Origin of the sequence: Massilia consociata (assembly GCF_042432755.1) — a bacterium.
GTDB lineage: Bacteria > Pseudomonadota > Gammaproteobacteria > Burkholderiales > Burkholderiaceae_D > Telluria > Telluria consociata.
In genome coordinates this window covers 115,344-170,268 of record NZ_JBHLWP010000004.1, presented here as the reverse complement: position 1 = coordinate 170,268, position 54,925 = coordinate 115,344, and the positions used below count along the sequence as shown (strand labels likewise).

The window sequence follows — 54,925 nt, the reverse complement described above, 5'->3', positions numbered from 1 at the left end:
GCGCAACCCGATCGCGGCGCTGGCCAAGGCCCGTTCGGCCGGGCCCCACGCCAAGCCGCTCTCCAGCGAGCGGCAGGCGGCCAAGCGCATGCTCAAGAAGGCCAAGCTGGTCGCGGACGACGATGACTGACCGGGCCACCGGGCACTCCGCCCCTGAGCCCCTCCCTGTTATACCGACTTTCCCCTTGGCGGATGCGCTTGCGTGTCCGCCTTTTTTATTTGTACGCTCCGCATGCCGGGGTTCGCAGGTGGCGCGGCCGCACCCTGTTATGCGATCAGCCTGCGTCGTGTGCGCCGCCCACGCGTCCACCCTCCCACGGCCTTGCTCGCTGCAGCATTCGCGGTTACAGTCAGCCGTCGGCATCCACCACAAAAAAAAATCGATGAGCTCACCCGAACAGGTCCTCGACGTCTTGCGCGCCGCGCTGCGCGCCACCGGCATCACCTATAAAAGCCTGGCCGAGCGCATCGGCGTGAGCGAGTCGAGCGTCAAGCGCATGTTCGGGCAGAAGGACATGGCGCTGTCGCGCCTCGCCCAGATCTGCCAGGTGACGGGAATCGCCATGGAAGACGTGCTGCGGCGCGCCGCTGACGCCCGTCCCCAGGCCGACGCCCTGACCCTGCCGCAGGAAACCTCGCTGGTGGCCAATCCGCGCCTGCTCCTGATGGCGATCTGCTGCCTCGGTCACTGGAGCCTGGAACAGGTACTGGAAACCTACCGCCTGACCGAAACGGAATGCATCAAGCTGCTGGCCGAGCTCGACCGGCTCGGCTTGATCGAACTGAAACCCTTGAACCGCTACAGCCTGCGCGTATCGAACGCCTTCCGCTGGCTGCCCGACGGACCGGTGCAGCGCTTTTTCCGCGAGCATGTGGTGGCGGATTATTTTGCGGGCAGGTTCGACCGGCCGGGCGAAGCCCTGATGTGCCTGCCGGCCCGGCTGTCGAGCGCCAGCGCGCAGGAGCTGGCCCAGAAGATCGAGCAGCTGGCGGGAGAACTGGCGCGCCTGCACCGCAACGACCGGCGCCTGCCGCCGCACGAGCGCGACGGCTATACGCTGCTGGTGGGGTTCAGGTCGTGGGAGTTTGCGGCGTTTACGGCGCTGCGGCGGGGATAAGGCCTACGCCTCGGCGTCGCAGTTCCGGTCACGTCCCGCAGACTTTGCCTGATACAGGCGGCGGTCGATCCGATCGAGGAAGACGTCAAGGTCGTCCCGGGCGCCGGGCACGATGGTGCCGAGACCCATGCTGACGGTAACCCGGCTCGCGCCCTTCAATCCTCTTTTGGTCGCCCCGTAACAATCAACGGAAAAATCGGATAGCCGCTGACACCGCGATAATGCAGAATATCGCGGCGATCGAAATCCAGTAGGCGCGCTTCTCGCCCACCGTCATCTTGCTCCAAGTTTCCTCATCCGGCCCGCCTTGTCCTGCCATTCCCCTCTCCTTCTTCGATCACCGGTGCATCTGCCGCTGATCGGAGTCGGCATATGGCCGCACTCGGCCGTTCATTGTACGGCAGCAGCCGACCGAGGCTGTGTAAAAACGCGAGATGTGCGCGTTCTCGGGGGTCTCTTTACCATTCCCTACACCGAGAAAACGCCGTAGCGCGCGTTCTAGAGGGTCGAACGCTTCGGCCACCTTGGCACTTTCGCGTTTTTACACAGCCTAGGCCGATCTCTGCCGTTCAGTGTACGGCAGGCCTTGACCATGAACCCATAATTGAACTTTTTCCTATCTCTTGCTGGGTTCGCCACTGCACCTGAGAATCGCGACCCCGGCTACCGACAGGCAGATTGCGAATGCAAGAAAAATGACATCGGTAACATCCAGATCGTCGAGATAAACGACCGATTGTCGGAGCGGAAGGGTTGTAGCGAATCTGGATCTCGTTCAATTTTCAACTTTCTTCTGATTGGTCCAATCCTGTGCGCCCATTCGGGGATTGCCAGGGGCCGATTGCAGCCCCATTCGAGCCGGTCGCACCTTGAATACCAGATTCAGGGAAGGCTGCGTTTGACGACAGTTCCGCCCTGGATCACCACCGCCGGCGCTTCCAGCAGCCGCACATCCACGGTCGGGTCACCCTGCACCGCCACCATGTCCGCAAACCTGCCGGCCTCGACCACACCGACATCCTTGCGCGCCAGCGCCTCGGCGGCATTGATGGTGGCGCTCTGGATCGCCTGCAGCGGCGTCATGCCGTACTTGACCATCACCGCGAACTGCTTGCCGTTGCCACCGTGAGGGTGCACACCGGCATCGGTGCCGTAGACCATTTTCACGCCGGCCGCGTGCGCCTTTTTAAAATTCTGGCGCTGGATTTCGGTCACTTCGCGGTCTTTTCGCAGGTTGTCTTCCAGCACGCCGTTCTTCTTGCCCTCGGCCGCCGTGTAGTCGCCGTTATAGATGTCCATCGACAGCCAGGCGCCGTGTTTCTTCGCCAGCGCGATGCCTTCGTCGTCGATCAGGCTGGCGTGCTCGATGGTGTTGATGCCGGCACGGATGGCTTCCTTGATGCCGGCAGCGCCGTGCGCGTGCGCCGCCACCTGCATGCCCCACTGATTGGCTTCCTCCACCGCGGCGCGCAGTTCGGCAAAGTTCATTTGCTGCTGGCCGGGCTCGGTGTTGCGCGAGAACACGCCGCCGGTGGCGCAGACCTTGATGACCTGGGCGCCGTACTTGCGCAATTCGCGGATCGACTTGCGCACCTCGTCCGGACCGTCGGCGTTGTACGGGTTCTTCTCTTCCATCGAAGGCGGGAAATAGGTGCTGTCGCAGTGGCTGCCGGTCGGGCCGAAGGACCAGGCGGCGGGCACGATGCGCGGGCCGCGCACCTTGCCGGCGGCGATGGCCTGGCTCAGGCCGACGTCGTTCCAGTCGGACGCGCCGAGGTTGCGCACCGTGGTAAAGCCGGCGTCCAGCGTCCTGCCCGCGTGGACGACGGCCAGCGCCGACCAGAAGCGGTCGTTGTATTCCAGGTAGCTGTAGCCGCCGTAGGTGGGATCGGAATCGAGGTGCACGTGCATGTCGATCAGGCCGGGCACCAGGGTCATGCCGGGCAGGTCGATGCGCGTGCCCGTGTCGCCCGCCGTGGGTGCGCTGGCGGATGCGCTTGCGGGGGCGCCGGCATGCGACTTGACGCTGACGATGCGGCCGTCGCGCACCAGGATCTCGGGCTGCTGGATCATGCGCCCTGCGCGCACGTCCAGCAGGCGCTCGGCGGTGATGACGACGTCGGCGGCGTGCGCGCCGGACCAGCCGAGTGCGGCGATGCAGAAGGACGCGATGCGCAGTGTCAGGCGATGGGTAGAAGCCAAGGAGTTCCTCACGTTTACATATGGACAAGTAGCAACTTTATACCGCCAAGCGCGGTACCCGTCCAGTTGCATGCAAACACGAGGAAAGTGATTAGTAGACCTGAAAAAGAAAAACGCCACATTCCTGCGGCGTCCCTGCTTATTGTAGCTGTGCGGGCTGCCCCACCGGGCTGTTGACCGACCTGGTCGCCGGCGGCATCTGCACCTGGTTCGGCGGTGGCGGCTGCTGCGGCTGCTGGGGCGGGACCTCCTGGTTGGCCACGCCCGGGTCCATCGCCGGCTCCGGCACCACTTGCGCGTTTTCCGGCGTGGTCGGCGTGCCCTGCGGCCCGCCGCCCGGGGGCGGCACCGACTGCATATGGGGCGGCACGCCCACGACGCCCGGCGCGGTCTGCGGCTCGACGCCCGGCGGCGGCTCCGCCGCCATCGGTTGCGGGCCCGGCGGCGGCGGCATCGCGCCGCCCTGCGACGATCCGGTGTCGGGCGCCAGGTCGACGCGTTTCATGATGCCGCCTTCCGACAGCATCACGTAGCGCGGGTGCACTTCGGCCACCGTCACACCGGGCACGATCTCGCGGCCGATGCGCACGGCTTTCGGCGGCGCGCCGTCGGCCACCAGGATCACGGCGCTGTCGCGGCCGGCCGAGACGACGCCGGTCAGTTGGTAATTCGAGATCGTCATCGCCGTCGGCTGGCCGCCGAACAGGGTCGCGGCCGCGTCCGGGCTCGGCTCGGCCTGGGCAATGACCGGGGCCGGCGCCAGCGGGCGCTGTTCCGGCTTGTACAGCTGCAGGAACCAGTACGCGCAGGATGCCGCCAGCAGCACCAGTGCGAGTACGGTGAAAAGAAGAGGCAGACGCTTGTTCATCGGGTTCCTTGCTTATTTGCTTATTCTTATAGGTCAGCGCACCAGCTGGTTGATTTCGATAATCGGCATCAGGACCGCCAGCACGATCAGGAGCACCACCAGGCCCATGGCCAGGATCAGCACCGGCTCGAGCAGGCCGGCAATGGTCAGCGTGCGGCGCTCCAGGTCGGCCTGCTGCGAGTTGGCCGCGCGCTCGAGCATGGCGGGGAGCTCGCCGGTGATCTCGCCGGCGCGGATCATGTGCACCAGCATCGGCGGGAAGTGTTTCTGCGCCGACAGCGCCCGCGCCAGGCTCACGCCTTCGCGCACGCTGGCCGTCGCCTGTTCGACCAGTTCGCGCATCGCCACGTTCGACAGCGTGTCGCGGCTGGTCTCGAGGGCGCGCAGGATCGGCACGCCCGAGCCGGTGGTGATCGCCAGCGTGCTGGCGAAGCGCGCCGTGTTCAGGCTGCGCTCGAATTTTCCGTAGACCGGCGCATTGAGCAGCCAGGTATGCCAGCGCCGTTTCAGGTCCGGGTTGCGCAGCGCGCGCCGCCACAGCCAGAACGCGCCGATCAGGACAATCCCGACGTAGATGCCGTAGGCGCGCACGAAGTCGGAGATGGCCAGCATCATCACGGTGAGGAAAGGCAGCTTCTGCTTGGTATTGGCGAACACCGAGACGATCTGCGGCACCACGTAGGTGAGCAGGAAGATGACGATGGCGAAGGCCACCACGGTGACGATCGCCGGATAGGTAAACGCCAGGCGCACCTTCTGCACCAGCGCGTTGCGGCGCTCGATGTAGTCGGCCAGGCGCGACAGCACGCGCGAGAGCTGGCCGATCTGCTCGCCGGAGGACACCAGCGCGCGGTAGATCTCGGCGAAGTCGCGCGGGTGGCGCGACAGCGCGCTGGAAAACGCCGAGCCGCCGATGACCTCGGAGCGGATCGACGCGATCAGGTCGCGCACGTAGGGCCGCTCGGCCTGTTCCAGCAGGGCCGTGAACGCCTGTTCCAGCGGCAGGCCGGCTTCCAGCAGGCTGGCCAGCTGGCGCGTGAACAACGCCAGCTCGACCTGCGACAGGCGCTCGCCCAGCCCGCGCGAGCGCGCCACGCCGGCTTCGTCGACCTGGGCCGCGATCTGCTCGACGTTCAGGGGCGTCAGGCCTTGCGTGCGCAGGTCGGCCCTGGCCGAGCGCGGGCTGTCGGCGTTGACCACGCCCTTGCGGGTGGCGCCGCCTGCATCGACGGCCTCGTAGCGAAATGCCGGCATGGGTTGTTCCTCAGTCCTTGGTCACGCGCACCAGCTCGGCGCGCGTGGTGGTGCCGTCCGCCAGCCAGCGTTCACCGTCTTCGCGCATCATCTTCATGCCCGACTTCTGGGCCGCGACACGGATCTCGGCTTCCGACGCCTGGTTGTGGATCTGGGCGCGGATTTCCTCGGTGGTCTCGAGCAGTTCGTAGACGCCGACGCGGCCGTGGTAGCCGGTATGGCCGCAGCGGTCGCAGCCCACCGCATGCCAGCCGGTTCCGTCGCTGATCTTGCAGTGCGTGCACAGCTTGCGCACCAAGCGTTGCGCCATCACGCCCAGCAAGGATGACGATAACAGGAACGGCTCGATGCCCATGTCCAGCAGGCGGGTCACGGCCGAGGCCGCGTCATTGGTGTGCAGGGTCGCCAGCACCAGGTGGCCGGTGAGCGAAGCCTGGACCGCGATCTGCGCGGTTTCCAAATCCCGGATCTCGCCGATCATGATCACGTCCGGGTCCTGGCGCAGGATCGCGCGCAGGGCCTTGGCGAAGCTCATGTCGATACGGGCATTGACCTGGGTCTGGCCGACGCCGTTGAGGTCGTATTCGATCGGGTCTTCCACCGTCATGATGTTGGTGGTGGACGCGTTCAGGCGCGACAGCGCGGCGTACAGCGTGGTCGTTTTACCCGAACCGGTCGGGCCGGTGACGAGCACGATGCCGTGCGGCTGGTTGATCAGGCGGTCGAACTGCGGCAGCATGTCCGGGCTCATGCCCAGGTGGCTCAGGTCGAGGCGGCCGGCTTCCTTGTCGAGCAGACGCAGCACGGCGCGCTCGCCGTGGCCGGTCGGCAGGGTCGAGACGCGCACGTCGACCGGCTTGCCGCCGATGCGCAGCGTGATGCGGCCGTCCTGCGGCAGGCGCTTCTCGGCGATGTCGAGCTGCGACATGATCTTGATACGCGAGATCAGCGAGGCGTGGATCGCCTTTTTCGGGCGCACGATGTCGCGCAGCGCGCCGTCGACGCGAAAGCGCACGACCGAGGTCTGCTCGAACGGCTCGATGTGGATGTCGGAGGCGCCTTCGCGCAGCGACTGGGTCAGCAGCGCATTGATCATGCGGATGACGGGCGCGTCGTCGGACGACTCCAGCAGGTCTTCGATGGCCGGCACGTCCTGCAGCAGCCTGGTGAGGTCGAGGTCGGCATCGAACTCGTCCACCACCTGCGAGGCGTCGCCGCCGGCGCCGGCATAGGCCTTGGCGATGGCGTCGTCGAGCTCGCCGCGTTCGAGGCGGCGCAGGGTGATGCGGCCGAAGCGGCGCGAGACCTCCGCGATGGCGGCGGGCGCGGTGGCGCCGGACACCAGCACCTCGACGGCCTGGCCCGGTTCGTCCCCGCCGCGCGCCAGCACGCCGTGGTCACGGGCGAAGGCGAAAGGCAACAGATTGTTCATGTTTACATCACTTCTGGTTCGATGGCGTCACCGGCCGGAATTGGGAGGCGGGCTGCGCTTGCTGGCCCTGCTGCGGCAGCGCCTGGCCGCTGGCCGCGCCCGGCGCGCCGCCTGCAGCCGGAGGCGTCTGCGCCGGCATGGTCGCCATGGCGCCGCCGGTGGGCGGCTGGCCGTTCGTCAGCGGCGGCAGCAGCGGCGCGCCGAGGTTGCGCATCAGCACCGAGTCTTCCTGCGTCTGGCCGGCGGCGCCGACGGCGCGCATGTATTCGTAACGGTCCATGGCCAGCGAATTCGACGCTTCCTTGCTGCGCACGACAACCGGGCGCAGGAACACCATCAGGTTGGTCTTGGTCCTGGTACGGCTGCGGTACTTGAACAGGTTGCCCAGCACCGGGATGTCGCCCAGGCCGCGTACTTTCTCTTCGCCATCGCCCTCGGTGTCTTCGATGAGGCCGCCGAGCACGATGATCTGGCCGTCGTCGGCCAGCACGTTGCTTTCGATCGCCCGCACGTTGGTCGTCACGCCCGACGACAGGGTACGGGTGGAGGTGTCGACGCTCGAGTTCTCGTGGTAGATCGCCATCTTGATGGTACCCCCTTCCGAGATCTGCGGGCGCACCTTGAGCAGCAGGCCCACGTCCTTGCGGTCGATCGTCTGGAACGGGTTCGAGCTGCCGCTGGTACCGGTGGTGAAGGAACCGGTGATGATCGGCACGTTCTGGCCGACCTTGATCGTCGCCAGTTCGTTGTCCAGCGTGATCATGTTCGGCGTGGACAAGATGTTGGCGTTGCCGTCGTTTTCAAGGAAGCGCGCGATTGCGCCCAAGCCGAGTTCGCCACCAACCTGGCGGAACAGGCCGATCGACAGGCCGCCCGGCAGGCTCGGAATCGAATCGCCACCCAGGCCGGTGCGGGCGGCGGCGGCCAGGTTGACGATGTTGCTGCCGCCGTTGCTGGCAAAGGATTGCAGGCCGCCGACGCGGTACCTGCTGTCCGAGTCGCCGCTGGCGCCGATCCACTGTACGCCGAACTCCGACGCTTTATTGGAGGTCACTTCCACCACCAGCGCCTCGATGTAGACCTGGGCGCGGCGCACGTCGAGCTGGTCGATGACGTTGCGCAGGTTGCGGTACACCGCGTCCGGCGCGGTGATGATCAGGCTGTTGGTCGAGGCGTCGGCCTGGATGAAGCCGGAACCCTGGCCGCCGCCGGCGCCGCCCGCGGTGAGCTGGCTCTGCTGGCCGAAGGTGTTGCCGGTGCCGGCCATGCCGACGCTGCTCTGCTGGCCCTGCTGGCCGCCGAGCCCGCCCTGGCCGCCGCCGCCGGTGGTGCTGCCGGCCTGGATCGAGCCGCCCGACGTGCCCTGCTGCTGCACCGGCACCGCCGAGGCATCCTGCGACACCACCGCGCGCAGGGTCTGGGCCACGCGGCTGGCGTCGGCGTTCTTCAGGTACACGACATGGATATTGCCCTGCGTGGAAGTCTGCTGGTCGAGGCGCGCGATCAGCGACTTGGCCAGGTTGGCGCGCGCCTGCGAGGGCGCGCGGATCACGACCGAATTGGTGCGCGGGTCGGCCAGCACGGTGACGCGCCCCGAGTCGCCGCCGGCGCTCGGCTCCATCAGGCGGGTGACGAGCGTCGCCACGTCGGAAGCAATGGCGTTGCGGATCGGGATCACGTCGAGGTCGGCCGCCACCGGCGTGTCGAGCGCGGCGATGATTCTGGCCAGGCGGCGCAGGTTGTCGGCGTAGTCGGTGATGACCAGGGTGTTGTTGCCCGGGTTCGCCATGATGGAATTGTTCGGCGAAATCAGGGGACGCAGCACGGCGGTGAGATTCGCCGCCGACTCGTAGGACAGATAAAACACCTGGGTAGCGATCTGGTCGCCGGTGGCCTTGCTGGCGCGCACGCCGCCGACCTGGGTCGGCGACGACTGCGCCTTGGCTTCGGCTTCCGGCACCACCTTGGCGTAGCCGTCGCCGCTGGTCACCACGGCGTAGCCCTGCAGGCGCAGGGTCGAGGTGAGCAGACCGAAGGCCTGGGTCTTGGTCAGCGATTTTTCCGACACCAGCGTGATGGTGCCTTTGACGCGCGGGTCGATGATGAAGGTCATGCCGGTGTAGTGGCCGATCGCCTTGATCACCGATTCGATGTCGGCGTTGACGAAGCTCAGCGCCGCGGCGTTCGCACTGTCCTGGGCCCAGGCCGGGGCCGGCGGCACGGCGAACGTTGCCGCGCAGCACAGCATGGCGCCGGCTGCGATGCGGCGCAGCGACGGGATGGCACCTCGGAAAACCTGCTGCGCGTTGCAGTGCCAGCCTGCGATGCTCACTGTACTACTCGTACAGTTGCGCTTCTCGGCCGGCACTGCTGCCGCTCGCAACGGTTTTTCGAGGTGCCCTTCGGCGGTGGTACGGGTCAATGTTTTCATTATTTGAACTCGAGTGCGATTATGTTCTTGCCGTTCACCATGCGGCGCTGGCCGATCAGGTTGAGCATGTTACCCAGCGTGTCTTCGTATCCTTCGGCGGCCGACGCCTGGCCGGAAAAGCGCAGCCGGCCGTTTTGCAGCATACCCGAGCCCGACAGTAAAAGCGCACCGCGCACGGTACGCAGGTTCAGGTCGGCCTGGTTGCCGCGCCAATCGAATGCCATTTCATAACTGCCCAGCGGTTTGATGGGCGACATGCGCGAGCCCATGTCGGTCATCAACAGTACCGTGCGGCCCTGCACCGCCACCGTGTTCGGCTGGCGCAGCAGGTCGAGCGTGTTCCACACCAGCCGGATGGTGCCGGACGGCGCCAGCGTGTTGAGCGGCGCACCCAGGCCGGCCAGGCCTTCGGCCGGCAGCAACAGTTCGCCGCTGCTCACCTGCCATTGCGACCAGCTGCCTTCGATGCGTACCGGGCGCAACAGCGCTTCGGGATTTTCCAGCGTCATGCTGACCGAGCCGAACAGCACCAGCGGCGACAGGCGCCACGCGAAGCGTCCCGGCAGCAGCGGCGTCACCGCCCCGCCCTCGCCCGGCGCACCGCCCACAAAGGCTGAGCCGTTCCAGAGCGTACCTTGCGCATCCCCCAGAGTCAAACGGCCGCCGGTCTGCTGTTCGACCATCGGTCCGAGCCAGGAAGCGGGCAGGAAGGCGAGCACGGTGACGAGCACGGCCAGGACGGTCGGCACCAGCCACAGGAGCACCCGCCTCATTGGGCCTGGCCAATCGTCTGGTGCAGCGTCAGCGTGGCATCGACCTGTCCCACCGCGGCCTGCGCGGTGAAGGCGGCGTCCTGCACCTGGATCCGGTTCTCGCGGCGCTGCATATCGAGCCAGGACACCAGGTTGGCGAAGGACACGCCGTTGAACTGGACCTTGGCATATTCGCCGGTCATGGTCAGCGAGCCCGGCGTGAGGCCGCGCTGGGCCATGCTGGCGGTGAGGCCTTCGCGCGTCATGGGCGCAGGCGTCGGGGCCGGGTTGGCGGCCAGGGTCTGGGCCTCGGCGGCCAGCGTCTGCAGCTGGGCGGCCTGCTGGCGCAGCTCCGGCAGCGAGCGGCGCAGCTGCTCGCGTCCCTCGAGCGCCGGCGCCAGCAGCAGCGCGTACACCAGCGAGACCAGGACGACGATGCCGCCGATCGTCAGGAACTTGCGTTCCTGGTCGGTGCGCGCCAGCCAATAGGCGAGCGCGCGTTCACGGAGTGCGCCGAACTGCGCGCCGAATTGTGCTGCTGCTTTCATCGCGGGGCTCCAGTGGCGAGTCCTGTACTGCGGATGACCCAGGTGGCGGGCGCCGTTTCTTCCATGCTCAGGTTGCGCGCGCTCAAGGCGGTGCGCAGCTGGCTCGTGGAAGCGGGATCAACCGTATCGGGTTTGACGCGCACCGTGAGGACGCGTTCCCGGAACTCCATTGATGCAATGCCGGGTGGACGTCCGAGGCCGCGCATCGCTTCGCCGAGCACGCCGGCCATCCAGCCGAACTCGTCCGGACTGATTTGCCCGCCGGCAGCCTTGGCGCGGGCGAGGTTCTGGCGCATCTGCGCCACCGGATCGATCACCGGCTGGTTCGGGTAGGCGCTGCGGAAGGTCTGCGCCATGCCCTGGCGCACCGCGTCGGCTTCGCGCTTGAGGCGCAGCCATTCGATGTTGACGCCGATGATGTTCACCACGATCGCGGCGATGGCAAGGCGGATCGGCCAGCGCCAGCGGCTCCAGTCGCGCTGGGCGACGCCGGCCGTGCCCAGGCCCGGCACGAGGTCGAGCGTGCTGCTTTTCGCACCAAGAATCCAGTGTGCCCAGTCATCGCTTTCCAGGGTGATGCCGGGGCCGGCTTCGGCCAGCAGCGCCCCATACTCGCCCAGCTGTTCGCGCGGCACGTACAGCACCAGCGGCGCGTCGCCGGAGAGCGCGCGCGCCGTCTGCAGCGCCACCGAGGGGTTGCCGTCGAGCGCCAGGCCGATGCCTTCGTACTGGCTCTGGCGCAGCAGCAGCTCGCCGCCGCCGATGGCGGCGCTGACGCTGCCCGGCTGCAGGGGCAGGCACAGCTGCAACGGCATGGCGGCGACGGCGCGCGCCCCCATGCCGAGCAGGGTCTTGACCAGGGGCTCGAGCCAGTCGCGCTGGACCACGGCAACCGGACGGCGGCCATCGGGCAGCGCGGGGCCGGCCACCAGCACGCAGTCGAGCGGGTCGCCCAGGATATGTTCTTCGACCAGGGCCGGCAGCGCCGCGCGCAGGCGCGCGCCGGTCAGCGGCGGTGCCTGCACGGCCAGCAGCGTGACGTCGGCGCCGGCCAGCAGCAGCACCACGCGGCGGCTGGCGGCGACCGCGTCGCCCAGGTTGCGCAGCGGGCCTTCGCCCTGCTGCTCGATGGCCCCACCCTCGGCGACCACCGCAAAGCGGCACAGGGCATGCTCACCCTCGGCCCTGGCCGGGTGCCGGATATAAAGAGTAGTCAAACTGTCTCGCTTTCTTCTAGTTCTGGCGGGTCCAGATTACTTTCGTGCCACCCCCGGGAACGACGCCGCTTGCCCGTTGGATCAAGGATTCTGCATTCAATGCCGCGCGGTCGAGCCGGATCCGGCTCTGCACCACAAACCAGTTACTTTTTACGTCCACCGCCTGGTTGCTGACCTGGTCACCGTTCGTGACCTGGCTCTGAAAATACGTCAGCTCGCGCCAGGGCGCGGTCCTGCGCCGCGCCACCAGGTTGGTCGCCTCGGACATCGACATCTGCGGCACCAGCGCCGCCAGCAGTTCGGCCGGCGCGGTGTTGACGTTGATCGTCGTCGGCGCGTCCGTCACCGGCAGCACGATCAGGAACGGCCGCAGCCGCGCCATGATCTCCGGCGTGACGCCCTGCACCGCCAGCAGATCGTCCACCCGCAGCACCGGGACCGGCACCCCGGTCGTGGGCGGCAGCGGCGGAATGCCGACATTCGGCTGCCCTCCCCCCCCTGCCGGCGGTGGATTGTTCGGGTCCGGCGGCTGCACCTGCTGCCCCTGGGCGACGAACTGGGCAATGCGCAGCGCCAGGCGTCCGTCCATGCGCAGGTGGTTCAGCAGGCGCCCGAAGATCTCGAGCTGCAAGGGATCGATTTCCCGGTTGCGCGCCAGGTTGCCGAGATTGTAGCGCGACGTTGCGTCAACAATATTACCGGACAGTGAAGCGTCGAAGGTTTCTCCTTCGACCCGCTCGCGCTCGATGTACTGGTCGAGCCGGGTCTCGGCCAGCGGCGTGGCCCAGACCTGGTCGAGCGAGGTGTACTGCGAGGTGTAGGCGTCCTGGCGCAGCACCAGGCTGGCCCAGTCGAGGGCGCCGCGCAGGATCCACTTGGTCTGCAGGTGCAGGCGCTGGTTTTCCATGGTGCGCACCTGCACCTGCTGCTGCCAGAACAGGCTGGCGACGATCGTGATGGCAAGCGTGGTCAGCAGCAGGGCCGTGACGACCGCGACGCCGCGCTGGCGGCGCAGGCGCATCGGGCGCAGCCGGTGTAGCGGGCGCGCCATCAGGTTCCCCCCAGCAGGAAGGACTTGACCATCGGCGCGGCCAGGCCCTGCGCCGTCAGGCCGACCTGGATGCCGCTGGGATCCTCGGGCTGGGCGCCTTCGACGGGCGGCACCCGCTCGTTCTGCCAAGCATTGTTCTGCCAGGCCTGGATCTGCATCGCGGCCACCCCGGTCTGCAGCACCACCGGGGGCGCCGACTGCGAGGGGGCATCGCTGCCCATTGCCTGCCACAGCGCCTCGAGCTGCACCAGGTCGCGCGTGCCGATCGATTCGCGCCGCACCAGGGTGCCGCCTGCGACGCGGTAGGACACCACGGCCAGTTGCGAGGGCTCGTTTTCGTTGTAGACCTTGCGCACCAGGGTGAGGCGGTCGTCGTCCCACAGCAGGTTGGCGCGCCGGCCGATGATCTCGCGTCCGGCCAGGTGCTCGCAGTCGCTCTGCATCTGGGCAAAGGCGAGCTGCATGCCGCGCGTGACCGCCATCTGCTCGGTCAGCGCAATGCGGGCGCGCACGATGCCGTCCAGCCCGCGCCAGCCGAGCACGGCCAGGATGGCGAGGATGCTGATCGCCACCAGCAGTTCGACCAGGGTGAAGCCGGCGCGCCGCCTGGTGGCCGCATGCGTGGCCGGCTGCGCGATCGGGTGCGTGCTTGCGTTCATATCCGGGATGGCCTCAACACGAGCTGGACCAGTTTGACGATGCGCTGCTCCGGGCGTTCGGCCTCATACACCGATACTTCGATGCGGCGCAATTGCGGATTCGGGCTGGTCAGCACCTCTTCCTCGCAAATCAGGTTGAGGTCGCCTTGGGCGCAGGGAAAATTACGCTTGCCCACTTCCGGGAATTCGCGGCCGAGGCGGATCTGCACCAGCCGGTTCTCGGCCGACCAGGTCGCCATCATCGACGCGCGCAGGCCGGCGCTGTTGGAGGTCAGGCTGCCCACCGCGCGCAGGCCGGCGCCGAGGGCGGTGCCGACGATGACGAGCGCAACCAGCACTTCGAGCAGGGTAAACCCCGATGGCCGGGACAAGCCCGATGCTCCCGGATGGCAGCGGCGTCTGCTCATGCGGCGCTCATTCGACCGTGAAATGGCCGACGCCGTCGGCGCGGATCGCGACCGCATTGCCGCCGGTGGCGAGCGTCAGCACGAAGGGTTTGTCGACCGGCTCGCGCCCGAAGACCACGCGCAGCGCGTTCTGGTTGACGCCGCTGTTGGGCTCGAGCACGAGTTGCAGGGGAGCATTACGGAAAGTGCGCTCACGCAGCAGGTCGTCGCGCGTGACCGGTTCCCAGCCGGTATCGTTGCGCACCACGAAGCGGTAGCGTTCCGGACTGGCCTCGAAGGCGACCTGGCGGTTGCGCACGATGGCTTCGTCGCGCGCCAGCTGCAGCAGCAGGGCCAGGCGCTGGGCCTCCTGCTGCAGGTCCTGGCGCGGCGAGGGAATGGCGTTGAGCGAAGCGAGTCCCAGCGTGATGCCGATGATGACCATCACGACCAGCAGCTCCACCAGCGTGAAGCCGCTCGGCTTGCGCAGGGCGCCGCGGGCCCGCATGGGAAGACCTTACTCCCAGGACCCGACGTCGGCATCCTCGCCGGTGCCGCCGGGCTGGCCGTCGGCGCCCAGCGAGAACACGTCCACTTCGCCGTGGATGCCCGGCGACAGGTACTGGTACGGGTTGCCCCACGGGTCCTTCGGCAGCTTCTCGATGTAGCCGCCGGCCTTCCAGCCATTGGCCGCAGGGCCCGAGGTCGGCTTGGTGATGAGGGCCTGCAGGCCCTGCTCGGTGCTCGGATAGCGCTGGTTGTCCAGTTTATACAGCTTGAGTGCCTGCATCATGGTGGCGATGTCGACCTTGGCGGCGGTCACGCGCGACTCGCCGGTGCGGCCCAGCAGTTTCGGCACGACCAGGGCGCCGAGGATGCCGATGATGACCACCACGACCATGATCTCGACCAGGGTGAAACCGCGTGCGCGGCGCTGCTTACGTTGTGAATCAATGTGCATAGATAATCTTTGTAAGGAGGTCGGTGGAGACAATACAGTATAAGGCCACATCCGGCCACGGGCTACCACGTGCACGGGAGAAATTGTGCAGCGAGCCCGCTTTCCCACCCCTTTTAATCTTCGCTTAAAAAGGTTTTATTCGTGTGACATGGCGCATGTGGCAACGCGCGCGGCGCAAACCGGGCAGGACGGGTTGCGGCCCACGCCGATGCCGGTCCATTCCATGGTACGGCCGTCGAGCAGCAGCAGGCGCCCGGTGAGCGGCTGGCCGATGCCGGCTACCAGTTTCATGGCTTCAGCCGCCTGCATGGCGCCGACGACGCCGACCAGCGGGGCGAACACGCCCATGGTGCTGCAGGCCACGTCCTCGAAATGGCTGTCTTCGGGGAACAGGCAGGCATAGCACGGCGCCGCCGCGTCCCTGGTGTCGAACACCGAGAGCTGGCCGTCGAAGCGGATCACGGCGCCGGAAACCAGCGGTTTGCCTTCCGCCACGCAGGCGCGGTTGACGGCGTGGCGGGTGGCGAAGTTGTCGCTGCAATCCAATACGACCGTGGCATCGCGCACCAGTTCCCGCAAGCGCTCTCCGGCGGCGCGCTCGACCAGGGCACGGACCTCGACCTCGGGGTTGATGGCGAGCAGGGTCTCGCGGCCGGACGCGGCCTTGGGCTGGCCGACACGGGCGGTGGTGTGCATCACCTGGCGCTGCAGGTTGGTCAAATCGACCTCATCGTCGTCGACCAGGGTGATGCGGCCGATGCCGCCGGACGCCAGGTACAGCGCCGCGGGCGAGCCGAGGCCGCCGGCGCCGATCACCAGGGCGTGCGCGTCGAGCAGGCGCTGCTGGCCTTCGATGCCGACCTCGTCGAGCAGGATGTGGCGGGAGTAGCGCAGGAGTTGGGTGTCGTCCATCGGGATCAGGTATGCGGCGAACGTCGAATTGGGTCCCCGCCTGCGCGGGGACGACGTCTTTTTTGCAGGCAGCCAAGGGGGGAGGGCATCACAGCGCACTCTCGGACAACGTCGTTCCCGCGCAGGCGCGAACGCAATCTCCTCGAGCAGCGTCAGCGCGTGCTTACTTCTTCGCCGGCGCCTTGATCTCCGGCGGCTTGGTCTCCGTCCCCGGCAGTGTTTTCGGCGCCGCCGGCTTCGCTGCTTCCGGCTCGGACTTGGCCAGCTGTACCGGCTGCCCCTTGAAATGGTTGAGCGCCTGCGCCAGCTGGAAGTCGTCCTTGCTGCCGTAGTCGAGCGGCTTGCGGTCCTTCAGCTGGGCGATGGCGCGCTGCTGCGCTTCCAGCGCCTCTTTCTGGTCCCGCACGGCCTTGCTTTGCTCGCCTTCGCTTGCCAGGTGGCGTTGCAGGTCCGCCTCGCGCACGCGCAGCACGGCCAGGGCGTCGCCCTCGGCGGTCTCGTCCACGCGCATGTCGGGCACGATGCCGGTGGCCTGGATCGGCCGGCCCTTCGGGGTGTAGTAGCGCGCCGTGGTCAGCTTCACCGCGGTGTCGGGCGAGAGCTGGCGCAGGGTCTGCACCGAGCCCTTGCCGAAGGTCTGGCTGCCCATGACGATGGCGCGCTTGTAGTCCTGCAGGGCGCCGGCGACGATCTCGGAAGCCGAGGCCGAGCCGCCATTGACCAGCACCACCATCGGCACCGTCTTGAGCGCTGCCGGCAGGCCGGCCAGCGGGTCCGGGCCGCGCTGGGCATAGAACTCGCGGCGGCCATAAAACTGCTGGTTCGATTCCGGCAATTGCCCCTTGGTCGAGACGATCACCTGTTCCGGGTTCGGCAGGAAGGCCGCCGACACCCCGATCGCGCCGGGCAGCAGGCCGCCCGGGTCGTTGCGCAGGTCGAGCACCAGGCCCTTGATGTTCGGGTCTTCCGCGTACAGCGCCTTGGCCTTCTTGGCCAGCTCTTCGACCGTGTTTTCCTGGAACTGGCTCACGCGCAGCCAGGCGTAGCCCGGCTCGACCATTTTCGCCTTGACGCTCTGCACCACGATTTCCTCGCGCAGCACCGGCACCACCCACGGCCGGTCTTCGCCGCGGCGCGCGATGGTCAATGTCACCTTGCTGCCGGCTTTGCCGCGCATGCGCTTGATCGCTTCGTCGAGCGACATGTTGCGCACCGGGACGTTGTCGATGCGGGTGATCAGGTCACCCGACTTGATGCCGGCCTTGTGCGCCGGAGAATCCTCGATCGGGGCGACGATCTTGACGTAACCGTCTTCGCTCGCCACTTCGATACCGACGCCGACGAACTTGCCCTGCACCGCTTCCTTCATTTCGCGGAAGGCCTTCTGGTCGAGGTAAGTGGAATGCGGGTCGAGCGAGGAGACCATGCCGCCGATGGCTTCGGACAGCAGTTTCTTGTCCTCGACCGGCTCGACGTAGTCGGTCTTGATGAGGCCATACACGTCGGCCAGCTGGCGCAGCTCGTCGAGCGGCAAGGGCGAATCGACGCCCTTCTGTGCATGGGCCGACAGCTGGAAGGTGGCGGCCACGCCGGCCACCATGCCCAGCCCGATCAGCCCGAGATTCTTCGCTTTGCCCATCGTCTTGTTCATCCTTCCCTAGAATTTGACCCAGCTTGCCGGGTCGAAGGCCTTGCCGCGATGCCTGAGCTCAAAGTATAGCCCCGATTCCTCGTTGCCACCGGTGTTGCCCGCGCTCGCAATCGGATCGCCGGCACGCACCATGTCGCCCGGCCGTTTCAATAGCGCCGAGTTGTTTCCATAGATCGACAGGTACTCGCCGCCGTGGTCGATGATGATCAGGTTGCCGAAGCCGCGCATCCAGTCCGCGTGCACGACGCGGCCGGCGCCGACGGCGCGGATCTCGGTGCCCTCGGCCGCCCTGATGAACATGCCCTTCCAGGTCGGCCCCTCGCCGCGGCGGGCGCCGAAACGGGCCGCGATGGTACCGCTCACCGGCGCGCTCAGGCGCCCGCGCAGGCTGGCAAACGCGCCTGACGGCGCGGCCGGCGCCAGCGTCACTTCGGGCGGCGGCGGCGCCGTCGGTTTCTCGGCCGGCCTGGGCTGCTCGACGATCCGTGGCGGTTCCGGTTCCGGCTCCGGCTTCACGCCGGGCTTGGCGTTCTGGCGCGCGATGCGCTCGCGCTCGGCCTTCTCGGCGGCGGCCTTGGCGCGCGCCAGGGCGCGTGCCCTTTCTTCGGCTTCCGCCTTGGCTTTCGCCGCGGCCAGGGCAGCCTGGCGGCGCTGCTCGGCTTCGGCCTGCTCGCGGATCAGGCGCGTCAGGCGGTCCACCAGGCCGCCCAGGCGCTGCTCGTCGCGCTGCAGGCGGTCGACCTGCTTGCGCTGGTCGACCAGCCGGGTCGACAGGTTCTGCAGCAGGGCCGCGCGCTTGGCCTTTTCCTGTTCCAGCAGATCCTTCTGCTGGCGCTGCTCGGCGGCGATTTCCTGCAATTCCAGCTGGGCGTTCTCGACCTTGTCGCGATTGGCCTCGACCTGCGCCAGGTTCGCGCGCAGCGAGGCCAGCAAACGGGCCTGCGCCTGCGAGACGTAGGCCATCATTTGCAGGTCGCGGTTGATGCGGTTCGGATTGTCGCCGGAGAGCAGCAGCTTGATCCGGTCTTCGTTGCCAGCCACGTAGTGCTCGCGCAGCAGTTCCGACAATTGTTTCTTTTGATTAACAATTGTTTGTCCCAGGCGCTCGCCTTCGGTCGACAGCTCGTGCAGGCGGGTGCTGGTGGCATCCTGCTCCTCGGCCAGGTCGCGCAAGGCGCGGTTGGCGTCGGAGATGGCGGCTTCGGACGCCGCCAGCTCGTCGGCGGCGTCTTCCTTCTCGCTCTCGGTACGGGCGATGTCGCGCTTGATGGCTTCCAATCGTTGCTGGATACCGGCGCGCTGCTTCTCCGCGGTCGCCTTCTGGCGGCTGCGTTCGGTCTGGCGTTGGGCAAAAGCGGAATCGGACAGCGCGAAGGCCAGCAGCGCACAGATGAGCGCGCTGCCGGCCGACTTCGTGAATGGCAAACGCAAGACTTACTTCGCCTTCCCTTGGTTGGCGACGGCGGCCATGGCGGCGGCGATCGCTTCCTGGTCGCCCAGGTAATAATGCTTGATCGGCTTCAGGTCGGCGTCCAGCTCATACACCAACGGCTGTCCGTTCGGGATGTTCAGGCCGACGATGTCGGTGTCGCTGATGTTGTCGAGCATCTTGATGATGGCGCGCAGGCTGTTGCCGTGGGCCGAGATCAGGATGTTCTTGCCCGCGCGAATTTGCGGAGCGATTTCCTCGTCCCAGGCCGGCATCACGCGCGCGACGGTGTCCTTCAGGCACTCGGTCAGCGGGATCTGCGTCTTGTCGAGGCCGGCATAGCGCGGGTCGTTGAACGAGGTGCGCTCGTCGCCGTCTTCGAGCGCCGGCGGCGGGGTGTCGTAGCTGCGGCGCCAGACCAGGACCTGCTCGTCGCCGAACTTTGCCGCCGTCTCGGCCTTGTCCAGGCCCTGCAGGGCGCCGTAGTGGCGCTCGTTCAGGCGCCAGTCGTTCTTGATCGGCAGGTACATCATGTCCATCTCGTCCAGCGCCAGCCACAGGGTGCGGATCGCCCGCTTGAGCACCGACGTGTAAGCCACGTCAAACGTGAAACCGGCTTCCTTCAGCACGCGGCCGGCGGTCCTGGCCTCGTTGATGCCCTTCTCCGTCAGGTCGACGTCGGTCCAGCCGGTAAAGCGGTTTTCCAGGTTCCAGGTGGATTCGCCGTGGCGCATGAATACGATTTTGTACATAAGCTCTTCTCAAGAATAAAGGTGCGATTGAAATCCGGTCCGGCATCTATTTTATAATGCGCCGATTCAGTTCAACCATTGGAAGCCTTGTGAATTTCATTCTCGATAATATCTTCGTCGTGGCGATCGCTGTGATTTCGGGCGGCGCCCTGCTCTGGCCGGCCCTGGCGCCGCGCGGTAAACGCGCCACCGCGCTGCAGGCCACGCAGATGATCAACCGCGGCAAAACCCTCGTGCTCGACGTGCGAAGCAGCGACGAGTTTGCGGCCGGCCACGTGCGCGACGCGAAAAACATCCCGCTGGCAGACTTGGGCAAGCGACTCGGCGAGCTGGAAAAGTCGAAGAACCGCACCGTGATCGTGGTGTGCCAGAACGGCGCACGCGCGGACAAGGCCGTGCGCCAGCTCCAGGCTGCCGGTTTCGAAGACGCCCACGCGCTCGAGGGCGGCCTGGCGGCCTGGCTTGCCGCCGGCCTGCCGGTAACCAAGTAACCTCTTCAGGAAGGAAGCACCATGACCGCACACGTCGTTCTGTACCACACCGCCGCCTGCCCGTACTGCGTCCGCGCCGAGCGCCTGCTCGAAGCCAAGGGCGTGACCGACATCGAACGCATCCGCGTCGACCTCGATCCGGAGCAGCGCCAGATCATGATGCAGCGCACCGGCCGCCGCACCGTGCCGCAGATCTACGTGGGCGACACCCACGTCGGCGGCTTCGACGACCTGTACGCGCTCGACCAGGCCGGCCGCCTGGATGCGCTGCTCAAGGGCGAATAAGCCCTGTCTTGACGGGCGTCCGGTCGAACTTCCCGGCCGTCGCCGCGGGGGTATTGCATCCAAATTGATTTTGATACAATTGCCGTCGCGTTTGACCAAAGTACCGGGACGGCGCGCCCGTCCACCTCCTTATTAGAAAGCGTTCCATGTCCGACGAAAACCTGCAACCAGTATTCCAAATCCAACGCGTCTACCTGAAAGACATGTCGCTGGAACAACCGAATTCCCCGTCGATCTTCCTCGAGCAGGAAGCACCGACCATCGAAGTGTCGCTGGATGTCGGCGCCGAAGGCATCGCCGATGGCATCTACGAAGCCACCGTGACCATCACCGTCACTGCCAAGGTCAAGGACAAGGTCGCTTTCCTGGTCGAAGGCAAGCAGGCTGGCATCTTCGAAGCCCGCAACATCCCGGCTGACCAGATGGATCCGCTGCTGGGCATCGGCTGCCCGAACATCATCTACCCGTACCTGCGCGCCAACATCGCTGACGTGATCAGCCGTGCCGGCTTCCCGCCGGTGCACCTGGCCGAGATCAACTTCGAAGCCTTCTACCAGCAGCGCGCCCAGGCAATGGCCCAGGCTGCTGCAGCGCCGGCACAATAAGCCAGCGACCCAGTCGTTCCCTCGCGGGCATCGCAGCGCGGTGCCCGTGCCTGCCTTCCGGCGTCCCGGTTCACCCGCGGTTGTCCCGTAGGTACGCCCCGCGGTCTTATTCGTCAGGTGGCCCGCCATGATTCCATCCCGTCTCCTTGCAAGCGTGCTCCTCGTGGCAGCACCGGCAGCGTTTGCCTTCGACTTCAAGAGCGTCGGCCCGGCCCCGGTGATCCTGTACGACACCCCCACCAGCAAGGGCGCCAAGCTGTACGTTGCGCCGAGCGGCATGCCGCTGCAGGTGATGCTGAGCTACGGCGACTGGGTCAAGGTGCGCGACATGAACGGCGAGGTGGCGTGGACCCCGGCCAAGGGCCTGAGCGCGCGCCGCAGCGTTGTCGTGCGCACCCCCGGGGCCAAGGTCTTTGCCGGGCCGGATGACACGTCGCAGGTCCTGATGACGGCCGATAAGGGCGTCATGCTCGAACTGGTCGATCCGACCGCCCTGGCCTGGGTGCGCGTGCGCCACCGCGACGGCATCCTCGGCTTCATGCGGTCCAACGACGTCTGGGGTTTGTGAAACCGGCCCCCTGATTCAGGCTGAAAGCATGCAACAAGACAAAACACCATCGAAGATTACCGTCCTGGGCGCCGGCGCCTGGGGCACCGCCGTGGCCATTGCACTGGCCGCCCGCCATGACGTGCTGCTGTGGGGCCGCAACCCCGTACAAATGGCCGAAACCGAACAGGCACGCGAAAACCTGCATTACCTGCCCGGCTACCCGCTGCCCGCCAGCTTGCGCGTGAGCGCCGACTTCGACGCGGCGCTGGCGCATGTGGTCGATGCGTCCGACGACCAGGCCCCGCTCCTGATCCTGGCCTGCCCGGTGGCCGGCCTGCGCCCGCTGCTGGGGCAACTGAAAGGCCGCGCGATTCCGAACGTGGTCTGGCTGTGCAAGGGCTTCGAGGCCGGTACCGGCCTGCTGCCGCACCAGGTGGTGGCGGAAGTGCTCGGCGACGCCGTGCCGGGCGCGGCGCTGTCCGGCCCCTCGTTCGCACAGGAAGTGGCGCGCGCCCTGCCCTGCGCGCTGACCGTGGCCTCGGCCTCGGAAAAGCTGCGCGAGCGCGTGGTCGCGGCCGCGCACGGCAACAACCTGCGCGTCTACTCGTGCGACGACATGGTCGGGGTGGAAGTGGGCGGCGCGGTCAAGAACGTGATGGCGATCGCCACCGGCACAGCCGACGGCCTGGGCCTGGGGCTGAACGCGCGCGCGGCCCTGATCACCCGCGGGCTGGCCGAGATCACCCGCCTCGGCGTGACCCTGGGCGCGCAGGCCGGCACCTTCATGGGCCTGGCCGGCATGGGCGACCTGATCCTCACCTGCACCGGCGACCTGTCGCGCAACCGGCGCGTCGGCCTGGCCCTGGCGCAGGGCAAGCAGCTCGACACCATCGTGACCGAACTGGGACACGTGGCAGAAGGCGTACCGTGCGCGAAGTCGGTGCGCGCGCTGGCGCGCAGGCTGGGCGTGGACATGCCGATCACCGAGGCGGTGGCGGCGGTGCTGTTCGATGGCGTGTCGGCGACGGAGATGGCGCAGCAGTTGCTGGCGCGCGATCCGAGGGATGAGTTGGCGTGAGCCGGTGGCTGCTCAGGAAAATGGGGTTCCCGCCTTCGCGGGAACGACGTTGATGAAGAGTGCGATCACGCGAACTTATCCACTATTCAGTTTGCCTTGAGACCGTCGTAGCGCCACTGGCGCCTACGACCTCCCGCGCAGGCGGGCCAATGCCGCTGGCATTATCCCGCCCAGTTCGTCGCGAACCTTAATTGCCCGACCCGCGCGGATCGTTCGTCGGCCCACCCGTGCGCACCGGCCCCAACAGGATGGTCAGCAAGGCCACCGCATCCTTGTTGGCGCGCACCGCATGCGGCTCGCCGCCGGCCAGGTACACCATCTCGTTCGGCCGCAGGATCGTGGTGCGTCCGTGCGCATCGAAGGCGATCTCTCCTTCCAGGCACAGCAGCGTCATCTCGCCTTCGACCCGGTGCTCGGGCATCGGTTTTTCTTTCGGCACGACGAGGCGGATCAATTCCATGTGCTCGGTCTTGATCAGTGCAATCGACGTGAAATGGGCGATATCGTCGTCGCCGCGCTGCAATACGATGCGCTCGCCCGAAACTGCATGTTGCAAGGCCATGTCGCCCTCCTTGGTGTGGTTCTGCCTTCAGTCCTGTTCCTGGTGATTCTCCGGCACGCTGCGCAGCCAGGTAACCAGCGCAAATGCATCCTTCATGCCGCTGGCCAGCTGCGGCACCAGCAATTCGGGCGCATTGAGCAGCAGCGGCACCTCGACCCACACGAAAAAGCTCTTGAGCTTCAGGTATTCGACCAGCGGGTGGTTCGGATCGACGCCCTTCGGCGGGCGCTGCAGCTTGTCTTCGGTCTGCAGGTCGCCGTAGGTCGTGCGGAGATGCTTATTCTTCAACATTTTGCTGAAGCCTGTCGCATCGTTGACCACGTGTTCCCGGATCGCCTTCAGGCGCGGCGCCGGCGGCAGGTACTCGCCCGCCCCGAACAGCAGGTTGCCGTTGGCTTCGATATGGAAGTAATAGGTCGGCCCGCCGGCGGCGCTGGGCCGCCGTTTATTCAGCGGCGCGATGCCTGCCGAGAAATGGGTTTTATAAGGCCGCTTGTCCTTGGCGAAGCGCACGTCGCGGTGGATGCGGAACATGGCCTTTTTCGGATCGCAGGCGGCTACCTGCTTGTCGAAGCTGCCCAATTCCTTGATCAGTTCGGTGACGACCTCGAGGAATTCCGCGCGCAGGATGTCGTAGCGCGGCTTGTTCATGATGAACCAGGGTCGGGTGTTGTTCTCGCTGAGCTCGCTTAAAAATTGCGTCAAGTCACGCAGGTGCATGGATCATCCGGGTGAATAAGAAAATTATTGGAGCTGGCGCGGCCGCTTGCCGACGGTGACGTCGAGCGTGGTTTCGCGGTTCTTGCGCAGGATGCGCAGCGGCGTTTTTTCGCCCGGCTCGAGCTGGGCGATGAGATTGAGCATCTCGCTGGTGTTGGCCACCGTCTTGCCGCCGACGGCCACCAGGATGTCGCCCGGGCGCATGCCGGCGCGGTCGGCCGGCCCGCCGCGCACGACGCCGGCGATGATGGCGCCGCTGGAGCGGCCCAGGCCAAAACTTTCGGCCAGCTCGGGCGTGATGTCCTGCGATTCGATGCCAATCCAGCCGCGCACGACCTGGCCGTGCTTGATGATCGAGTCCAGCACGTTCTTGGCCGTGCTGACGGGGATGGCGAAGCCGATGCCGACCGAGCCGCCGGTCTGCGAGTAGATGGCCGAATTAATGCCGAGCAGGTGGCCGTTGGTATCGACCAGCGCCCCGCCCGAGTTGCCGAAGTTGATGGCGGCGTCGGTCTGGATGAAATTCTCGAAATGGTTGATGTGCAGGTTGTTGCGGCCCAGCGCCGAGATGATGCCGAGCGTGACGGTCTGGCCGACACCGAAGGGGTTGCCGATCGCGAGCACGACGTCGCCGACCCGCGCCGCTTCGGGGTCGCCCAGCACCATGACCGGCAGGTTGCGCGCCGCGATGCGGATCACGGCAAGATCGGTTTCCGGGTCGGTGCCGACGATGCGTGCAGAGGCCTTGCGGCCGTCGGCCAGGCCGACCTCGATCACGTCGGCGCCTTCGATGACATGGTTGTTGGTGAGGATGTAGCCTTCGCCGCTGACGATCACGCCCGAGCCGAGGCTGGCCAGCTGCTCGTCGGGCGGCAGGCGGTCGCCGAAGAAGCGGCGGAAGAACGGGTCCTTCAGCAGCGGATGGGTCTCGCGCGAGGTTTTGCTGGTGAGGATGTTGACGACGGCCGGCATGGCGCGGCCGGCCGCATCGCGGTAGCTGCCGCTCGCCGGCACTGCCGGGCCCTGCAGCACCGGCACGCCCTTGCCGGGTGCGCCGACCTGGACCTGGGACGGCGCACGCTGCAGCCACTCGGGCCGCATGACCGTGACCACGAAATACAGCGCCAGCGCGACCGTGACGGCTTGCGCGAACAGCAGCCAGAAGCGGCGCAGCGCTCCCGGCGGCCGTTTCAGGTGTTGCGTGCCCGAAGGCCGGATTTCGTGGATGGTGTCTTTCACTTTTTCAGGGAATCACGGATTTCGCGCAGCAGGACGATGTCTTCCGGCGTGGCCACAGGGGCCGGCGCCGGCGCCTCGGCCGGGCCGCGCAGGCGGTTCACCAGCCGTACCATCTGAAAGATGACAAATGCGAGCAGGATGAAGTTCAGCAAAATGGTCAAAAAATTTCCGTATGCGAGTACCGCGCCGGCTTTTTGCGCTTCCGCAAGCGGCAAGCCTGTTCCCTGATTGTTCAAAGGGATATAGTAATTGGCAAAATCGAGGCCGCCGAACAACATCCCGATCGGCGGCATGATGACATCCTTCACCAGCGAATCGACGATGCGGCCGAAGGCGCCGCCAATGATCACGCCGACCGCAAGATCGACGACGTTGCCGCGCATTGCAAACTTTTTGAACTCGTCCATCATCGCCATCCGGCACCCCTTTCATTGTTATTGATGCAAACGACTCCATGATACCGCAAGGCCCCGTAGGCGGCGCACGGGCTTCTGCCGCCCTGCCCGTGGAACAGATATCACACCGGATGTGTCCGCTTGATAATTTTTTTCCAATCGGTATTGCCGTTCACATATAATTTTGTGTTGCTGGAAGCTCTTTATTAATTCTTAAGATTCGTATTTTCACGGAGTGGGGTTGGTATGAGTAATGAAAAGCAGGTCGATTCAGGCCGACGTGGACTGCTGGTCGCGACATGCGCCGCAGGCGGCGTCGTCGGGGTTTCCACGGCGGGAGTCCTCGTCAGCACCTTCCAGCCGTCCGAGCGCGCGAAAGCCGCAGGCGCTCCTGTCGAGGTCGATATCTCGGACGTCAAGCCGGGCGAAATGAAAGTCGTCGAATGGCGCGGCAGGCCGGTCTGGATCCTGCGCCGCACGCCGGAAATGCTGGCCACCCTCGACAAGGTCAGCGGCGAACTGGCCGACCCCAACTCCGAAAAGACATTCCAGCTGCCGATGCCGGAATACGCCAAGAACCCCTACCGCGCCCGCGCCGAGCACAAGGAAGTGCTGGTCACGGTCGGTATCTGCTCGCACCTGGGCTGCTCGCCGTCCTCGCGCCTGGCCTCCGGGCCGCAGCCGAACCTGCCCAACGACTGGCCGGGCGGCTTCCTCTGCCCCTGCCACGGCTCGACCTTCGACCTGTCGGCGCGCGTGTTCCAGAACAAGCCGGCGCCGACCAACATGGATGTTCCTCCGTACATGTACCTGTCCGATAACCGCCTGGTGATCGGCAAAGACGAGAAAGGCGAGGCATAACATGGGCGGCCCATTCAAGGAAACGCAGGTTCCCACCCACGCCTCGGCGGGCCAGAAGGCCCTGGCCTGGGTCGACGACCGCTTCCCGCTGTCGAAGCTGTGGAACGACCAGTGGGGCAAGTACTATGCCCCGAAGAATTTCAATGTCTGGTACCTGTTCGGCTCGCTGGCCATGCTGGTGCTGGTGCTGCAGATCGTCACCGGCATCTTCCTGACCATGCACTACAAGCCGGATGCCAACCTGGCCTTCGGCTCGGTCGAATACATCATGCGCGAAGTGCCGTGGGGCTGGCTGGTGCGCTACATGCACTCGACCGGCGCCTCGATGTTCTTCGTGGTGGTCTACCTGCACATGGCGCGCGGCCTGATGTACGGTTCCTACCGCAAGCCGCGCGAGCTGATCTGGCTGTTCGGCTTCGCGATCTTCCTGTGCCTGATGGCCGAAGCCTTCTTCGGCTACCTGCTGCCATGGGGGCAGATGTCGTACTGGGGTGCCCAGGTGATCGTCAACCTGTTCGGCGCGATTCCCCTGATCGGCGAGGACCTGTCGCTGTGGATCCGCGGCGACTACGTCGTCTCCGACGCCACCCTGAACCGCTTCTTCGCCTTCCACGTCATCGCCCTGCCGCTGGTGATCCTGGGCCTGGTCGCCGCCCACCTGGTCGCGCTGCACGAAGTCGGCTCGAACAACCCGGACGGCATCGAGATCAAGGACAACCTCGGTCCGGACGGCCATCCGGTCGACGGCATCCCGTCGCACCCGTACTACTCGGCCAAGGACTTCTTCGGCGTGGCGGTGTTCCTGTTCATCTTCTCGGCGATCGTGTTCTTCGCGCCTGAGATGGGCGGCTACTTCCTGGAATACAACAACTTCCTGCCGGCCGACTCGATGAAGACCCCGGCCCACATCGCGCCGACCTGGTACTTCACGCCGTTCTACTCGGTGCTGCGCGCCACCACCGCCGACTTCATGTACGTCCTGATGGCCGCGACCGCCGCCTACGTCGTGTTCATCTGGCTCAAGTCGCGCCTGGCCTACCGCACCAAGATCGTCATCGCCGCCATCGGCCTGGTCCTGATCATCGGCATGCTGCCGCAGGTGCTGGACGCGAAGTTCTGGGGCGTGGTGCTGTTCGGTTCGTCGGTGGTGATCATCGCCTTCCTGCCGTGGCTCGACCACTCGCCGGCGCGCTCGATCCGCTACCGTCCGGACTGGCACAAGTGGGTCTACAGCCTGTTCGCGCTGTGCTTCGTCACCCTGGGCTACCTCGGTACCCAGCTGCCGACCCCGGCCTACACGATCATCTCGCAAGTGGCGACCCTGCTGTACTTTGCGTTCTTCCTGTTGATGCCGTGGTGGAGCACGATGGGCCGGTTCAAGCCGGTGCCGACGCGCCTGACCTTCACGCCGCACTGATCGCAGAACAAGAAAGCACAAGGACACACCATGACATTCTTTGCGAAGAAACTGATTGCAGTCCTGGCGCTGGTGCCGGGACTGGTTTTCGCCGCCGAAGGCGGCATTGCGCTCGAGCCGGCACCGGAGCGTGCCGACCTGTCGTCGCTGCAGAACGGCGCCAAGCTGTTCGTCAACCACTGCCTGAACTGCCACTCGGCATCAGCCATGCGCTACAACCGCCTGCGCGACATCGGCTTGAGCGAAGAGCAGATCAAGAACAACCTGTTGTTTTCCCAAGACAAGGTTGGCGGCATGATGACGACGGCCATGCGTGCGGACGACGCCAAGGCCTGGTTCGGCTCGGTACCGCCGGATTTGTCGGTGATCGCACGCGCCAAGGCCTCGGCGGCCGGCAGCGGCGCCGATTACCTGTACACCTACCTGCGCACCTTCTACGCCGATGCCGAGCGCCCGACCGGCTGGAACAACATGGTCGTGCCGAACGTGGCCATGCCGCACGTGATGTGGCAGGAGCAGGGCATCCGTACCGCGAAATTCATCGAGGTGGACGACCCGCACGAGGCCGGCAAGAAGATGCAGAAGTTCAACGGCTTCGAGCAGGTGATGCCGGGCACGATGAGCGCGCAGGAGTTCGACACCGCGACCGCCGACCTGGTTGCCTACCTGGTCTGGATGGCTGAGCCAGCGCAAGACACGCGCAAACGCTTGGGCGTTATTGTGTTGTTGTTTCTTGCAGGATTTGCCTTCCTGGCCTGGCTCCTGAACAAATCGTACTGGAAAGACGTCAAGTAAATTCGCTTTCATTGCCCGGTTGGCTATAATACGGGCAATCATTTTTCGGGGTGAATCGCGAGGGAAGCACTGATTTATTCATGGCGGCGGTCTTGGCCCGGAGAAAAAACGCCCTGCTGCGTTGCAAATCCTCGCCATACCACGCGGTATGGCTGCGGTTTGCGCCTTGCCGGCCGCTTTTTCCATGGCCAATCCCATCCGCCAGAATAACTCAGTGCTTCCCTGGGCGCTTCACCCCATTGTTTCTTAAGGAACTATAAACCATGATGGTTCTCTACTCCGGCACCACGTGCCCGTTCTCCCAACGCTGCCGCCTCGTCCTGTTCGAAAAGGGCATGGACTTCGAGGTGCGCGACGTCGACCTGTTCAACAAGCCGGAAGACATCTCGACCATGAACCCGTACGGCCAGGTGCCGATCCTGGTCGAGCGCGAACTCATCCTGTACGAATCGAACATCATCAACGAGTACATCGACGAGCGCTTCCCGCACCCGCAGCTGATGCCGGCCGACCCGCTGATGCGCGCCCGTGCCCGCCTGATGCTGTTCAACTTCGAGAAGGAACTGTTCGTCCACGTGCACGTGCTGGAAAGCGAGCGCAACAAGACGAACGACAAGAGCCACGACAAGGCCCGTTCGGAAATCCGCGACCGCCTGACCACGCTGGCCCCGCTGTTCCTGAAGAACAAGTACATGCTGGGCGACGAGTTCTCGATGCTGGACGTCGCGATCGCCCCGCTGCTCTGGCGCCTGGACCACTACGGCATCGAACTGTCGAAGACCGCGGCCCCCCTGATGAAGTACGCCGAGCGCATCTTCTCGCGCCCGGCCTACATCGAAGCGCTGACCCCGTCCGAGAAAGTGATGCGACGCTGATCCTGCCGGCGGACCGCTTCGTCCGCCAGCGGCCCCGCGCTGCACGCTGTCGATGCACGCAGTGCGATTCGCGCAGTTCGATTCGCGCAGTTCGATTCGATTCACGCCGGTTTCGGACGCCCAATCGGCGATTCCGGTAAACTGGCGTGGTCGCCAAGTATTATTTATTTACCACAAACAATGTCAGAGATCTCCACGAAGCCCTACCTGCTGCGCGCCATCTATGAATGGTGCACGGACAGCGGCTACACGCCCTACCTTGCCGTCAAGGTCGACTCCGCCACGACGGTGCCGATGGAGTACGTGCGCAAGGGCGAGATCATCCTGAACATCAGCTACGGCGCCACCTCGGGCCTCAAGATGGACAACGACGCGATCCACTTCCGCGCCCGTTTCAACGGCGTCTCGCGCGAGCTGTACATCCCGGTGGCGAACGTGCTGGCGATTTATGCCAACGAGAACGGCCAGGGCATGGCCTTCGAGGTGAACGTGACGGCGGCCGACATGCCGGCGCCTGCCGCCTCCGACGACGCACCGGCCCCGGCCGGATTGTCGGCGGTGCCGGGCAGGACGGCCGACACGCAGGCTGCCGAGCCTGCTTCGACGTCCGGCGACGACGAACCGCCGAAGAAGGGCGGACGTCCGACCTTGACTCGCATCAAATAGCGTATAATCGTTGTTCTAAGATCAAGCCGACTTAGCTCATCAGGTAGAGCAGTTGATTTGTAATCATCAGGTGGCGGGTTCGAGTCCTGCAGTCGGCACCAGTATTCCATGCATCAAGCCCAGCCATTTGGCTGGGCTTTTTGCTTTCTGCAGCCGGCACGCCTGGACGCTAGATCCGGATGAACGCGCAACTCGTCAATACGAGACAATTTCGGTTCAACTGTGCGGCTCTGCTCAGCATTAACTGGCTATAATCCGCCTGTTAACTTCACCCATCGAAACCGATGAGCTCCCGCGTCCAGGTTCGTAACAATGTTCGTATCTCCGGTAACGGCTCGGCGACCATGGTGTTCGCCCATGGCTTCGGCTGCGACCAGACCATGTGGCGCTTCCTTGCGCCGGCCTACCACGATCGTTTCCGTACGCTTTCCTTCGACCTGGTCGGCAGCGGCGGCTCCGACCTGTCGGCCTATGATCGTGAAAAATACGCCAGCCTGCACGGCTACGCCGACGACCTGCTCGAGATCCTCGACGCGTGCGCGACCGGTCCGGTCGTGTTCGTCGGGCATTCGGTCAGCACGATGATCGGCCTGCTGGCCACGATCAAGGCACCGGAAAAATTCGTTGCGCAAGTCATGGTGGGTCCGTCGCCCTGCTACATCAACGATGGCGAGTATGCCGGCGGCTTCAGCCACGAGGACATCGGCGAGCTGCTCGAGACGATGGATGCGAACTACCTCGGCTGGTCCAACAGCATGGCCCCCGCCATCATGGGCGTGCCCAATCGCCCCGAGCTGCGCGAAGAACTGACCAACAGCTTCTGCCGCAACGATCCCGACATCGCCAAGCACTTTGCCCGGGTGACCTTCCTGTCCGATCACCGTGCGGACGTGCCGCGCTCGACGGTGCCGGCCCTGATCCTGCAATGCAGCGACGACCTGGTCGCGCCGCTGTCGGTCGGCGAATACCTGCACCGGAACCTGCCGTGCAGCACCCTGCACATCATCGACAACGTCGGCCATTGCCCGCACATGAGCGCGCCCACCGAAAGCTCGCGCGCGATCGACCAGTTCCTGGCACAGGCCTTGCGCTGACACGCCGTGTCCATTCCCTTACCTGCGGGCGAGGTCCTGTTCGACCATGCGGCCTGCGCGCTGCTGGTCACCGCTCCCGACGGGGTGATCCTGAGGGCGAGCAACACCGCTTGTACCTGGCTCGGCTACGACCATGAAGAGCTGGTCGGCAAGATCCGCATGCGGGACTTGCTGCCAGTAGGAGCGCGCCTGTTCTATCACACGCACTGCCAGCCGATCCTGCAGGTGCAGGGTTCCGTGGCGGAGATCCAGGTCGACCTGCGCAACCGCCGCCAGGAACGCTTCCCGGTCCTGATCAACATCATGCGGCGCCAGGAGGGCGAGCAGCCCATCGACCATTGGGCCATTTTCAAGGCTTCCGACCGCCAAGCCTACGAGCGCGAACTGTTACATGCCCGGAAGGCGGCCGAGGCAGCGCTGGAAGCGCGGCGCGACGCCGAAGAAGCACTCAAACGGCTCAACGCCCAACTGTCGGCAGCCGATCGCCGGAAGGATGAATTCCTGGCGACGCTGTCGCACGAACTGCGCAACCCGCTCGCCCCGATGCGCAGCGCGCTGGACGTGCTCACGCTGAAGTTCGCCCGCAGCGCGGATGGCCGCCTGCTGCAGGCCTTCGACCGCCAGCTGCGGCACCTGACCCGCCTGGTCGACGACTTGATGGAGGTGTCGCGCATCACGCAGGGACGCATGCAGCTGCGCCGTGCCCCGGTCGAGCTGTCGACGCTGGTGCGCGCCGCCGCCCAGGACCTGGCGGCTACCATGGAAGCGGCAGGACATACCTTGCGCCTCGACATTGCGCACGGTGCGGTCATGGTGGACGGGGATGCCACGCGGCTGTCCCAGGTCGTGTTGAACCTGCTGACCAATGCCGCCAAATACACGCCGAACGGCGGCCTCATCGAGCTGCACCTGGCCAGCGAGGACGGCATGGCGGAGATACGCGTGTGCGACGACGGCATCGGCATCCCGCTCGAAGCGCTGGGCAACATCTTCGACATGTTCTCCCAGCTCGAGCCGGCGCTGGACCGGGCCAAGGGTGGCCTGGGCATCGGCCTGGCCCTGGTGCGCGGCATCGTCGAACTGCACGGCGGCAGCATCCGGGCGGACAGCGCGGGAACCGGCAAGGGCAGCACCTTCAGCGTGCGCCTTCCGCTGTCGGCGCAGGCAAGCAGTCCTGCCGCGGCGGCGGCGGTCGATGCAAGCCCGGTCCGGGTGCGTGTGCTGGTGGTGGACGACAACGAGGATGCGGCGCAAATCCTGGCGATGGCGCTCGAATGCGCCGGCTGCGACATCCGCGTCGCCCATTCGGCCGGCGCCGCGCTGGCGCTGCTGCCCGCCTTTGCGCCCGAGGTGGCCCTGCTCGACATCGGCCTGCCGGACATGAACGGCTACGAGCTGGCGCGCCGCGTGCGCCTGCTGCCGGAAGGTGAACGCATGATGCTGATCGCGGCAACCGGCTGGGGACAGCAGAAGGACCGCGAGCGTGCCTTCGATGCCGGATTCGACCACCACCTGACCAAGCCGATCGATTTCGAATTGCTGCGCACCCTGCTGCAGCGCGTAGGCAGCAGCAAGGACTTCGACAGATGAGCGAGCAATCCATGGCGAACCGGAACAGAAAGAGGGATATCGCAAGGATGGTTGCCGTGAAGCACCCGCCTTATTGTTGCCGTATGGAAGACAATTGCATGATTGTATTATTTGTTCTATGGTCACCCACGCCGAAGTAGCCTTCGATCACGTCGTTTCGCCCTCCAACCCTTTCCGTCCACCCGTTTCATAGTCAATCCATGGCAACTACCCTGGTCGCAGTCAGCCACACAACCCTGTGTGCACCCGATGCAGCTGGCCACGCACTCGCGGAATCGATTCGTCCGACATTACACGGAGAGCGCCCGGACGTGCTGATCGTTTTTGCGTCGCCCGAATTCGCTTTCCAGCCCTTGCTTTCTGCGCTGGAAACCGCGTGCCAGCCGCGCTTGCTGGTCGGCTGCTCATCGGCCGGCGAATTTTCCGGTTGCTCCACAGGCACTGCGTCTGTGTCCGTGATGGCGATCCGGACAGACGACATCCTGTTTCGTGCCGGACTGGGCAAGGGCCTGCGCAGTAACCCAAGCAGCGCGCTCGACCAGGTAATGCCCGTCTTTAGCGGCGGAGATCATCCGGAATTCCCCTATCGCAGCGCGTTGGTGCTGACCGATGCGCTGGCCGGGTATGTCGACGAGATCATTCACGAAATGACGGTGCGTACTGGCGGTACCTACCAACTGTTCGGTGGCGGGGCGGCCGACGACGCCGAGTTTCATGAAACGCATGTATTCATAGGGACCGAAGAGCATACCGATGCGATCGTCGTGTTGGAAATGCTCTCCAAAAAACCCATTGGCCTGGGCGTGCGCCACGGCTGGCAACCCAGCAGCCCTGCGCTGCGTGTTACCGAAGCCTTGGGCAATCGTCTGGTGAGCTTGAATGCCACGCCTGCAGTAGAAGTGTTTGCCGAGCATGCGCACGCTACCGGACAAACCTTCGACCCGGCCGACCCGCTCCCCTTTTTCCTGCACAATGTGATCGGCATCGACACCGGGGACGGCTACAAGCTGCGGGTACCGCTGACCCTCAACGATGACGGTTCAATTTCCTGTGCGGCCGAGGTTCCTGTCGGGGCGACAGTGCGCATCATGGCGGCCGACGTGAGCTCTGCGTGCGAGGCAGCGCGCCAGGCTTCCGCGGCAGCGCTCGCGGGACTGGAAGGCGGCGAGCACGCAGGCTCGCTGCTGTTCGATTGCGCAGCTACCCGACTACGGCTGGGACGTGAATTCGGCGCCGAGCTCGACGCGGTGGCCGCGACGCTTGGCTCGGATAATTTCGTAGGCTGTAATACATACGGTCAAATTGCCAGGAGCACGGGGCAGTTCAGCGGCTTCCACAATTGCACCGCCATCGTGTGTGCCATCCCTCGCTGAGCGTCGATGATTCCGTTCGAGCTTGTATCCATCTTCATCGGCCTGCAGAGGCCCGAGGCGAGGTTCGCTGCGACGGAGGAGCTGGCCCGCTATGCCGGCGTCCCACAGGTTCTGTTGTTTGGCAGGGACCCGGAGCTGGGAATATTCTTGCCCGCCCCCGGATTGCCCCAGACACTACGCGCCGGGCGGCGCTGGCAAGACTTTCTGCGCCAGTGCGCAAACGCCGGTAGCGCGGGGGCGTCCCTGCCGCTGCCCAGCGGACCGGCAGAGGCGCCTGTCTGGGGCCGATGTGATTCCACGGCGAGCGTTATCGTCGTTTTCGTCGGGGCACAACCTGCATCGCCGGTGCAGGCTGCCATCGCCGCACTATTGCCTCTACTGGCCGCAAAGTTGCTCGGCGAACGTGCCGAACTGGCCGCTGAAGGCCATGCTGCTGCTGCACGTGACAGCAACCGCCGCGCGAGCGAACTGAATGCCGCTCTCGACGTCAGCCGGAGAGAACTGCAGAGCGCTTACCAACGGGCCGAAAACGAACTGGCGTCACGGCGCATGATCGAGGCCAAGCTGCGCGATGCGGACCGCCGCAAAGATGAGTTCCTGGCGATGCTCGCGCACGAGTTGCGAAACCCGCTCGCCCCGATCGGCATGGCAGCCCAGATCTTGCGGCTGGGGCAATCAACGCCGGCGCGCATCAAGGATACCTGCGAGATTATCGACCGCCAGGTTGCTCACATGACCAATCTGCTCGACGACTTGCTCGACGTTTCGCGTGTCACCGGCGGCCTCGTGGAACTCGCACTGGAATTGCACGACATGTGTGCGATCGTGGGCGACGCGGTAGAGCAGGCCCGACCATCGATCGAGGCACGCCAGCACCGCCTGGTGCTGGCGCTCCCGGCGCAAGCGGTGCTGGTGCATGGCGACAGCACCCGGCTTGTCCAGATCGTCACCAACCTGCTCAACAACGCCAGCAAATACACGCCACCGGGCGGTGTCATTGCGCTGGAACTGAAATATGACGAAGCGGCGGTGCACGTTATCGTGCGAGACAGCGGCATCGGTATCGAACCTGCCCTGCTGCCGCATGTCTTCGATCTGTTTGTTCAAGGGGAACGCTCGCCGGACAGGGCGCAGGGTGGCCTGGGCGTGGGCCTGGCCCTGGTGAAAAGCCTGGTTGAGCGGCATGGGGGTAGCGTCAGCGTCTCCAGTGCCGGAGAGGGCACCGGCAGCGAGTTTACGATCCGGTTACCCCTTGTGCATAGCGTCGCTCCGGCGCTGCCCCCGAGCCGGAACGCCCCGACGCCATCCAACGACGAACTCGACATACTGATCGTTGACGATAACGTCGATGCGGCCGACACCCTGTCGATGTTTCTCAATACGATTGGATATCGGTCGCGTGTTGCTTACGAAGGCCGCGGCGCACTGGCTCTGGCAGCGCAGGCTGCGCCCGATGTCCTGCTGCTGGATATCGGCCTTCCGGATATGGACGGCTACACGCTGGCTCGCCAGATGCGCGCGCTGCCCCACACCGGCAGCGCGACGCTCATTGCGCTGACCGGATATGGCCAGCCGACAGACCGCGCATATGCAATCGAAGCAGGCTTCAACCATCACCTGACCAAGCCCGTGGACACGACGGCCCTTCTTCGATTGCTCGAGAACGCTGCGAAAAAGCTCGCCACCTGAGGCAGTCCCGCAAGGAAGCTGGAGCAGAAATGACATGCCGCTATACCATGGAACACCCGCCTGACTGTCAGGCGACCTTCCCTCCCGCATCGACGTAGGCAGAAAGAAAGCTGTCGAAGCTGACGTGGCGCTGGTGTGGATAGTGGTTCCCCTGTCCCTCCCCTTTCGGCAGCGCAGCCCAGATCCTTGCCACCTTCGGCATGACCGCTTCCAGCTCCCCTGCCTTGATCTGCTCGATCACCCCCAGGCTGCGCAGGATTTCCACCGCAATCAAATCCTGCGTCTGCGGCGAAAAGTCCGTCAATCCCAGCTTGCCCCCGTGGTGCCGCCAGGTCGGCCGCGTGATCTGGTACATCCCGGCCGCGGTCGACTTGCCGTCGATGCCCGCCCCCGGGTGCGTGGAGGTATCCTTGAAGCGCCAGCGGTCGTTGCGGCGCCCCTTGAGCGCGCCATACTTGAAGTCGTAACCGCCGCCCTCCGCCTCGGCAATCGCTTTCAGGAAGGCTGCGACATTCGGGTGCGACAGGAATTCCGCGTTTGCCGCACGGCGTTCCTTGATGTGCTGGTCCATACCGCCTCCTCATGCAGGCCACATGAAGCCATCTTAGGAAGCGGGTAAACGTCACGGTTGAGGCAGCTCAGCAGGATGCGCGCGTTCGATCCTTGTCATGGAGACCGGACAGACGGCTTGTGGATGAGCAAGATGGACCTTGGGAAAAGTTGGCCGGAAGTAGCGTTGCACGGGCTTGCGGCGCGCGCCGCGCGCCCGTGCGAGACCGGCCTCAACTGGCCTTGAACACCAGCGCCGCCACGCGCTGCAGCTTCGGATACACCACCGGCACCGTCAGCATGGTGCTGCCGATGGCCATCAACAGCAGCGCCGTGAAGGTTTCGCTGGTGATGATCGCCTTGTCGAGCAGGATGTTGGCGAAGATGATCATGATCAAGGCCTTGGTCTGCAGCAGCCAGCCGATGATCGAGGCCTCGCCTTCTCCCCACTTCAGCACGCGGCCGGCGATGTGGACGCCGGCCAGCTTGCCCGCCACCGAAGCGACCAGCAGCACGCCTGCCGCGACGAACACCGCCGAGCCGCCCACCGCCCAGTTGGTGCGCAGGCCAGTGCTGAGGAAAAATACCGGCATCAGGACCAGCAGCACGTTATGGCGCAGGAAGTCCAGGCGCTCCTGGTTGAACCATTTCGCGTCCATCACGGCGCCGGCCAGGAAGGCGCCGACCATGTAGTGCAGGCCGGCCCAGTCCGAGGCCAGGGCGCAGATCGCCAGCCAGATGAGCGCCACATACCAGCGGTCGCGCTCTTCCAGGCGGACCATCAGGCGGCGGTACAGCCAGGTGGCGGCGCCGAAGGCGACCAGGAAACCGAGCTGGCGGCCGACCCGCTCCCAATCCAGCAGGATCAGCGCCAGCACGCCCCAGATCGCGATGTCGTCCAGGCTCGCATAACGCAGGATGCGCTGGCCGATCGGCTCGCGCAGGATCGCCAGCTTTTCCATCAGGAGGATCAGGATCGGCAGCGCCGTCACCGCGCAGGCCATGCCCACGCCCAGCACGAACTGCCAGTCGCGCGCCTTGGGGCCGATCCAGCCGGCGTAGCCGAGCATGCCGAGCGCCGCCACGCTGCCGAACAGCAGCGGCGTGCCCAGCGCCAGCCCGGCCGTGATCGTGCTTTCGCGGCGGTGCTCCCAGGCTTTCTTCAGGTCGAGTTCGATCCCGGCCAGCATCACGAAGATCATCACGCCCCACCAAGCCACGCCGTTCAGGCAGGCGATCACTTCCGGGTTGAAGACGAAGGCGTAGTACTCGGGGTAGGCGCGGCCCAGGATGCCCGGTCCCAGCAGGACGCCGGTAATGATCTGCACCACGACCAGCGGGGCGAAATAGTCGGTATTCCCCAGCCGCCAGATCAGGTAGGGCAGCGTGAAGATGATCAGCATCGCGATCAGGAAAATCTCGGTGGTCCCCATTGCGGCGTGCATGGCCTCTCCCTTTGTCGTTGTCGTTGTGGCCGCAGCGTCATCCGGGCCGTGTGCAGCCTGCTATTGTTGCCCGAAATATCCACTTTGCGGCAATTGGAAACGATACCACAGCCACGAATCGTCAGTACATGGGCCGGAGACAACAACTGCGGGCAGGCTACGCTGCTTCAGGAAGTTTCTTGAAGGGCAGGAAACTGTGCCAGAATCCGAATTGCAATATTTGTTTGACCACGATTTCACCCGGTGCTATAGTCGGGAAAAAGCCGGTGGTAACGTTTCCAATCTTGCGACAACATTACCGACAAACACGGCACACCACGGAGACACGATGTTCACAGTACGCACCCTGGCGGCAGCCTGCGCGTGGCTCGCCGGCGCCTTTGCGGCGAGCGCATGGACGACGGCGATGCCGGTGCATGCCGCGTCGCTGCATGCCGCGCCGAAGGCCGAGGTGATCCACTGGTGGACGTCGGGCGGCGAATCCGCCGCCGTCCGGCAGGTTGCCCAGGCCTACCGCGATGCCGGCGGCGTCTGGATCGACACCGCGATCGCCGGCGGCGACCAGTCGCGCGCGGTGACCATCAACCGCATCGTCGGCGGCAACCCGCCCACCGCCGCCCAGTTCAACACCTCCAAGCAGTTCCTCGACGTGATCGAGGCGGACATGCTCATCAACGTCGACGTGGTGGCGCGCGCCCAGAACTGGGACCAGATGCTGCCCGCGCCGATCATCGACGTGATCAAGGTGGGTGGCCACTACTATGCGGTGCCGCTGAACATCCACATGCAGACCTGGTTCTGGTATTCGAAGGCCGCTTTCCAAAAAGCCGGCATCACACGGGAGCCGGCCAGCATGGCCGAATTCTTCGCCGCCCTCGACAAGCTGAAGGCGGCCGGCATCGTCCCCCTCGCCCACGGCGGCCAGGCCTGGCAGGAGACCGTGCTGTTCTCGGCCATCCTGGCCAACATGGGCGGCAAGGAGCTGTACCTGAAGGCGATGCGCGACCGCGACCAGGCGACCCTGCTGTCTCCGGCCTTTCGCGACGTGCTGCTGGCCTTCAAGCGCCTGAAGTCGTATGTCGATGCCGGCTCGCCGGGCCGCAACTGGAACGACGCCACGGCCATGGTCATCGCCGGCCGGGCCGGTTTCCAGGTGATGGGCGACTGGGCCAAGGGCGAATTCACGAACGCGCGCCAGGTGGCGGGCCGGCACTACGGCTGCATGGCCGGCCTCGGCCCGGCCTCGCCCTACCTGATCCAGGGCGACGTGTTCGTCTTCCCGCGCACCAGGGACGCCCAGACCGTCAAGGCCCAGCAGCTGCTGGCGCAGGTCGTCTCGCAGCCGACGCTGCAGGTGGGCTTCAGCAAACTGAAGGGGTCGATCCCGGTGCGCACCGATGTCGATGCCGAGGAACTCGACCTGTGCGCGCAAAAAGGCATCGCGATCATGAAGGACCGTTCGCGCCAGGCCGGCGTCACCGAGGTCTACCTCACGCCGGACCAGAACGGCGCCATGCAGGACGTGCTCACCGCCTACTGGAACACGAGCATGACGGCCGAGAAGGCCCAGAAGAGCATCGCCAACGCCCTCAAATACTGACGCCATGTTCATCCACCGCGCCAACAAGATCGCTCCACGTATCGCGCCGCACCTGGCCCTGCTGCCGATGGCGCTGACGGTGCTGGTCGCCTACATCGGCGCGGCGCTGTGGACGTTCAAGACCTCGTTCACCGCCTCGCGCACCTTCGCCTCCGACAACTTCATCGGGGCGGCGCAGTACATCCGCCTGTTCGACAACGAGCGCTGGCTGCTCTCGCTGAACAACCTGGCCGTGTACGGCGCGCTGTTCATCGTCGCCTGCATGGTGCTCGGCTTCCTGCTGGCTGCCTTCATCGACCAGAACGTCACCGGCGAAGGTGTCTTGCGCACCGTGTTCCTGTATCCGTATGCGATGTCCTTCATCGCCACCGGCCTGGTATGGCAGTGGATGCTGGCGCCCGGCGCCGGCATCGAGGGCGCGGTGCGCCGGCTCGGTTTCACGCACTTCAGCTTCGACTGGCTGATCGACCAGGACATGGTGATCTACACGGTCGTCATCGCCGCCGTCTGGCAGGCCTCGGGCCTGGTGATGGCGCTGATGCTGGCCGGCCTGCGCGGCATCGACCCGGAAATCTACAAGGCGGCGCGCCTGGACGGCATCCCGGCCTGGCGCGTTTACCTGCAGATCGTGCTGCCGATGCTGGGCCCGACGGTGGCCACCGTATTCCTGCTGCTGTGCACCGCCGTGGTGAAACTGTACGACGCGGTGGTCGCCATGACCGGCGGCGGGCCCGGCACGGCGAGCGAGGTGCCGGCCAAGTTCATCATGGACCACCTGTTCCTGCGCTCGAACATCGGCCTGGCCTCGGCCGGCGCGGTGACCCTCCTGATTCCGGTGCTGGCCCTGCTGGCGCCGTATGCCTACGCACGCAGCCGGAGCAAGCGCGCATGAGCCATTCCAGCCTGCAGGCGATCGCCCCCGTGCTGCCCGCCGAGTCTGCTCCCGCATCCGCGCCCCGGCTGCGCCGCAGGCGCCTGTCGCCGGCGCGCATCGGCGTGTATGCCTTCCTGTTCAGCGCCGCGCTGTACTTCCTGCTGCCGCTGTACGTCATGATCATCACGTCCTTCAAGTCGATGGACGAGATCAGGAGCGGCAACGTGTTCGCCCTGCCGCTGCTGGCCACGGTGGAACCCTGGCAGCAGGCCTGGAGCCAGGTCAGCGGCGGCTTCTGGAATTCGGTGGCGATCACGGTGCCCAGTACCATCATCCCGATCCTGCTGGGCGCCATCAATGGGTACGCGCTGTCGTTCTGGCGCCCGCGCGGCGCCAACATCCTGTTCGGCGTGCTGCTGGCCGGCGCCTTCATCCCGGTGCAGGTCATGATCTACCCGCTGGTGTGGATGATGGCGCGCGCCGGCGTGTTCGGTTCGCTGCCGGCCATCGTGCTGGTGCACGTCATCTTCGGCATGCCGATCATGACGCTGCTGTTCCGGAATTACTATGCGTCGGTGCCCCATGAACTGTTCCAGGCGGCGCGCATCGACGGCGGCGGCTTCTGGCGCATTTTCATCCAGGTGATGCTGCCGATGTCGCTGCCGATCGTCGTGGTGGCCGCCATCATGCAGGTGACCGGCGTGTGGAACGACTACATCCTGGGCCTGGTCTTTGCCGGCCGCGACAACGCGCCGATGACGGTGCAGCTGAATAACGTGATCAACACCACCACCGGCCTCCGCCTGTACAACGTGAACATGGCCGCGACCATGCTCACGGCGGCGGTGCCGCTGGCGATCTATTTTGTTTCCGGGCGCTGGTTCGTGCGCGGCATTGCCGCCGGCGCGGTCAAGGGTTGAACAAGGGCTGAACATGTCGAACGTCCACCTACGCAAACTGTGCATCACCCGCGGCGGCAACCAGGTCATCCGCGACCTCGACCTGCAGGTCGAGCCGGGCGAGTTCCTGGTGCTGCTCGGGCCTTCGGGCTGCGGCAAGTCGACCCTGCTGCACAGCATCGCCGGCCTGATCGACCTCAGCGACGGATCGATCGAGATCGGCGGGCGCGACATGAGCGATGCCGACCCGAGCGAACGCGGCATCGGCATGGTGTTTCAATCCTATGCGCTGTACCCGACCATGACGGTGGAGAAGAACATGTCCTTCGGCCTGCGCATTGCCGGCGCGCCGAAGGCCGAGATCGCGCGCCGCGTGCAGCGTGCGGCCGAGATGCTGCAGCTCGAATCCCTGCTGGACCGTAAACCGGCCCAGCTGTCGGGCGGCCAGCGCCAGCGCGTGGCGATCGGCCGCGCCCTGGTGCGTGAGGCGGGCGTGTACCTGTTCGACGAACCGCTGTCGAACCTGGACGCCAAGCTGCGCGCCGAACTGCGCCGCGAACTCAAGCTGCTGCACGGGGCGCTCGGCTCGACCATGATCTACGTCACCCACGACCAGGCCGAGGCGATGACCCTGGCCACCCGCATCGTCGTGATGCAGGGCGGGCGCATCCAGCAGATCGGCACCCCGAGCGAAGTGTACGAACGCCCGGCCAACCGCTTCGTGGCAGGCTTCCTCGGCTCGCCGTCGATGAATTTCGTCGAGGGGCAGCTGGAAGGAACATTGGAAGTCCAGCGCCGTTTCAGCGCCGGCGCCCTGGCCGTGACCCTGCCGTCCGACTGCGTCGCCGCGATGGGCGCGGTGACGCTGGCGGTGCGCCCGGAAGACATCCATCTCCAGCCCGACGGCCCCTTGAAGGCGAGCGTGACCCTGGTCGAGCCGATGGGCAACCACCAGGTCGTGTGGCTGGACTGCGGCGGCCATGTCCTGTCGAGCATCGTGCACGATCCGCGTCCGCTGGCGATGGGGCAGGCGGTGCGCTTCGCGATCGACGTGGCGCGGGTCTCGCTGTTCGACCCGGCCAGCGGCAGGCGTTTGTGAAAGCTGCCGGTGTCAGTTGGATGCAGTATGCTTCAGTATTCATCGAATAATCCCTCAACCAGGTAAGGATCGTCAGTGGCAACCATCAAGGACGTAGCGCGTCTCGCCGGAGTCGGCCTCGGCACCGCCTCGCGCGTGGTCAGCGGCAAGGGCTCGGTGTCGCCGGCCACGCTCGAGCGCGTGCGCAAGGCGATCGACGAACTGGGATTCCGCCCTTCGCATGCGGCGCGCGCCCTGCTGTCGGGCACCAGCCAGATGATCGGCGTCTACATCCCCGTCCTGAGCGGCACCTTTTATACGCCGATCCTGCAGATCATCGACACCGAACTGCGCGCCGCCGGCCTGCACATGGTGGTGGCCTTCGGCGTCGGCCTGGGCGACGCGCGCCGCCAGGCAATGGAGGGCATCGAGTTCCTGGTCGAACGCGGCTGCGACGGCATCATCATGATGACCAGCGCCCTGAACGACGACGACCTGGCCACCCTCGGCGGCAGGCAGCGCCAGCTGGTGGCCCTGAACCACGAGTTCAGCGGCATCCCGGAGCAGTGCTTCACGGTGGACCACGTGCTCGGCGGGCGCCTCGCCGCGCGCACCCTGCTCGACTACAAGCACCGCGACATCGCCGTCATCGCCGGCCCGGCGGCCCTGGCCGACAACGTGGCCCGCATCAAGGGTTTCATGGACGAGCTGGAAAGCGAAGGCATCGACACCGGCAAGCTGTGGGTGATGGAAAGCGACTTTTCTCCTGCCGGCGGCTGGGCCGCGGCCAAGGAGCTGGTCGAATCCGGCCGGACGTGCTCCGCCCTGTTCTGCGCCAACGACGAGATGGCGGTGGGCGCGCTGTCCTATTTCCAGGAAGCCGGCATCAGCGTGCCGCGCGACCTGTCCGTGATCGGCTACGACGACACGCCCAGCGCCGCCTTCTCGGCCCCGCGCCTGACCTCGGTGCACATGCCGTGGCGCGAAATGACGCTCAACGGCCTCAATGCCCTGCTCAACCGCTGCTACGACCTGCACCGCCCGGTATCGCGCACCTTCCCGGTGAGCGTGACGCTGCGCGCGTCGCTGGCCAAGGCGGCCGAGGGGCCGAGTGCCCGGAACCGCAAGAAATGAGGCATGCCGCCCACACGGGGCCGCTCGCCGGCCTTTTTTTTTAGATTGCAAATGGAAAGCTTTCCAAATATTCTTCAAGTAATTTCTTTAAATTGAGCCGCGACCATGACAATAACTAACAGCCCCGAGCCGACCGCACCCGTGCGCGGCGATTTCGCCCCCGACTTCCTGTGGGGTTGTGCCACCTCCTCGTACCAGATCGAAGGGGCCGGGTCGACCGACGGCCGGGTCGAATCGATCTGGGACCGCTTCGCCGCCACGCCCGGTAAAGTCAAGGATGGCTCCAACGGTTCGGTCGCCTGCGACCACTACCACCGCTGGCCGGAAGATTTTGACATCGGCCGCGACATGGGCCTGAACGCCTACCGCTTCTCGATCGCTTGGCCGCGCATCTTTTCGAGCGTCGGCGGCAAGCCGAACGACAAAGGCTTGGATTTCTACTCGCGCCTGGTGGACGGCATGCTGGAACGCGGCCTGCAGCCCTGGGCCACGCTGTATCACTGGGACCTGCCGCAGTTCCTGCAGGACCGCGGCGGCTGGAACGAGCGCGCCACCGTCGACGCCTACCTGGCTTTCGTGGATGCGATGACGCGCCGCCTGGGCGACCGCGTGCAGCACTGGATCACCCACAACGAGCCGTGGTGCACGGCGATCATCGGCAACTTCGAAGGCTGGCATGCGCCGGGCAACACCGACTTCAAGACCGCGCTGCAGGTGGCGCACCACGTGCTGCTCTCGCACGGCAAGGCGGTGCCGCTGATCCGTGCGAACGTGGCAAACGCAAAGGTCGGCATCGCCCTCAGCCTGCACCCGGTGCGCCCGGCGAGCAGCACGCCGGAAGACATCGCCGCCAGCGCGCGCCACGACGGCCTGCGCTACCGCTGGTTCCTCGACCCGCTGTACGGCCGCGGCTACCCGCAGGCGACCCTGGAAGCCATCGGCGAGGCGGCGCCGATCGTGCTGCCGGGCGACCTCGAGGCGATCGCCGTGCCGACCGACTTCCTCGGCGTGAACTACTACTTCCCCGAGACCATCCGGCACGATCCTGGCCACGCGCCGCTGGGCGCGCGCGTGCTGCCCCCGGGCGACGGCGTCGAGACCACCGCCATGGGCTGGGAAGTGGCGCCGCAAGGGCTGGCCGAGCTCCTGATGCGCATCGAGAGCGACTACCGGCCGGGCCCGATGTACGTCACCGAGAACGGTTCCTGCTATACGGACGAAGTCGGCCCGGACGGCGAAGTGGACGACGTCCAGCGCCGCCGTTACCTGATGCGCCACCTGACCACCCTGAAATCGGCCATCCGCGACGGCGCGCCGGTGAAGGGATACTTTGCCTGGAGCCTGCTCGACAACTTCGAATGGGCGGAGGGCTACCGGAAGCGCTTCGGGCTCACCCACATCGACTACGCCACCCAGCAGCGCCGCCTGAAGAGCAGCGGCAAGTGGTACCGCTCGTTCCTGCGCGGCGAGTGACCGATCAACGATACAACTACCATCACCAGCGAGACAGCCTATGACACCCATGCTCCGCAATCCCGTACTGGCGCTTGCCGTCGCGCTTGCCCTGCCCGCCATTCCTGCCCACGCTGCTGCGCAGGCGACCACGCAATTGACTGACTGGCCGCGCATCACCAGCGCCATCGGCAAGGATGCCGCCCTCGAAAAGCGCGTCGCCGAGATCGTCGGCAAGATGACGCTGGCCCAGAAGATCGGCCAGATGACCCAGCCCGAGATCAAGAGCGCCACGCCGGAAGACGTGCGCCGCTACTACCTGGGCTCGGTGCTCAACGGCGGCGGCAGCTGGCCGAACGGGAACAAGCATGCCAAGGCAGCCGAATGGCTGGCGCTGGCGCAGCGCTACCACGAGGCCTCGATGTCCACCGACATGGCGGTCAAGGTGCCGGTGGTGTGGGGCACCGACGCGGTCCATGGCCACAACAACGTGTTCGGCGCCACCCTGTTCCCGCACAACATCGGCCTGGGGGCGGCGCGCAACCCGAAGCTGCTGGAGGAGATCGGCGCGGCCACGGCGAAGGCCACGCGCGCCAGCGGCATCGCCTGGGTGTTCGGCCCGACCCTGGCCGTGGTGCGCGACGACCGTTGGGGACGCACCTACGAAAGCTACTCGGAACATCCTGACATCGTCAAAAGCTATGCCGGCGCCTATGTGCGCGGCATGCAGGGCAAGCTGAAGGACGACGCCAACACCATCGCCACCGCCAAGCATTTCATCGGCGATGGCGGCACCGAGTTCGGCAAGGACCGCGGCGTGAACAAGTCGAGCAGGTCGCAGATGATCAACATCCACGGCGCCGGCTACTACCCGGCGCTGCAGGCCGGCGTACAAACCGTCATGTCCTCGTTCAACTCGTGGAACGACGTGTCGACCGGCACCGACTACGGCAAGCTGCACGGCAGCCGCACCATGCTCACCGACGTGCTCAAGACCAAGATGGGCTTCGACGGTTTTGTGATCACCGACTGGAACGGGCACGGCGAAGTGCCGGGCTGCAGCAACGACAGCTGCGCCGCCGCGATCAATGCCGGCAACGACATGATCATGGTGCCGGACGACTGGAAAGCCTTCATCGCCAACACCATCAAGCAGGTGGAAAGCGGAGAAATCCCGATGGCGCGCATCGACGATGCGGTGACGCGCATCATCCGTGTGAAACTGCGCGCCGGCCTGTTCGACAAGAGCCCGGCCCAGAACGCGTATGCCGGCAAGGACGACGCGATGCAGCCGCGCGAGCTGGCGCGCCGCGCCGTACGCGAGTCGCTGGTGCTGCTCAAGAACGACAGCCCGGTCCTGCCGATCGCACGCGGCAAGAAGATCCTGGTGGTGGGCAAGACCGCGGACGACATGTCGAACCAGACCGGCGGCTGGTCGATCACCTGGCAGGGCACCGCCAACACCAATGCCGACTTCCCGAACGGGGACACGATCCTGGCCGGCATCCGCGAGGCGGCAGGCCAGGACAAGGTGACGTTTAGCGCCGACGCCAGGGGTGTCGACGTCTCGGCATTCGACGTGGTGGTGGCCGTGGTCGGCGAGCGCCCGTATGCGGAAGGCGACGGCGACATCGGCCCCAGCGGCACCCTGCGCCACAGCGGCCGCTATCCGGAAGACCTGGCCGTGCTGCAGGCGGTCGCCGGCAAGGGCAAGCCGGTGGTGACCGTGTTCGTCTCGGGCCGCCCGCTGTACGTCAACGATCTGTTGAACCTGTCGGACGTGTTCGTGGCCGCCTGGCTGCCGGGCACCGAGGGCAAGGGCGTGTCGGACCTGCTGGTGGCCGGCCCCAAGCGCTACGACTTCACCGGCAAGCTGCCGTTCTCGTGGCCGAAGTCGGCCTGCCAGACCGACTTGAACGTCGGCGACAGGAACTACGCGCCGCTGTTCGCGTATGGCTACGGCCTCAAAACGGCGACGCGCTCGAAGGTCGGCAAGCTCGATGCCGCCTACCCGGCCGGCGGCTGCGGCGTGTCCAATACCTTCCCGGTGTTCAGCCAGGCCGATCGCGCCAGCTTCCCGCTGGCGATCACGAGCAGCGGGCAGCAGCTGGTGCTGGGAGCCGACCTGAACGCCACCTTCCGCCTGCCTGGCGTGACCGTGCAGACCGCGCAGGTGAATACCCAGCAGGATGCCAAGCTGGTGACCTGGACCGGTCCCGCCACGATCGAGGCGCGCGGCGCCCGTGCCATGGTGCTGCCGGCTGCGGCCAGCGCCAATGCGGCCCTGCGCTTCGACACCATCGTCTCCGGCGCACCGGCCGGTAAAGTATCGATGCGCATGGGCGGCGGCGCGGTCGATGCCACGGCGCTGTTCGCGCGCCTGGCCGGCAAGGGCAAGCAAACCGTGAAAATTCCGCTGGCCTGCTTCCAGGCCCGTGGCACCGACCTGGCCAAGGTGGACACGCCGTTCAGCGTGAGCAGCGACGCGGCCTTCGCGGCGGCCTTTACCAACATCGAGATCGCCGGCGGCGCCGCAGGCGAACCCGACGCCGTGCGCTGCGAGGAACTCAAATGAGGGAACTGCGCCTGCTTGCCGACATCGGCGGCACCAATGCGCGCTTCGCGCTGGAGTCCGGCGCTGGGCAGTTCGCCGACATCGAGGTGCTGGCCTGCGCCGATTACGCGACCCTGGGCGAAGCCATGGGGGCTTACCTCGGCCGGGCCGCGGCGCGCGGCCTGGCGGCGGACAGCGTGCGCCAGGCCGCGCTGGCGATCGCCAACCCGGTCGAGGAAGACCGGGTCAGCATGACCAACCACCACTGGAGCTTCTCGATCGAGGCGCTGCGCCGGCAGCAGGGCCTCGACACGCTGCTGGTGGTGAACGACTTCGCCGCGCTGGCGATGGCCTTGCCGCACCTGCCACCGGAGGGACGCCTGCGTATCGGCGGCGGCGTCGAGCTGCAGGATGGACGACCTGCGCGCCCCATCGGGCTGATCGGCCCCGGCACCGGCCTGGGCGTGTCCGGCGTGATCCCGGCGGGCAAGCGCTGGATCGCGCTGGCGAGCGAAGGCGGCCATGTGAGCTTCGCGCCGGCCAACAGGGACGAAGTGGCGATCCTGGAAGCCTTGTGGAGCGAGTACGGGCACGTCTCGGCCGAGCGCCTGTTGTCGGGCATGGGACTGGAGCTGATTTACTGGGCGCTGACCGGACGCCGGCTCGACGCGCCGGCCATCACGGGAGCGGCGATCGCGGGCGAATCGGACGACTGCCGGCGCACCGTCGAGATCTTCTGCGGCATCCTCGGCAGCGTGGCGGGCAACGTCGCACTGACCCTGGGCGCGACCGGCGGCATGTATATCGGTGGCGGCATCGTGCCGCGACTTGGTAAACTGTTCACCGAATCGTCTTTCCGCGCGCGCTTCGAGGACAAGGGGCGCCTGGGCCCCTACCTGGCGCGCATCCCGACTTACCTGATCACCGAGCAGTACCCGGCGCTGCGCGGCGTCTCCGCGATGCTGCCGGAACGAACCGCATCGCCGCAATAACAACACGGAGACATCATGCAGAGCACATCCCCGAATCCCGCCCCGCCGGCCGCGCTGGCGCAACCCCTTGAATCCGAGCACAACCCGCACACCGGCGCGCTCGTCATCGTCACCATCCTGTTCTTCATGTGGGGCCTGCTCACGTCGCTCAACGACGTGCTGATCCCGCACCTGAAGTCGATCTATTCCCTGACTTACCTGCAGGCGATGCTGGTGCAGTTCTGCTTCTTCGGCGCCTACTTCATCGTGTCGCTGCCGGCCGGGGCATTGATCCGCAAGATCGGCTACCAGAACGGCGCCGTCGCCGGCCTGACGATCGCGGCCGCCGGCTGCGCGCTGTTCTACCCGGCCTCGAAAGGCGGCTACGGCCTGTTCCTGTTCGCCCTGTTCGTGCTGGCAAGCGGCATCACCATCCTGCAGGTGGCGGCCAATCCTTTTGTTACCGTGCTCGGGCCGGCGCGCACTGCCTCCAGCCGGCTCACGCTCACCCAGGCCTTCAATTCGCTCGGCACTACGGTGGCCCCGGCCCTGGGCGGCATCCTGATCCTGTCGGCGGTGGCGCTGAGCGCCGACCAGCTGGCGGCGCTGCCGGCCGCCGAACAGGCAGCCTACAAGGCGCAAGAGGCGGCGGCCGTGCAGGGCCCCTACCTGGGCCTGGCGGCGGCGCTGGCGATCCTGGCGGTGCTGTTCGCGGTGGCAAGGCTGCCCAAGATCGACCATGCCGACGACGGCACGCCGGCGGTCGACGGCAAGGGCGGCGCGATGGCCTACCGCCACCTGGTGCTGGGCGCGGTGGCGATCTTCCTGTACGTGGGCGCGGAAGTGAGCATCGGCAGCTTCCTGATCAACTTCCTGGGCGAGGGCAACATCGCGGGCCTGAGCCATGCGGATGCGGCGCAGTACGTCAGCCTGTACTGGGGCGGCGCCCTGGTGGGCCGTTTCATCGGTTTTGCGGTGATGCGCTACGTTAGCCCTGGTAAAACCCTGGCCTTCAATGCGCTCGGTTCGATCGTGCTGGTGCTGGCGGCCACGTTCGGCGAAGGGCAGCTGGCGATGTGGGCGATCATCGGCGTGGGCCTGTTCAACTCGATCATGTTCCCGACCATCTTCAGCATGGCGCTGCACGGCCTCGGTAAATTCACCGGCCAGGGCTCGGGCATCCTGTGCATGGCGATCGTCGGCGGCGCGGTGGTGCCCTTCGTGCAGGGCATGTTCGCCGACACCATCGGCCTGCAGCCGTCGTTCATGGTGCCGGCGGTGTGCTACCTGTTCATCCTGTACTTCGGGGTGAAGTATGCGAACCTGCACAAGGAGAAGGCGGCGGCCTGAACTGCCGCCTCCTCCTACGCATGCCCGCGTGCGGCGCGGGCATTTTTTTCGTCCTCGCGCAGGGCGTTCATCAGCGCGATGAAGCGCCTGGCCGCCAGGCCGAGCGGCCGCTCCGTGGTCCAGATGATGTCGACGAAAAAGCGCAGCACGTTGGTGAAGTTCACCGTGCGCAGCTCGACCAGTTCACCCCGTTGCACCGACTCGTGCACGAAGCCCGAAGGCAGCCATGCCCAGCCCAGGCCAGCCTTCACCAGGGCCAGCGCGGCAGCCGGGTGGTCCACCCGCCATTGCAGGCGCGAGACTTCGATGCGCTTGTCGACCTGTTCGGTATCGCGTCCGGCGACGACGACCTGCCGCTCGGAGTGCAGATCCTCGTTGCGGATGCCGCCCTGCTCCATGCGCTCGACCATGGGATGGCCGGGCGCGGCCACCGCAACCAGCCTTTCGTCGGCCACTTCGTCGAACGCTTCGTGTCCTTCGGACCCGTAGCGCTCGTATACCAGCGCGAGGTCGGCGCGCCCGCTCTTGAGCATGGCGAGCGCATCGGCTTGCGGTGCGGTGAGCACTTCCACTTTCAGGAGCGGGAAGTCGTGCGCCAGCAAGCGCAGCGCTTCGCTCCACGGCACCGCTGCCATCAGTTCGGGAACCAGCGCGATCGTCAACCCGGCCTCCACCCCCTGGGTAAGGGACACCGCGTGGTTGTTCAGGCGTTGCAGCTGCTCGACCAACACCCGGGCCTGCGGCACCAGGACGGCGGCATGCGCCGTGGGACGTGGTTCGCGCCCGCTGCGGTCGAACAGCTGCAGGCCCAGTTCCGCCTCCAGGTTGGCGATCGCCATGCTGACGGCCGACGGCACGCGCCGCAAGGAACGCGCCGCCGCGGAGAACGAGCCGTGGTCGACGGCTGCCAGGAATACTTTCAGATTATCGAGATCGAATGCCATCTTTCAATCATACTGATAGCTCCTGACTTTTTCCATCTTCACTACAGATATATGCTTATGGGTTGGATTCTTGTTTGAGAAAACAACCCGGTCTGAGCAGTCGGCCTTCATACCGTGCCGCTGCACTGAATTGCACCAGTCGTACCAGGCCGCGTAAAGCGCTTGGTTTATTTACCACTTTCATTGATCGATCATGGTTCTATCAGAATACTTGCCAGTCCTGCTCTTCATCCTCGTCGGTATCGGCGTCGGCGTCATGCCGCAAGTGCTGGGCCGCGTGCTCGCTCCGCACCGTCCGGACGCCCAGAAGCTGTCGCCCTACGAGTGCGGTTTCGAAGCCTTCGGCGACGCGCGGATGAAATTCGATATCCGTTACTACCTGGTCGCGATCCTGTTCATCGTGTTCGACCTGGAAGTCGTGTTCCTCGTGCCCTGGGCGGTCGCCCTGAAGGAACTGGACAGCACGGGCTTCTGGGCCGTCATGATCTTCCTGGTGCTGCTGACCGTGGGCTTCATCTACGAATGGAAAAAGGGAGCAATGGAGTGGGACTGAAGGTCGGCGCGGCATGAACGCCCTGCTCGCCGCCAATGGCGTGCTGGGGCTGTGCCTCGCGTACCTTGCCTGGCGCGAGTTCAGGCAACGCAACCGGCGCAACGCCAGGATCCTCGGTGTGGCATCCTGCGTTGCGCTGACCCTCAGTACCGGGGTCTGGCTGCACGTACTGGCCCACGGCTGGTAAATGTCTTATCCGGCCCCCGCCGCGGCGCGGGGGCTTGAGACGCGCCCGCTCTTTACTTCGGCGCGGCGCAATAACGCTCGACGTAGGCCTGGTGCGGGGGCAGCCCCGCCACGGTCCGGTCGACCTGGCCCTTGATTCCTCCCAGGAAGTGCGACAACTCCTCGTCGCCCATCAGGTCGGCCGTCTGGTGGTGCCGCAGCGGCATGATGCCCTGCCCCAGCATCACCTGGATCCACGAATTCTCCGCGAACAGCTCGTTCGGGATGCGGAACACGCGGCCGGTCTCGCGGAACAGGTCGATGCGGTGCTGCAGCGACTTCGGCACCGCCATGTTGCGCGCATCCATCCAGTACGGCGCGTCGATGCGGTTGTTGACCTTGTAGTGCAGGATGATGAAGTCGCGGATATGCTCCACTTCCATCGCCGCCTGCCTGTTGAATTCGTCGATGTCGGTCTGCGCGATCCCATTCGTCGGGAACATCTGCATCAGGCGGATGATGCTGCGCTGGATGAGGTGGATACTGGTCGATTCGATCGGCTCCAGGAAACCGCTCGACAGCCCCACTGCCACCACGTTGCCCTTCCAGACCTGCTTGCGCTGGCCCGGCGTGAATTTGATGACGCGCGGCTTCATCAAGGCCTCTCCCTCGACATTGCCGAGCAACGCCTGTATCGCCTCGTCCTCGGCCACGTAGCGGCTCGAGAACACGATGCCGTTGCCGACCCGGTGCTGCAGCGGGATACGCCACTGCCAGCCGAAAGGGTGGGCGATCGAGCGCGTGAGCGGAATCGCGTCACCCACCGATGCGGTCTGCAGCGCGGCGGCGCTGTCGTTGAACAGCCACTCGGACCAGTCCTCGTATTCGACACCCAGCGCCTGCCCGATCAAGAGGCCGCGGAAACCGGTGCAGTCGATGAACAGATCTCCCTCGATGTCCACCCCTGAATCGAGCGTGATCGAGCGGATGTGGCCCGTCAGCGCGCTGGCGGTGACGTCGACGATCTTGCCTTCGACGCGCTCTACGCCAAAGCGCTCGCTGAACCGGCGCAGGTAGCGCGCGTAGGCGCTCGCGTCCAGGTGGTATGCGTAGTTCATGCCGAAGTTCCTGCCATTCTGCGGCAGGTGGGCGAACTTGTTTTCCTGCGCCGCGCGCAGCTCCAGGCAGTAGTCGCCGTAGTCTCCCGCCAGGCCGCGCTCGCGGCCCTTGTGCCAGAAATGCTGGAAGCCGGCGGTCCAGTGGTCGGTGCCGGTCAGGCCGAACGAGTGGATGTAGTCCTCGTTCACGTTGCGCCAGTTCTCGAAGCTGATGCCGAGTTTGAACGTGGCCTTGGTCTCGGCCATGAACTCCTGCTCGTTGATCTCGAGGAGGTGATGAAAATTCAGCAGCGTCGGGATGGTCGCTTCGCCCACGCCCACGGTGCCGATCTCGTCGGACTCGACCAGCTTGATGTCGAGGCGCTTGCCCAGCACCTTCGCGATGCAGGCCGCCGCCATCCAGCCGGCGGTGCCGCCGCCGGCGATGACGACCCGGCGTACCGGCTTGCCCAGGCCGTTCGGCCCTTTCATTCCATTGTCCACTTCGTCTCCTCTCAGCGGTTCATTCTTTTCAATAGTTGGGCGCGGATGGCGCGCACGGCGTCGCCGTCGAGCGGACCGAGGACGCGGCGCGCGGCCGACGGGATGTGGGCGGAGGTCTCGTCGCCGGCCTCGAACACGTAGTGGCGGAACAGTTCGGCCCAGGCCTTGCGCTGCGCCGGCGGCAGGTCGCGCACCGACATCAGGGCGTGCATCAGCGCATTCATCGGCGTGTCCATGTAGCCTGGGGACTGGCGCCACCAGTAATTGACCAGCACATTGAAATCTTCCAGCGCCTCGATGTGGTGCCACCACATGCTGGGAATGAACAGCGCGTCGCCTGGCCCCATCTCGACGAACTGCGCATGTTCCATCGCCGTGGCAAAGCGCGGGAAGCGCCCCAGGTCGGGCTTTAAAAAGTCGACCAGGCTGATGGACTGGCCGGCCGGCGTGAAGTCGAGCGGGCCGATGTACAGGTTCCCGACCTGCCCCGGTGGGAACAAGGTAAAACGGCGGCGCCCGGCGACGACGCAGGCAAGATTGTCCGGCAGATCGTAGTGCGCGGCGATGCGCGTGCGGTTGCCGATCCAGATCGAACCGAGCGCGTCGCGTCCGCCGAGGTCGATCAGGTTCTCGTCGTGAAAGCCCGGCAGGCAGGTGTCGATCGTGGTCGAACCGACGTAGATCGCCGGTTGGTGTTCGGCGCCGCGGTAGCGCTCCAGTTCGGCCAGCACTTTGTCGAGGCGCACGCGCACCGGCGCGAAATTAAAACCGCTGAGGTCTTCATTGTAAAAAAACCGGCCCTCGATCTCGGGCGCGCCGAGCATCGCGTTGACGGTGGCATCGCGGTAGAAGCGGCGCAGGTAGGCGTCGGCCGCAGCCGCCGATGCGCGCGCGGCCTGCACCATCGGCCACTGCGACACCAACCCGCGCAGCACCACCGGTTCGGTGGATGCGAGAATGCCGGGGCCGAGGTCGCGCGGCGTCAGGCCGGTGACCTCGCGGATCGGCTTGGGTGCAGCCAGTTCAGGCGCGGGCAGCATGGCGCAGGTTCTTGCGGTCGATCAGCGCGCGGAAGTTCGACAGCGAGGCGAGCTGGAAGTAGATCGCGGCCAGGTAGCCGGCCTTGTTCAGGCTGTCGAGCGCGGCGGCATCGAGCGCAGCCAGGCGGTCCTCGTTGATGGTGTAGAAGCCGGCGAGGCGGTTCTGCGAGCCGTCGTCGAGCGTCACGTCGAGCGAGAAGCCCTCGATCAGTTCGTGTTTCACCAGGGCCTCGATGAAGCCTGCGTTGGACTGCATGCCTTCATGGATGGTGAGCAGGATCGAGTTGATCTGCTCGAGGTAGGGCGTCATGCCGCCGTGCGGCAGGAAGACCGGCTCGCCCTCGGTGGTGCCGATGCGCGGGCTGTCGAGGTCGATGTGGATCATCAGCTCGTCGCCATGGCGCCCGATCAGGAAAGGCAGGCGCTCGACCAGCAGCGGGATGGCGGGCGCGTCCCAGCCGTTCTCGCCCAGGAACAGGTTCTCGTCGCTCTCGAAGCCGAACAGGGCAACCGGTTCGAACGGATGGTTGTCGCTTTCCTTGCGGAAAACGATCGGATAATGGGCCTGCAGCATCCGGAATTCGCCCGGGAAGGTCTGCACGTAGGCGATGTTGTCGCCCAGGCCGGGGCCGTGGCGGGTGATCACGCGCAGGTCCTTGTGATCGATGTTATTCAGCAGTACGGGGTTGGCCATGAGCGTCGTCTCTTGATGATTGTTGTGGTTGTGGTGGTAATGGTTGGCTGTTGCGCTCGTCGTTCAGGTCCCGGGCAGTCCGTGGCGCAGGATATGGGCGATCAGCGCGCGGTT

56 protein-coding genes and 1 tRNA gene (2 of these 57 only partly in view) are annotated in these 54,925 nt (G+C 65.7%); 28 read left to right on the top strand and 29 right to left on the bottom strand.

The features are described 5' to 3' along the window. Together ACFFJK_RS03920 and ACFFJK_RS03915 are read left to right on the top strand one after the other, a co-directional pair. Nucleotides 1-130 carry the 3' portion of a hypothetical protein gene (locus ACFFJK_RS03920; RefSeq protein ID WP_379677803.1) on the top strand. The gene continues 74 nt to the left of window position 1, outside the view, so only the last 130 of its 204 coding nucleotides appear in the window; its start codon lies beyond the left edge, outside the window; the stop codon is at nt 128-130. A gap of 253 nt (nt 131-383) precedes the next feature. After that, nucleotides 384-1,118 (top strand): helix-turn-helix domain-containing protein, encoded by a 735-nt coding sequence (locus ACFFJK_RS03915; protein ID WP_379677802.1) that lies wholly within the window; start codon nt 384-386, stop codon nt 1,116-1,118. 184 nt (nt 1,119-1,302) lie between these two features. Here the strand turns inward: ACFFJK_RS03915 and ACFFJK_RS03910 are convergent, their stop codons facing one another. The 18 genes from ACFFJK_RS03910 to gpmA all read right to left on the bottom strand — a co-directional run bounded on the left by ACFFJK_RS03910 (nt 1,303) and on the right by gpmA (nt 19,623). Then, nucleotides 1,303-1,437 carry a hypothetical protein gene (locus ACFFJK_RS03910; protein WP_379677801.1) on the bottom strand — a complete coding sequence of 45 codons (135 nt, stop codon included), beginning with the start codon at nt 1,435-1,437 and terminating at the stop codon, nt 1,303-1,305. 563 nt (nt 1,438-2,000) lie between these two features. Next, complete coding sequence (locus ACFFJK_RS03905) at nt 2,001-3,320, bottom strand: Xaa-Pro dipeptidase (protein ID WP_379677800.1); 1,320 nt, start codon at nt 3,318-3,320, stop codon at nt 2,001-2,003. Nucleotides 3,321-3,459: 139 nt separating this feature from the next. Further along, nucleotides 3,460-4,188: a type II secretion system protein N gene (locus ACFFJK_RS03900; protein WP_379677799.1), complete on the bottom strand. Its 729-nt coding sequence runs from the start codon at nt 4,186-4,188 to the stop codon at nt 3,460-3,462. A 33-nt stretch (nt 4,189-4,221) separates the two neighbouring features. Beyond that, nucleotides 4,222-5,442, bottom strand: coding sequence for a type II secretion system inner membrane protein GspF (gspF, locus tag ACFFJK_RS03895; protein ID WP_379677798.1), 1,221 nt, complete (start codon nt 5,440-5,442; stop codon nt 4,222-4,224). A 10-nt stretch (nt 5,443-5,452) separates the two neighbouring features. Further along, a complete protein-coding gene (gene gspE, locus ACFFJK_RS03890; RefSeq protein WP_379677797.1) occupies nt 5,453-6,874 on the bottom strand; it encodes a type II secretion system ATPase GspE in 1,422 nt (473 codons plus the stop codon). A 7-nt stretch (nt 6,875-6,881) separates the two neighbouring features. After that, complete coding sequence (gene gspD / locus ACFFJK_RS03885) at nt 6,882-9,122, bottom strand: type II secretion system secretin GspD (RefSeq protein ID WP_379677860.1); 2,241 nt, start codon at nt 9,120-9,122, stop codon at nt 6,882-6,884. A 182-nt stretch (nt 9,123-9,304) separates the two neighbouring features. Next, a complete protein-coding gene (gspN, locus tag ACFFJK_RS03880) occupies nt 9,305-10,078 on the bottom strand; it encodes a type II secretion system protein N (RefSeq protein WP_379677796.1) in 774 nt (257 codons plus the stop codon). Then, nucleotides 10,075-10,605, bottom strand: a complete 531-nt coding sequence (locus tag ACFFJK_RS03875) for a type II secretion system protein M (protein ID WP_379677795.1) — start codon at nt 10,603-10,605, stop codon at nt 10,075-10,077. The genes gspN and ACFFJK_RS03875 overlap by 4 nt, the downstream gene beginning before the upstream one ends. Continuing rightward, nucleotides 10,602-11,822, bottom strand: a complete 1,221-nt coding sequence (gene gspL / locus ACFFJK_RS03870; protein ID WP_379677794.1) for a type II secretion system protein GspL — start codon at nt 11,820-11,822, stop codon at nt 10,602-10,604. The genes ACFFJK_RS03875 and gspL overlap by 4 nt, the downstream gene beginning before the upstream one ends. A gap of 16 nt (nt 11,823-11,838) precedes the next feature. Beyond that, nucleotides 11,839-12,873, bottom strand: a complete 1,035-nt coding sequence (gene gspK, locus ACFFJK_RS03865) for a type II secretion system minor pseudopilin GspK (RefSeq protein ID WP_379677793.1) — start codon at nt 12,871-12,873, stop codon at nt 11,839-11,841. After that, a complete protein-coding gene (locus tag ACFFJK_RS03860) occupies nt 12,873-13,532 on the bottom strand; it encodes a PulJ/GspJ family protein (protein WP_379677792.1) in 660 nt (219 codons plus the stop codon). Before ACFFJK_RS03860 ends, gspK begins: the two co-directional genes overlap by 1 nt. Further along, nucleotides 13,529-13,939, bottom strand: coding sequence for a type II secretion system minor pseudopilin GspI (gene gspI, locus ACFFJK_RS03855; RefSeq protein ID WP_379677791.1), 411 nt, complete (start codon nt 13,937-13,939; stop codon nt 13,529-13,531). The genes ACFFJK_RS03860 and gspI overlap by 4 nt, the downstream gene beginning before the upstream one ends. A 7-nt stretch (nt 13,940-13,946) precedes the next feature. Further along, entirely contained in the window at nt 13,947-14,426 is a 480-nt protein-coding gene (gene gspH / locus ACFFJK_RS03850; RefSeq protein WP_379677790.1) for a type II secretion system minor pseudopilin GspH, read from the bottom strand. 9 nt (nt 14,427-14,435) lie between these two features. Beyond that, on the bottom strand, nt 14,436-14,879 hold the full coding sequence (gspG, locus tag ACFFJK_RS03845) for a type II secretion system major pseudopilin GspG (protein WP_379677789.1): 444 nt from the start codon (nt 14,877-14,879) through the stop codon (nt 14,436-14,438). 135 nt (nt 14,880-15,014) lie between these two features. Beyond that, nucleotides 15,015-15,791 carry a HesA/MoeB/ThiF family protein gene (locus tag ACFFJK_RS03840; RefSeq protein ID WP_379677788.1) on the bottom strand — a complete coding sequence of 259 codons (777 nt, stop codon included), beginning with the start codon at nt 15,789-15,791 and terminating at the stop codon, nt 15,015-15,017. 163 nt (nt 15,792-15,954) lie between these two features. After that, complete coding sequence (locus ACFFJK_RS03835; RefSeq protein WP_446686043.1) at nt 15,955-17,430, bottom strand: S41 family peptidase; 1,476 nt, start codon at nt 17,428-17,430, stop codon at nt 15,955-15,957. Nucleotides 17,431-17,448: 18 nt separating this feature from the next. Beyond that, nucleotides 17,449-18,867: a murein hydrolase activator EnvC family protein gene (locus ACFFJK_RS03830; protein ID WP_379677859.1), complete on the bottom strand. Its 1,419-nt coding sequence runs from the start codon at nt 18,865-18,867 to the stop codon at nt 17,449-17,451. 9 nt (nt 18,868-18,876) lie between these two features. Continuing rightward, complete coding sequence (gene gpmA / locus ACFFJK_RS03825) at nt 18,877-19,623, bottom strand: 2,3-diphosphoglycerate-dependent phosphoglycerate mutase (RefSeq protein WP_379677786.1); 747 nt, start codon at nt 19,621-19,623, stop codon at nt 18,877-18,879. Between the two features lie 89 nt (nt 19,624-19,712). Here gpmA and ACFFJK_RS03820 point away from each other — a divergent pair, with 89 nt between their 5' ends. From ACFFJK_RS03820 to ACFFJK_RS03800, 5 genes are all read left to right on the top strand, one after another. After that, entirely contained in the window at nt 19,713-20,114 is a 402-nt protein-coding gene (locus tag ACFFJK_RS03820; RefSeq protein WP_379677785.1) for a rhodanese-like domain-containing protein, read from the top strand. A gap of 21 nt (nt 20,115-20,135) precedes the next feature. Beyond that, complete coding sequence (gene grxC, locus ACFFJK_RS03815) at nt 20,136-20,399, top strand: glutaredoxin 3 (protein WP_379677784.1); 264 nt, start codon at nt 20,136-20,138, stop codon at nt 20,397-20,399. A gap of 146 nt (nt 20,400-20,545) precedes the next feature. Next, on the top strand, nt 20,546-21,004 hold the full coding sequence (secB, locus tag ACFFJK_RS03810) for a protein-export chaperone SecB (protein ID WP_379677783.1): 459 nt from the start codon (nt 20,546-20,548) through the stop codon (nt 21,002-21,004). A 127-nt stretch (nt 21,005-21,131) separates the two neighbouring features. Next, entirely contained in the window at nt 21,132-21,572 is a 441-nt protein-coding gene (locus ACFFJK_RS03805) for an SH3 domain-containing protein (RefSeq protein ID WP_379677782.1), read from the top strand. A gap of 28 nt (nt 21,573-21,600) precedes the next feature. Continuing rightward, entirely contained in the window at nt 21,601-22,632 is a 1,032-nt protein-coding gene (locus ACFFJK_RS03800) for an NAD(P)H-dependent glycerol-3-phosphate dehydrogenase (protein WP_379677780.1), read from the top strand. 187 nt (nt 22,633-22,819) lie between these two features. On the opposite strand, the gene ACFFJK_RS03795 is transcribed toward ACFFJK_RS03800, so the two are convergent. From ACFFJK_RS03795 to mscL, 4 genes are all read right to left on the bottom strand, one after another. Beyond that, nucleotides 22,820-23,194 carry a cupin domain-containing protein gene (locus ACFFJK_RS03795; protein ID WP_379677779.1) on the bottom strand — a complete coding sequence of 125 codons (375 nt, stop codon included), beginning with the start codon at nt 23,192-23,194 and terminating at the stop codon, nt 22,820-22,822. Between the two features lie 27 nt (nt 23,195-23,221). Next, a complete protein-coding gene (locus ACFFJK_RS03790) occupies nt 23,222-23,914 on the bottom strand; it encodes a DUF2461 domain-containing protein (RefSeq protein WP_379677777.1) in 693 nt (230 codons plus the stop codon). Nucleotides 23,915-23,938: 24 nt separating this feature from the next. Beyond that, on the bottom strand, nt 23,939-25,087 hold the full coding sequence (locus ACFFJK_RS03785) for a Do family serine endopeptidase (protein WP_379677858.1): 1,149 nt from the start codon (nt 25,085-25,087) through the stop codon (nt 23,939-23,941). Nucleotides 25,088-25,149: 62 nt separating this feature from the next. Continuing rightward, nucleotides 25,150-25,569, bottom strand: coding sequence for a large conductance mechanosensitive channel protein MscL (mscL, locus tag ACFFJK_RS03780; protein WP_379677776.1), 420 nt, complete (start codon nt 25,567-25,569; stop codon nt 25,150-25,152). Nucleotides 25,570-25,794: 225 nt separating this feature from the next. On the opposite strand from mscL, the gene petA reads away from it, so the two are divergent. The 10 genes from petA to ACFFJK_RS03730 all read left to right on the top strand — a co-directional run bounded on the left by petA (nt 25,795) and on the right by ACFFJK_RS03730 (nt 35,908). Continuing rightward, complete coding sequence (petA, locus tag ACFFJK_RS03775) at nt 25,795-26,409, top strand: ubiquinol-cytochrome c reductase iron-sulfur subunit (RefSeq protein ID WP_379677775.1); 615 nt, start codon at nt 25,795-25,797, stop codon at nt 26,407-26,409. A gap of 1 nt (nt 26,410) precedes the next feature. Continuing rightward, entirely contained in the window at nt 26,411-27,826 is a 1,416-nt protein-coding gene (locus tag ACFFJK_RS03770) for a cytochrome b (RefSeq protein ID WP_379677774.1), read from the top strand. A gap of 30 nt (nt 27,827-27,856) precedes the next feature. Further along, on the top strand, nt 27,857-28,621 hold the full coding sequence (locus ACFFJK_RS03765; RefSeq protein ID WP_379677773.1) for a cytochrome c1: 765 nt from the start codon (nt 27,857-27,859) through the stop codon (nt 28,619-28,621). Nucleotides 28,622-28,884: 263 nt separating this feature from the next. Beyond that, a complete protein-coding gene (locus ACFFJK_RS03760) occupies nt 28,885-29,496 on the top strand; it encodes a glutathione S-transferase N-terminal domain-containing protein (protein WP_036252914.1) in 612 nt (203 codons plus the stop codon). Between the two features lie 180 nt (nt 29,497-29,676). Then, nucleotides 29,677-30,162, top strand: coding sequence for a ClpXP protease specificity-enhancing factor (locus ACFFJK_RS03755; RefSeq protein WP_379677772.1), 486 nt, complete (start codon nt 29,677-29,679; stop codon nt 30,160-30,162). Nucleotides 30,163-30,187: 25 nt separating this feature from the next. Then, a tRNA-Thr gene (locus ACFFJK_RS03750) sits at nt 30,188-30,263 on the top strand. 183 nt (nt 30,264-30,446) lie between these two features. Then, nucleotides 30,447-31,256: an alpha/beta fold hydrolase gene (locus ACFFJK_RS03745; protein ID WP_379677771.1), complete on the top strand. Its 810-nt coding sequence runs from the start codon at nt 30,447-30,449 to the stop codon at nt 31,254-31,256. A gap of 6 nt (nt 31,257-31,262) precedes the next feature. Further along, on the top strand, nt 31,263-32,846 hold the full coding sequence (locus tag ACFFJK_RS03740; RefSeq protein ID WP_379677770.1) for a hybrid sensor histidine kinase/response regulator: 1,584 nt from the start codon (nt 31,263-31,265) through the stop codon (nt 32,844-32,846). A gap of 200 nt (nt 32,847-33,046) precedes the next feature. Further along, on the top strand, nt 33,047-34,219 hold the full coding sequence (locus ACFFJK_RS03735; protein ID WP_379677769.1) for an FIST signal transduction protein: 1,173 nt from the start codon (nt 33,047-33,049) through the stop codon (nt 34,217-34,219). A 6-nt stretch (nt 34,220-34,225) separates the two neighbouring features. Beyond that, complete coding sequence (locus tag ACFFJK_RS03730) at nt 34,226-35,908, top strand: hybrid sensor histidine kinase/response regulator (RefSeq protein ID WP_379677768.1); 1,683 nt, start codon at nt 34,226-34,228, stop codon at nt 35,906-35,908. Between the two features lie 67 nt (nt 35,909-35,975). Here ACFFJK_RS03730 and ACFFJK_RS03725 read toward each other — a convergent pair whose 3' ends face one another. Together ACFFJK_RS03725 and ACFFJK_RS03720 are read right to left on the bottom strand one after the other, a co-directional pair. Continuing rightward, complete coding sequence (locus ACFFJK_RS03725) at nt 35,976-36,479, bottom strand: glycoside hydrolase family 24 protein (RefSeq protein ID WP_379677767.1); 504 nt, start codon at nt 36,477-36,479, stop codon at nt 35,976-35,978. A 211-nt stretch (nt 36,480-36,690) separates the two neighbouring features. Then, on the bottom strand, nt 36,691-37,902 hold the full coding sequence (locus tag ACFFJK_RS03720; protein ID WP_379677766.1) for a cation:proton antiporter: 1,212 nt from the start codon (nt 37,900-37,902) through the stop codon (nt 36,691-36,693). Nucleotides 37,903-38,230: 328 nt separating this feature from the next. Between ACFFJK_RS03720 and ACFFJK_RS03715 the strand changes: the two genes are divergently transcribed. The 9 genes from ACFFJK_RS03715 (at nt 38,231) to ACFFJK_RS03675 (ending at nt 49,814) form a co-directional block, all read left to right on the top strand. Then, on the top strand, nt 38,231-39,502 hold the full coding sequence (locus ACFFJK_RS03715; protein ID WP_379677765.1) for an ABC transporter substrate-binding protein: 1,272 nt from the start codon (nt 38,231-38,233) through the stop codon (nt 39,500-39,502). A 4-nt stretch (nt 39,503-39,506) separates the two neighbouring features. After that, nucleotides 39,507-40,394 carry a carbohydrate ABC transporter permease gene (locus ACFFJK_RS03710; protein ID WP_379677764.1) on the top strand — a complete coding sequence of 296 codons (888 nt, stop codon included), beginning with the start codon at nt 39,507-39,509 and terminating at the stop codon, nt 40,392-40,394. Continuing rightward, nucleotides 40,391-41,296 (top strand): carbohydrate ABC transporter permease, encoded by a 906-nt coding sequence (locus ACFFJK_RS03705; protein ID WP_379677763.1) that lies wholly within the window; start codon nt 40,391-40,393, stop codon nt 41,294-41,296. The genes ACFFJK_RS03710 and ACFFJK_RS03705 overlap by 4 nt, the downstream gene beginning before the upstream one ends. Before the next feature lie 13 nt (nt 41,297-41,309). Next, the gene (locus tag ACFFJK_RS03700; protein WP_379677762.1) at nt 41,310-42,374 is read left to right on the top strand and encodes an ABC transporter ATP-binding protein; all 1,065 of its coding nucleotides are present in this window, start codon (nt 41,310-41,312) and stop codon (nt 42,372-42,374) included. A gap of 75 nt (nt 42,375-42,449) precedes the next feature. Further along, the gene (locus ACFFJK_RS03695; protein WP_379677761.1) at nt 42,450-43,487 is read left to right on the top strand and encodes a LacI family DNA-binding transcriptional regulator; all 1,038 of its coding nucleotides are present in this window, start codon (nt 42,450-42,452) and stop codon (nt 43,485-43,487) included. A 105-nt stretch (nt 43,488-43,592) separates the two neighbouring features. Next, a complete protein-coding gene (locus tag ACFFJK_RS03690; protein WP_379677760.1) occupies nt 43,593-44,960 on the top strand; it encodes a GH1 family beta-glucosidase in 1,368 nt (455 codons plus the stop codon). Between the two features lie 49 nt (nt 44,961-45,009). Then, a complete protein-coding gene (locus tag ACFFJK_RS03685) occupies nt 45,010-47,514 on the top strand; it encodes a glycoside hydrolase family 3 protein (protein WP_379677759.1) in 2,505 nt (834 codons plus the stop codon). Next, entirely contained in the window at nt 47,511-48,485 is a 975-nt protein-coding gene (locus tag ACFFJK_RS03680; protein WP_379677758.1) for a glucokinase, read from the top strand. The genes ACFFJK_RS03685 and ACFFJK_RS03680 overlap by 4 nt, the downstream gene beginning before the upstream one ends. Nucleotides 48,486-48,500: 15 nt before the next feature. Then, nucleotides 48,501-49,814 (top strand): sugar MFS transporter, encoded by a 1,314-nt coding sequence (locus ACFFJK_RS03675; RefSeq protein WP_379677757.1) that lies wholly within the window; start codon nt 48,501-48,503, stop codon nt 49,812-49,814. 14 nt (nt 49,815-49,828) lie between these two features. Here the strand turns inward: ACFFJK_RS03675 and ACFFJK_RS03670 are convergent, their stop codons facing one another. Beyond that, nucleotides 49,829-50,758 carry a LysR family transcriptional regulator gene (locus tag ACFFJK_RS03670; RefSeq protein WP_379677756.1) on the bottom strand — a complete coding sequence of 310 codons (930 nt, stop codon included), beginning with the start codon at nt 50,756-50,758 and terminating at the stop codon, nt 49,829-49,831. 193 nt (nt 50,759-50,951) lie between these two features. On the opposite strand from ACFFJK_RS03670, the gene ACFFJK_RS03665 reads away from it, so the two are divergent. Together ACFFJK_RS03665 and ACFFJK_RS03660 are read left to right on the top strand one after the other, a co-directional pair. Further along, nucleotides 50,952-51,311: an NADH-quinone oxidoreductase subunit A gene (locus ACFFJK_RS03665; RefSeq protein WP_379677755.1), complete on the top strand. Its 360-nt coding sequence runs from the start codon at nt 50,952-50,954 to the stop codon at nt 51,309-51,311. 13 nt (nt 51,312-51,324) lie between these two features. Beyond that, complete coding sequence (locus ACFFJK_RS03660; RefSeq protein WP_379677754.1) at nt 51,325-51,498, top strand: hypothetical protein; 174 nt, start codon at nt 51,325-51,327, stop codon at nt 51,496-51,498. Between the two features lie 52 nt (nt 51,499-51,550). On the opposite strand, the gene ACFFJK_RS03655 is transcribed toward ACFFJK_RS03660, so the two are convergent. From ACFFJK_RS03655 to ACFFJK_RS03640, 4 genes are all read right to left on the bottom strand, one after another. Then, a complete protein-coding gene (locus tag ACFFJK_RS03655) occupies nt 51,551-53,065 on the bottom strand; it encodes a tryptophan halogenase family protein (protein ID WP_379677753.1) in 1,515 nt (504 codons plus the stop codon). Between the two features lie 23 nt (nt 53,066-53,088). Then, nucleotides 53,089-54,117 carry a cupin-like domain-containing protein gene (locus ACFFJK_RS03650; protein ID WP_379677752.1) on the bottom strand — a complete coding sequence of 343 codons (1,029 nt, stop codon included), beginning with the start codon at nt 54,115-54,117 and terminating at the stop codon, nt 53,089-53,091. Beyond that, nucleotides 54,101-54,811, bottom strand: coding sequence for a SapC family protein (locus ACFFJK_RS03645; protein WP_379677751.1), 711 nt, complete (start codon nt 54,809-54,811; stop codon nt 54,101-54,103). Before ACFFJK_RS03645 ends, ACFFJK_RS03650 begins: the two co-directional genes overlap by 17 nt. Nucleotides 54,812-54,874: 63 nt before the next feature. Next, nucleotides 54,875-54,925, bottom strand: the final stretch of a protein-coding gene (locus ACFFJK_RS03640; RefSeq protein ID WP_379677750.1) for a tryptophan halogenase family protein. Its footprint extends 1,539 nt past the window's final position; 51 of the gene's 1,590 nt are visible here — the last part of the coding sequence; its start codon lies beyond the right edge, outside the window; its stop codon occupies nt 54,875-54,877.

What these genes read in the sequence shown, in the direction of transcription:
- ACFFJK_RS03790 (WP_379677777.1), bottom strand. Translation starts at nt 23,914, where the DNA reads ATGCACCTGCGTGACTTGACGCAATTTTTAAGCGAGCTCAGCGAGAAC.
- ACFFJK_RS03725 (WP_379677767.1), bottom strand. Translation starts at nt 36,479, where the DNA reads ATGGACCAGCACATCAAGGAACGCCGTGCGGCAAACGCGGAATTCCTG.
- mscL (WP_379677776.1), bottom strand. Translation starts at nt 25,569, where the DNA reads ATGGCGATGATGGACGAGTTCAAAAAGTTTGCAATGCGCGGCAACGTC.
- ACFFJK_RS03795 (WP_379677779.1), bottom strand. Translation starts at nt 23,194, where the DNA reads ATGGCCTTGCAACATGCAGTTTCGGGCGAGCGCATCGTATTGCAGCGC.
- ACFFJK_RS03680 (WP_379677758.1), top strand. Translation starts at nt 47,511, where the DNA reads ATGAGGGAACTGCGCCTGCTTGCCGACATCGGCGGCACCAATGCGCGC.
- gspF (WP_379677798.1), bottom strand. Translation starts at nt 5,442, where the DNA reads ATGCCGGCATTTCGCTACGAGGCCGTCGATGCAGGCGGCGCCACCCGC.
- gspI (WP_379677791.1), bottom strand. Translation starts at nt 13,939, where the DNA reads ATGAGCAGACGCCGCTGCCATCCGGGAGCATCGGGCTTGTCCCGGCCA.
- ACFFJK_RS03665 (WP_379677755.1), top strand. Translation starts at nt 50,952, where the DNA reads ATGGTTCTATCAGAATACTTGCCAGTCCTGCTCTTCATCCTCGTCGGT.
- ACFFJK_RS03720 (WP_379677766.1), bottom strand. Translation starts at nt 37,902, where the DNA reads ATGCACGCCGCAATGGGGACCACCGAGATTTTCCTGATCGCGATGCTG.
- ACFFJK_RS03705 (WP_379677763.1), top strand. Translation starts at nt 40,391, where the DNA reads ATGAGCCATTCCAGCCTGCAGGCGATCGCCCCCGTGCTGCCCGCCGAG.
- ACFFJK_RS03835 (WP_446686043.1), bottom strand. Translation starts at nt 17,430, where the DNA reads ATGGGCAAAGCGAAGAATCTCGGGCTGATCGGGCTGGGCATGGTGGCC.
- ACFFJK_RS03660 (WP_379677754.1), top strand. Translation starts at nt 51,325, where the DNA reads ATGAACGCCCTGCTCGCCGCCAATGGCGTGCTGGGGCTGTGCCTCGCG.
- petA (WP_379677775.1), top strand. Translation starts at nt 25,795, where the DNA reads ATGAGTAATGAAAAGCAGGTCGATTCAGGCCGACGTGGACTGCTGGTC.
- ACFFJK_RS03685 (WP_379677759.1), top strand. Translation starts at nt 45,010, where the DNA reads ATGCTCCGCAATCCCGTACTGGCGCTTGCCGTCGCGCTTGCCCTGCCC.
- ACFFJK_RS03645 (WP_379677751.1), bottom strand. Translation starts at nt 54,811, where the DNA reads ATGGCCAACCCCGTACTGCTGAATAACATCGATCACAAGGACCTGCGC.
- ACFFJK_RS03800 (WP_379677780.1), top strand. Translation starts at nt 21,601, where the DNA reads ATGCAACAAGACAAAACACCATCGAAGATTACCGTCCTGGGCGCCGGC.
- ACFFJK_RS03910 (WP_379677801.1), bottom strand. Translation starts at nt 1,437, where the DNA reads ATGGCAGGACAAGGCGGGCCGGATGAGGAAACTTGGAGCAAGATGACG.
- ACFFJK_RS03840 (WP_379677788.1), bottom strand. Translation starts at nt 15,791, where the DNA reads ATGGACGACACCCAACTCCTGCGCTACTCCCGCCACATCCTGCTCGAC.
- gspG (WP_379677789.1), bottom strand. Translation starts at nt 14,879, where the DNA reads ATGCACATTGATTCACAACGTAAGCAGCGCCGCGCACGCGGTTTCACC.
- ACFFJK_RS03700 (WP_379677762.1), top strand. Translation starts at nt 41,310, where the DNA reads ATGTCGAACGTCCACCTACGCAAACTGTGCATCACCCGCGGCGGCAAC.
- ACFFJK_RS03715 (WP_379677765.1), top strand. Translation starts at nt 38,231, where the DNA reads ATGTTCACAGTACGCACCCTGGCGGCAGCCTGCGCGTGGCTCGCCGGC.
- ACFFJK_RS03670 (WP_379677756.1), bottom strand. Translation starts at nt 50,758, where the DNA reads ATGGCATTCGATCTCGATAATCTGAAAGTATTCCTGGCAGCCGTCGAC.
- grxC (WP_379677784.1), top strand. Translation starts at nt 20,136, where the DNA reads ATGACCGCACACGTCGTTCTGTACCACACCGCCGCCTGCCCGTACTGC.
- ACFFJK_RS03915 (WP_379677802.1), top strand. Translation starts at nt 384, where the DNA reads ATGAGCTCACCCGAACAGGTCCTCGACGTCTTGCGCGCCGCGCTGCGC.
- gspN (WP_379677796.1), bottom strand. Translation starts at nt 10,078, where the DNA reads ATGAGGCGGGTGCTCCTGTGGCTGGTGCCGACCGTCCTGGCCGTGCTC.
- gspE (WP_379677797.1), bottom strand. Translation starts at nt 6,874, where the DNA reads ATGAACAATCTGTTGCCTTTCGCCTTCGCCCGTGACCACGGCGTGCTG.
- ACFFJK_RS03730 (WP_379677768.1), top strand. Translation starts at nt 34,226, where the DNA reads ATGATTCCGTTCGAGCTTGTATCCATCTTCATCGGCCTGCAGAGGCCC.
- gspD (WP_379677860.1), bottom strand. Translation starts at nt 9,122, where the DNA reads ATGCTGTGCTGCGCGGCAACGTTCGCCGTGCCGCCGGCCCCGGCCTGG.
- ACFFJK_RS03675 (WP_379677757.1), top strand. Translation starts at nt 48,501, where the DNA reads ATGCAGAGCACATCCCCGAATCCCGCCCCGCCGGCCGCGCTGGCGCAA.
- secB (WP_379677783.1), top strand. Translation starts at nt 20,546, where the DNA reads ATGTCCGACGAAAACCTGCAACCAGTATTCCAAATCCAACGCGTCTAC.
- ACFFJK_RS03805 (WP_379677782.1), top strand. Translation starts at nt 21,132, where the DNA reads ATGATTCCATCCCGTCTCCTTGCAAGCGTGCTCCTCGTGGCAGCACCG.
- ACFFJK_RS03770 (WP_379677774.1), top strand. Translation starts at nt 26,411, where the DNA reads ATGGGCGGCCCATTCAAGGAAACGCAGGTTCCCACCCACGCCTCGGCG.
- ACFFJK_RS03710 (WP_379677764.1), top strand. Translation starts at nt 39,507, where the DNA reads ATGTTCATCCACCGCGCCAACAAGATCGCTCCACGTATCGCGCCGCAC.
- ACFFJK_RS03760 (WP_036252914.1), top strand. Translation starts at nt 28,885, where the DNA reads ATGATGGTTCTCTACTCCGGCACCACGTGCCCGTTCTCCCAACGCTGC.
- ACFFJK_RS03755 (WP_379677772.1), top strand. Translation starts at nt 29,677, where the DNA reads ATGTCAGAGATCTCCACGAAGCCCTACCTGCTGCGCGCCATCTATGAA.
- ACFFJK_RS03690 (WP_379677760.1), top strand. Translation starts at nt 43,593, where the DNA reads ATGACAATAACTAACAGCCCCGAGCCGACCGCACCCGTGCGCGGCGAT.
- gspH (WP_379677790.1), bottom strand. Translation starts at nt 14,426, where the DNA reads ATGCGGGCCCGCGGCGCCCTGCGCAAGCCGAGCGGCTTCACGCTGGTG.
- ACFFJK_RS03745 (WP_379677771.1), top strand. Translation starts at nt 30,447, where the DNA reads ATGAGCTCCCGCGTCCAGGTTCGTAACAATGTTCGTATCTCCGGTAAC.
- ACFFJK_RS03650 (WP_379677752.1), bottom strand. Translation starts at nt 54,117, where the DNA reads ATGCTGCCCGCGCCTGAACTGGCTGCACCCAAGCCGATCCGCGAGGTC.
- ACFFJK_RS03875 (WP_379677795.1), bottom strand. Translation starts at nt 10,605, where the DNA reads ATGAAAGCAGCAGCACAATTCGGCGCGCAGTTCGGCGCACTCCGTGAA.
- ACFFJK_RS03900 (WP_379677799.1), bottom strand. Translation starts at nt 4,188, where the DNA reads ATGAACAAGCGTCTGCCTCTTCTTTTCACCGTACTCGCACTGGTGCTG.
- gpmA (WP_379677786.1), bottom strand. Translation starts at nt 19,623, where the DNA reads ATGTACAAAATCGTATTCATGCGCCACGGCGAATCCACCTGGAACCTG.
- ACFFJK_RS03735 (WP_379677769.1), top strand. Translation starts at nt 33,047, where the DNA reads ATGGCAACTACCCTGGTCGCAGTCAGCCACACAACCCTGTGTGCACCC.
- ACFFJK_RS03765 (WP_379677773.1), top strand. Translation starts at nt 27,857, where the DNA reads ATGACATTCTTTGCGAAGAAACTGATTGCAGTCCTGGCGCTGGTGCCG.
- gspK (WP_379677793.1), bottom strand. Translation starts at nt 12,873, where the DNA reads ATGGCGCGCCCGCTACACCGGCTGCGCCCGATGCGCCTGCGCCGCCAG.
- ACFFJK_RS03655 (WP_379677753.1), bottom strand. Translation starts at nt 53,065, where the DNA reads ATGAAAGGGCCGAACGGCCTGGGCAAGCCGGTACGCCGGGTCGTCATC.
- ACFFJK_RS03860 (WP_379677792.1), bottom strand. Translation starts at nt 13,532, where the DNA reads ATGAACGCAAGCACGCACCCGATCGCGCAGCCGGCCACGCATGCGGCC.